Source organism: Peribacillus frigoritolerans, assembly GCF_030676415.1.
In the GTDB taxonomy this organism is placed as follows: domain Bacteria; phylum Bacillota; class Bacilli; order Bacillales; family DSM-1321; genus Peribacillus; species Peribacillus frigoritolerans_A.
In genome coordinates, this window is record NZ_JAUUTW010000031.1 from 1 (window position 1) to 57,671 (window position 57,671).

A 57,671-nucleotide genomic window follows, 5' to 3' on the forward strand; every position below is an offset into this window, starting at 1 on the left:
CCGAGGAGGCTCCCGGACCGCCCGCGAAAAGCGAGTGCCTGAAGTGGAAATCAACGTCCAAATTTGTACAAGCCAAAAAAAACTGTAGACAAACTCGATTTTCATCGAGTTTGTCTACAGTCTGAGACCGATTAATAATTCGGTCTTTTTTTTAATGCGATGAAAACATGACAAATCAAGGGCATAAAAAATCTTATGGAGGGTCGAGCTGTCATGAATGACCAATCTTACTTTAAAATACCTAACCGAAAACCATAAACGACTACCTGTGTACGGTTTTTTGCTTTAAACTTTGTCATTAAACTGCTTACATAATCTCTAACGGTATGCTCGCTTAATTGCAATAATTCGGCCATTTTTTTATTGTTATAGCCCTCAGCCAGCAAATTTAAAATCATGGATTCCCGTTCCGTCAATTGGATGTCGGTACCTATTGATACCTTATCATCCTTTCTTGATAAATATAAACCGAGCCGTTTTCCGACCTGCTCAAGTAAAGTCAGTTCATCTTTGAATAATCGAATTCCTCCCCTAATTGATCAAAGGTCAGCCAGCCGAACGCTTGCTGGTCATGAACAATTAAAAATGACAGATGAAAGATTAAATAGCAGTATATGTTATACGACGGGTGCCGAATTTGTGATGGATGGCGGAGCGACGGCTCGCTAAAATGCTATCTTTCTAGCGGATATTAGAAACTAAAAAACTAAGGAGTGTTTAAACATGAGATTGGAAAATAAAGTGGCGATCGTAACAGGGGGAGCAAGCGGGATTGGAGCAAGCACGGCTCAATTATTTGCAGAAGAAGGAGCGAAGGTGGTCATTGCCGATTTTGCTGATCATGGACAAGCCGTGTCAGAAGAGTTAAATGGAAAAGGGTATGATACTCTTTTTGTTAAAACCGATGTGACGAATGAAAATGACATAAAGAATATGATCGAAGAAACGGTTAACAAATATGGAAAACTGGATATCAAGTTCGCAAACGCAGGGATTGCAAGAGATGGAAACATCCATGTTGATATTAATTTATCCGGTGTCTTCCTATCCGATAAATATGCGATAGAGCAAATGCAAAAACAATCTACTGGCGGCGCCATTGTCAATACAGGCTCCATCCATAGCCATGCAGGGAAACCGGGAGTAACAGCCTATTCTGCTGCAAAAGGCGGGGTCAAACTATTAACACAAACGTTAGGTTCGACATATGCGAAAGATGGCATTCGTGTCAATGCAGTTTGCCCTGGATATATTGATACACCACTTATTGCCCAAGCACAAGGTGAAATAAGACAAGGTTTGATCGATTTACATCCAATCGGCCGTTTAGGCAGAGCGGAAGAAGTGGCAAAAGCCGTTCTCTTCCTTGCAAGTGACGATGCATCATTTGTTACAGGCACAAGCCTTATTGTAGACGGCGGTTATACGGCAGTATAAAAAGTGCTTGTTTAAGGATATTCGCTTGTTCTCTCAATCAGTCAAATTCGTTTGATGTGATAATTACATGCAAAATAGAGCTTCTCCGTAAGTTGTGTGGTGTTAGTTTACCAACTCTACTGGAGGGCTCTTTTTTTTGCATATCATGAAAAAATCTTCGGAAATGCTCAGCCATTCCGGGGATAAGGGAAGTAATCGCTCCTTTTAATTGACAAGGTTTTACCTTTCGGCTAAAATGTTTCCTTGAGGAAACTTTTTTACATAAGTGCATATGATGTGGTTGAAGTGAAGTATGGTAGATAATCACTTTATTTTTTGCGTTAATGTTGCCTTTGGTAAACATTATTGGTTTAAGAAAAAAATATTTGCGAAGGAGATGTTTGAAATGAATTCCGCACTTACCGTTAAGAGCTTGTTTGTATCCTACCATGGTAATGAAGCGGTAAAAAACGTAAGCTTTCAATTGATCAAGGTAAATTGGTTGAGGCTATAGGTCCAAATGGGGCAGGGAAATCAACATGGCAATATTCAAATATCTGGAAAAAGTTTTAACGAGCTAAGAAAATCTGTTGCATATGTCCCGCAAGAAGCAATATTGACTGAGATTTTCTAATTACTGTTTTGGATGCTGTATTTCTCGGAACGTATCCCAATCTAGGTTTATTCAAAAAAAAGAAAAAAGAAAAAGTATGAACATTTAAAGGTTTGCAAAGGGTTAGTATGGAGAATTATCAAGAGGGCAACAACAAAGAGTGTTTTTAGTAAGGGCGCTTGCTAAAAACACTGAAAAATTTTTTGCGGATTATCTTTTTTTGAATAGATTTGACCAAGAACATTTAAAAGCCAGTTTCAAATTTTTTGTTAACCAGTGATAACTACTTATTTAAAAGGAGGATTTAATAATGTTTGTTAAGTTTATAAGAGAAAATGTTTACGCGTCATTAATGCTAACAATACTTCGTATATTTATAGGGTGGCAGTGGTTGAATGCAGGGTGGAGTAAAATAACTAGTGGGAAATTTGATGCATCTGGATTCATTACAGGTGCAATGGGGAAAGTGACTGGTGAACATCCATCTGTTCAATCTTGGTGGGCCGGCTTTCTAGGTGATTTTGCATTACCAAATGTAGGGATATTCAATATTCTAGTTCCATGGGGTGAATTTTTAGTCGGACTTGGATTAATTTTAGGCACTTTTACAACTTTTTCTGTATTAATGGGAGTACTAATGAACTTCTCCTACATGTTCTCTGGAGCAACGAGTACAAACCCACAGATGCTTTTAATTGAAATATTCATCCTTGTTGCAGGCTTTAATGGAGGGAGAATAGGGTTAGATCGTTGGATAATCCCATTCTTAAGAAAACAAATTTTTAGAAAAAAGGAACAAGAAGTCACTATGCACAGTGCTAAGAGATAACGTTATTTACTCATAACTTTTCAACATATAAGCGTGAAGAAAATAAATGCTAATAAAAAAAATAATTAAAAACTCAGTTCCTTTCTTACTTTGGAACTGAGCTTTTTGTATTTCGCATCCAATCATTTTTATTGTGGATTCTATGATTAGCTTAATGGCGTAGTTCGTAAAAGTACACTTTTACGAAGGGTTCTTTTTATGCAAATCAAAATCTCGATCTAATCGATTCTGTATAACTTCGTATAGCAGATCTTCTTTATTTTTAAAATGAACATAGAATGACCTTTTGTTTTTCCTGCACCCTTCATAATTTCATCAATGCTCCTTGCATCATACCCCTTATCTGCAAGGAGTTGAAATGCAGAATCAATCATTTTCTTTTTAGTTTCTTCACCAGTTGTGTACTTCATATAAATTAGCTCCCCTTTACCATTACAATGTTTAATCGAACGTACAAGAGTTTGCGATTTATCTATATTGAAATATTTAATGTGTAATCAAGTAATAAAATTATAAAAATTTGGTAATTGACATTGACTTGACTGATAATTCTATTTATTATGAAATCGTTATAATCGGTTAGTGTGATTTTGTCTAATCCCGATCTTATTATTGGGACAATTAAAAGTTGAGATTAGTAAAGATAGGAGGGTTCTTATTACTGAAAGGATTAACAAAAGACACTCAACCATTGTTAAAAAGGTAACATTTTTTGAAAAATTATAATTGAAACGGAGTGAAAATGTTGGAAAGGAAAAAAATATTCTATTGGATTATTCCAATTCTATTAATTGTCTTTTTAGGTAATGCTGTATATGCTACAGAACAACAAGAACCATCTATAGTGAAACAGTCATCTGCATTAAACGGACAATTCTACCTTGAAGACGTAGTGAAAATTTATGTACCATCTACATATAATGTTGATCAACCAATTGATAATACGCCATATGTTAACAAATCATTAGAAGAATTCTCAAAAATGTTTGGAGGAGCAACAGCGATCGATGGAACAGGATCATGGCTATCTGATGATAATCAGTTGGTTAAAGAAAAAGTAACCATTGTCTATAGCTATGCAGAAGATTTAGACAAGAAAAAAATTAATCAAGTAGTTGCCTATACCAAGTCTTTAAAAGAAGAGATGAAACAATCATCAGTGTCACTTGAAGTAAACGGAAAGATGTATTTTATAGAATAAAAGTATAGTAATTAGGTACTTATTAAACAATAAATCTTTAAAAGATTAACCTTTAGGGGTAACGTCAGATGAGGATTTACAACTTAGTAAATGTTCATTACGATTACCCCATCTATAAGGGTTTAGAATAAAGTTTAAGTTTGATCGTTTAAAAATATTGAATAGAAGTTGTCGTATTAATCTTTCTTATTTGGTTCTTGGAGTTGAAACAGATCGATAACAACAGGTATTGTATCCTGAATCTGAATTCGATTGTCAACAAAGTGTTGCAAATTAAATCCATATAAAAAACCATGCCTGCAGTTGCTATAGTCCTAGCATCTAATGGACTTCCGACAATACCTTCATTTTTCATTTCCTGAATAAAATGTGTCAGGAATGTCCTCCATTCTTCCATCTGAATAGTAAGCGTTTCTTTTATTTGAGGTAATTCATTCGAAATCATACATCCTTGATGAAGCATTGGAGAAGACCCCTTTTCATAAGACTCGTTCACCAAACAGGTTCCATAATAAAAGTGGAAATGAATCCAATTAATAGTATTTTTATGTTAAAGTTATACAGTTGATATTTTATTACATAATTTCATTAGGAAGGAAAAAATCTGTGACAGTATTTATTAAAGGATATTTTTGGTTATAAAGGAAGGGTTAAAATGGGAAAAAGAATATTAGGTAGTATGTTGCTTTTATTACTGGGCATCGTTAGTTTTACTTTTTTATCTGGCTTAAAAGTTGAAGCAGCAGATCGAGTGCATACTGTATCCTCTCAGGAAACGGTAGAATCGATTGCAGCGATTTATGATATATCGGCAGAGCAATTAATGAAGATGAATGGTTTACCGGATGGTAAGGTATATAGAGGCCAGAAGTTAACCATCCAGACTGCTTATACTCCTTCGAACTATCAGTGGACAGAGAGAGGGAAACAAATTGGGAATTATGCGAAATCTTTTACAGGATTTAATAAAACGGCTGGAGAAGAGACACCTATCAAAGGGTTTGATTCCAGCGGATTGATTCATTGGGTACTCTCCCGGCAAAAGGTGCCTATCGACCGTTTGTCAGTTGAAGGCTATTATAAGCAAGGAATGGATACAGATACTCCTAAGGCTGGAGATGTTATATTTTTTCTGGAAAAGGGAAGTTCAAAAGTTGTGACCGCTGGGATCTATCTGGGGGGAAATCAGTTTGTTAATTCTGGATACGGAGCAGAGACAGTTCAGGTGAGATCTACCACAGAAAAATATTTTGCACAATACCAAGCCGCGTATAAAACGTATACACCTAAGGGAGAGCATGTCGTTCAAAATAATGAAACACTTAAAAGTATCTCGGATAATTACGGTGTATCGGTGGATACAATCAAAAAGCGTAACGCTTTACCAACTGATAGCTTGATGCAGGGACAGTATCTTCAAGTATACAGCAGTCCCTTGTATCCATTCTATGCAAATCAAGAGACTTCATATGATAAAGCTTATGATGTCATAAAGTATGCATATACTCTACGTGGATTTACCTATGTTTTCGGAGAATATGATCCGATGATTGGAATGGATTGCAGCGGTTTTATCTATTGGGTCATGAAGGAGCAGGGCATTTCGCTTAATCGTGGTTCGGCAGCGGACTACTATTCCTTGCTGCCGAAACTCAAAGATCCAAAGGCAGGGGACTTAGTATTTTTTAGAGATACAGGAGATACAGACTTAAGTCAAGAGATAACACACGTAGGTATCTATCTAGGGGATGGTCGCTTTATGCATACAACAAAGAATACTGGCGTTCATATATCTGATCTTACTTCAAGTTATTTTACTCAGAAGTTCGAAAGTTTCGGGCAAGTCCAAACCAATATGGACTAAGGTAGACACAAGAGAATTAGACTGCTTGGATTTTTATTGTAATATATTATCCCCTTAAGGTAGCAAGTGTAACAAGATCACGAACAAACGTGGATGTTACAACTACTATCTAGAGGGGATTTTTAATGATTTAAAAAGGGGCAAAAGTTTTGAGGAATATTCAAATGAAAAGAGAATGTAAGTGGTTCAGATTTATCGGTTATTAATAGATGTTTTAACTGCGATAAGAATCGAAAATGTGGATTAGTTTATAAACCGAGATGACCTAGTTCCGGTTTTTCTTAATGAACTAAAGGGGCAGGTAGTTGAAGAAAACTCTTTCGTTATAACGTTATGAATGTGAATACTTCCGATTTTTGTATAATTATTTGAATATTTTAAAAAAACTTTTGTTAGTTTCTGTAGTTTTATATTGGATTCTGTATTTCCTGTGATAAATTAAAGGTCCTTTTTTGTAAGAGAAAATACGAATAAAAAACAATATATGTATTTAGGGTTTTATGGTATGCAAATTTCCAAAGAAACGGTAGAAAGAAACCTTTAGAATTCTTACAAATGAAACAAACTTAAGAGGAGAAACCAATATGAATCAGCTACAAAAGCAAATACTCTTTTTCCTTGAGGAATGCAATAGAGAAAGATGTGTAAGTAAAATTGCAGAAAAGTACGATAAAAATCTTGAAGTGGTAAGGGCTGAGTTAGTGATACTTGCGGACATGAACCTCATAGCTATCAAAAAGAGTACAACTGGGAAGATTAGCAAAGCAAGGATTAGCCCAAAAGGTAAACAGTGCTTTAGGGAAGCTACTGCAATGGTTACTAAGGGTTCAGTACAAGGTCAAATCGATGAGTTGAAACAAAAGTTGTCAGCTCTGGAAGCCTCCTTTATACGTGCAAAAGAGAATCCAACTGGGGAGAATAAACAGTCACTATTGGATAATGCGAATACGGTTCAATCAGTGGCTTATGGGTTAAACTCACTCTTTAAAGTTAGAATGGATATCTTTAAGTAAACAATAACCTCAGGGGATAACCAGGGACTCTTGTACATTCTACATACATCAGGGTCAAAACAGGCTAGCTCTTGGGTTTATTGTTGAGGTGAACTGGTTAGTAAGATCCACTAGAAAAGGTTCGAGCCTGGTTGTATTGTTATCATCCATTATTGTTAACCATAAGGGAGCGACAGTCTTTGATGCATCGAGGCCGTTGGAGTCAGACTAACGGATGGGTCTAATGGCACCATGGTTCATCGACCTTCCTCACCCCAGCCATAGAATCAGTATGGACGATTTTCCACCATTTTCATTTTCTGTGGTGGGGCGCTGAATTTTGCGCTTCATGGATGGCTAACAGGTGCTTTTACCCGGAGCTGATCTGCAGTGAAAGGAAATGAATTACTTTAGTCAATAAATTAAAGGGAGATTCCCTCTATTAAAGGCGGTCATCTTCCCATGCCCTATCATAATCTCTTATATTGTCTTTTTCTTTTGGAGTTTCTTCTTGTTGAATTTGTTGATCTGCTTTGTTCATTTGTTGTTGAGATTGAGAACTAAATGATTCCATCTGTTGTTTTAATGAGTTTGATGCTTGATTTGATTGGGCACCTTGTTGAGATACGGTTTGAATTAATTGAGAAACTTCTTGATGAATATTTGCAAGCTCTTGTCCTAATTCAGTATCAGTAAAGTTTGCTCCAGGTAGTTGAGTGTCTATTTGTTTTTGCTGTTGATTGTTTTTTGTCATGATAGAAAACCTCCTTAAAGTAGATAAAGCATACCCTTTTATAATGTTCTATAGATTCTAATAAATAACTGGTAATTTTTATGTAGAAATCTAATGTATCTTTTTACGGGTGCTTTACTTCAATAAGGTTGCTCGGCAGCCTTTTTCACTAAGGTTTCAAGAAGTAATTTGAGTGATTTTATGATTTTGGTTATAATTCATTGTGAGACCTCCAAATAGATGTTTTTGTTCTTTTTTAGCTGGCCAGCTCAGGACACATTCATCTTATCAAGAGGTCTTTTTTTGTTCAAACCTATTTTCAGTTATTACAGGAATGCTGCCCCGATAGTTCAACTTGACCTTAATGAATGGATCGGCAGCCGCCTTCATGAATGTTTCTGGAAGTAGAGAAAGCATGAAAACGAGTGTAACAAACATCCACATTCCATACCGTACCTATTTCATTGATTTTAAAAACACCTGGATAATAAATAGTATGTCATCCATAATTATATATCCGCACCAGAGCACGTTTTTTTATAATTTTCATATTTACCAAGAAATGCGTATAATGAGATTATGGAAGGGTATACATAAATTTAAATAAATTAGAAGTGAAGAATTGTTTTCTTTCTATTCATGTAATTTCTGTATAAGCAACTAATCTATTAAAGGTGAAATGATTATGATAGCTAGTCTTATGAAGTCTTGGACAATATGGATGAAAATTGGAGTAATTTTAGTCGGAGTGTTCTTACTATCGTGGGTGGGTCCTAATGAAATTGGGCTTACTGATTTGCTTATTTCATTAAGAGAAGATGAAGAAACAGGTAATACGTTAATGCTTGCCGTTTTTTTGTTAGTGTCTTTAAATACAGTTTTAGCCTTGTTTCATTATATTGGTGCACTGCTGCTGGGAGACGAAATCGGTGATCGTTTAAACCGCCCATGGTTAAAAATTATCATTCCTCTTATTGTTATTCCTATCGTCTATATCGTGATAAATGTTTATTATTCTTTAACATACTCATTTAGCGCATATGGGTTGTTATTGTTGTTAGCAATCTTATTATTGCAAGCCTTTGGAAAGGATAGGCTAAAGCCAATTATTAAAACAATTATTTGTTCTCAATTAATCTTTGGGATTGAATGGCTGAATGAGATTCCTTCTTTATCTAAATATGGATTTGGCCAAGGATCGATTTCAAAGGAAATAAAAGATATAGCAGTTCAACTTGGATTTGAGCAATCTTTAACATTGTACAGTTTAACTTTGTGTTTAATTTTTATTATTAATGCTGTTATTTTAGCTGTGTATTTTGCATTAGCTGAACAAAAGTGGAGGATAAAACAAGAGCTTCATTATGCGCAGTTAGAAGCAATGCAGTCAAGATCTGGACGAGAAGCACTATATCTTGTCCATGATTTAAAAACACCTCTCACAGCAATTGAGGGGCTAAATTCATTAATTAGTTTAAAAGTGGACGATTCTAAAATTAAAGAATATTGTCAAAAGATTTCATCATCGATTCATTCCGTTAGCGAAATGATTTCCGAGATTTTATACGATGATAAAAAACATTGGTGCCGTATAAAAGATTTAGTTGGATACGTCAAAGCAAGCAGACTGAGCGGGACAAATCTTATTCTGAAAGTAGACTTTCAAACAAATCCTGAAATTAAAATTTTAATTAATAAAATCCGAATGACTAGAGCATTAGTGAATTTAATTGACAATGCATACGATGCAGTGAATGAAATAGAAGATGGAAAGATTTCACTTAAGATAAAAACCTATGAAAATGAACTTTGGTTGGGCGTATCAGATAATGGGAGAGGGATTACACCTAAAGAGCAGGAGAAAATATGGAAAGCTGGGTTTAGTACAAAATCGCATCCAGGGATGGGGTTAGCTTTCGTACGACAAGTTGCTAAAGGACATGGTGCATCTTTAGCAATTGACAGCAAGCTTGGACACGGGACAACAATTTGGATTAAACTAGCTGAGAGGAGTGTTTCAAGATGAACATTTTAGTCATTGATGACGACGCATCAATTCAATATATGCTAAGTGAAATTTGTGAATTTGCCGGCTGGAATGTAAATACGGCTAACAACGGAAAAGAAGGATTAAATGTGTTTGCAGAAAAAGGAGCAGATGTTGTTTTAGTTGATTATCATATGCCGGAAATGGACGGAATAAAAACAGTAGGTGAGCTTCGTAACCGTAATGCTGATGTTCCGATTCTTGTATTAACAGTCGATGAACGGCAGGAAATTGCTGATCGCTTTCTTGAAGCAGGCGCAACAGATTTTGCATTAAAGCCTGTAAAAGCGCCTGATATGATTTCAAGAATTCAACTGCATGCTCGCCTTGCAAAATTAACTCAATCAGCTCCGCAGCAAATATCCATTGAAGAAAAGGGTGTATTTGCAACAAAGGGAATTAGTAAGAGAACACTTTGTCACATTAGTGATTTTTTACATTCTAATCGTGAACCTTTTTCTGTTGATACAATTTCTAAAGAAGTTGGTTTAGCTTATCCGACCGTTTATCGCTATATTATGCATTTACTTGATGAAGGAAAAGTGGAAACTATTGTGAGTTATCAAAAAATAGGAAGACCGAAAAATTTATATCAATGGATTGTTGACTAAAAAACTGCCTTAATACTAGGCAGTTTTTTATTTTAATGGGGAGTCTGTGTAGGTAATAGCGGACAGACCAATGCAGCAAGACTTTTTTTCTTTTTTTTCTGTATTTTTATATTTTCTGATAATATAAAATTATTTTACAACAATAAAAATAATTTAAAATCTAAGCGTATTCATTGAACGTCATTTTTTATTGTTAAAGGGCACCAACTAAAATGAATGAATTTATTAGTTAATGTTCATTTTAGATTTTGCTATCTGATTCTTTTTGCACAAGAGCCACGATTAAAAAATGTAAACGCTTCCTATCATACTTATAAATGGTTGGATGGCATTCGTGGCCATCATCGTATTAGGAGTGGGTGGAACGAATCAATAATTCGTCCAGTAAAATAAAAACCATTCAATTCGTTGTAAATGTAAACGATAAGTGTATGGTTTAATATTTAACTATATTTAGGGGGACCTTATTATGCAAGCAATGTTGAAAAATGATGTTCAGTATCCAAACCAATCCCGGAAAAAGCACCCTCCTGGACTGTATATGCTGTTCGCGACTGAGGCATGGGAGCGCTTCAGCTATTACGGAATGAGAGCAATTCTTGTTCTTTACTTAACGGCAACAGTTGTAAACGGCGGGCTTGGAGTCGACAAAGCTACGGCTATGGGCATTTACGGAATCTTTACTGGTGCCGTTTATATTACCCCGATGATTGGCGGATACTTATCTGACCGTTTCTTAGGCAGAAGAATGGCAATCACGATTGGTGGTATTTTAATGGCGATTGGTAACCTTTCGCTATTCTCAAGTCAGAGTATGACAGCGCTTTACATTGGTCTTGGTTTATTGATTATCGGTAATGGTTTCTTCAAGCCAAACATCTCGACAATTGTAGGTGATCTTTATGAAGACAACGATCCGCGTCGTGATGGCGCTTTTACCATCTTCTATATGGGTATTAACGTCGGGGCTTTTTTCGCACCATTAGTAGTTGGGCTTATGAGCTATAAATATGGGTTCTTGACAGCAGCAATTGGTATGATTGTAGGGCAGATAGTATTCAACTTATTAGGCAATCGCTATTTAGGTGATATCGGTAAAGAACCTACTGGTAAACCGAAATTTACAGCTGGGCAAAAATCAGCTGTACCGTTAACGAAAAGAGAACAAAAACGTACAACGGCAATCGTTATTTTGGCTGTCTTCGTTATTGCGTTCTGGGCCGCTTTCGAGCAGGCAGGAAGTTCATTGACATTGTATGCTAATGATCAAATTGATCGGAATGTATTTGGTTTTGAGGTTCCAACTGCCTGGTTCCAATCATTGAACCCATTATTCATCGTTATTTTAGCGCCAATTATGTCTGCTTTATGGTACAAGCTTGGCAGCTCAAAACGCGGTGACTTAAAAACTCCAACGAAGATGGCTCTTGGTTTAGTCACTGTTGGTTTAGGTTTCTTAGTATTGCTTCCTGCTGTTATGTATACAGGAAACGATACAGCGCTGAAAGTAAACATCCTGTTCATGATTGTAACGTATTTCCTTCATACATTAGCCGAATTAATGATTTCACCAGTTGGTTTATCAATGGTAAGTAAAATTGCTCCAATCAAGCTTGCCTCTCTTCTAATGGGAGTATGGCTGGCAAGTTCCGCGGTAGCTAATATGGTAGCAGGCCAATTAGCTGCATATACGCAGTCTTTAGGTTACCTGGAAATCTTCAGTGTAATTGGTTTTGTAACAATTGGTTTAGGTATTGTGTTATTGCTTCTTTCGAAGCCAGTAGCAAAGCTGATGGAATAATAAGAAAAGGGGCTGACCCAAAAGTCACATAATGTGCCTTTTTGGTCGAGCTTTTTTATTGTAAAAAAATAAAAGAATCGGTCCAAACTGGTGTAAGAGGAGTCTCCACAACGACCCAAACCAGACAGGATTCTTTTAAGAAACTTAATCATCTTTCTTTTAAAGAGTATACCTTGGATAACCGGTTTCGGTTCAAAAAGTCCATCCAACTTGCTCACCCATAAAACAGTAATAAAACAAGTGCACATCATATAAAGTTTAGTTTACATAATACTGATTGGAAGAAATCAAAAAAGCCCGACAATTTCATAGGATTCGAGGGCTTTTCCATGTAACTTGACCCTTTGGGACAAACTACAAAACAGTTAAACGAGCTTTTTACCGATTTAGATGCCCATGGAAATTATGTATACATACTAATATCCCTTCTGAAGCGATGAAAATAGGATAAAAATACAGTCGTTATTAACTGAAAATTCCCAATTAATAAAAAATAAGTGTATAATATTATAAATATCTAAGTATTGTGGGTAACTATTTCTTAATAAGGAGGCGATACTCTTAAACATGCATGAAAATCTGTTCCTTAGAAAGGAAATATTAGTAGGATACAGAAAAGGAGAAATTTATTAGTCTAGAAAGGAATTAAACAGCTATAGTAGCCACTGGGAATGCGGGTTTAGGTATTGCGTTAATTAATAAATGGTTAATTGAATACAACGCGAAATGACTGGCAAAAGGGCTGAACAAATTATGTTGAAGCGCTTTAATTTTATAACATTGAACAAACCATATCGTTAAAGATATTCTGTGTGAAATTTGATAAGCTCCCCCAACAAGTATCGCTGCATAAAGTTGACTTTCCGAAACTAGTGCTGCAATAGGAGCGAATCCCAATAAAGTGAACATCGAATGCCTTGGTGGGATATATAAAAAAATCACTATATATACATACTGGAGGTTTTAGGATGAAAAAGAAAAAAGCATTATCCGGCCTGATGGCTGTGGGTTTACTAACAGTAATTCCGTGGAGTTCTGGACATGCTGAGAAACCTCAATGGACAAATGTGAATACATATGAGGAACAGGACGGAAGCAAGTTTAATAGCGAAAACTATGATTTTGTGAAATTCTCACAAATCGGTTCCAAATTAAAAGAGATTGAAAAACTTTCAAACCGTGTGAAAGTTGAAGTCCGTGGAACATCAGCTGATGGAAACCCACTCTACGTTGTCACGATTGCTGACCCAACAACGCAAGGGAAATTCGGAAAAATGAAGGCACTTAGAAAGCAAATGTTTAAGAATCCAGGCAAAGCTCAAGAATGGGTTGCCAATAATCCTGACTTTAAAGTTCCAATCATGATTAATGGTTCTATTCATGGGACTGAATTTGTCGGAAGCGATGCAATCCTTCAATTAATTGAACGTTTTGCTACCCAAAATGATGCAACAACCAAAGACGTTTTAGAGAATAATATTCTTATTTTCAATGTCGTACAAAACCCTGATGGACGTATTGATGCCACCCGCTTTAATGGCGAAGGGATTGACATAAATCGTGACTTTATCACCCAGTCGCAGCCAGAAACAAAAGAGATGGTTGAGCTCATTAAAGAATGGAACCCGATGGTGTTCCTTGATACTCATGGTTATGTGAAGAATTATCAGCCAAATCTGCAGGGATTAATTGAGCCTTGTACGCCACCGCATAATCCTAATTACGAGTATGACTTATACGGAAAATGGGCCTATAAACAGGCAGAAGCGATGGAATCGGAAATAATGAAGGATCATGAGAACTATTCAGGATCCTTGTATCAAAACATGAAAGGTACCTATATTCCGCTGCGCGATGATTCCGCTGGCTGGGATGATTACCCACCAATTTTCACACCCATGTATGCGATGTACCATGGTGCTTACGGTCATACATTAGAAGCTCCAACAAATGATTGGGATGGCGTACGATGGATGTATAATTCGATTATGGGGGCACTGAAATTTACAACAGCTAACAAGCAATCCATGATTACTGATCAAATTGAAGTTTTTAAAAGAGGAATTAACTTTGATCATCCTTTTCATAAGGAAGGGTTATTTCCAAAAACCTACATACTTCCACTAGACCCTATGGATCCGACTGTTACGAATAAGGCTGTAAATCATTTGATCAATAATGATATTGAAGTTGTTCAAGCTGTGAATGCATTTGAAGCGGATGGAGTGTCATATCCAAAAGGAACTTATCTCGTTGAGATGGATCAGGCGAAAGCCGGATTAGCAAACACGATGCTCTGGGATGGGGAAGACATCACGAACGATACCCCAGCCATGTACGACATTTCCGCATGGAGTTTACCTGAGCTTTGGGGATTCGAGGCAGTAGCCATACAAAACCCTATTAAAGTCAATGCAACGAAAGTAAACCAGATTACAGGTCAAGGAACGGTTTCAGGAAAAGGACCGTTTCTGATTCCGAACAGCTCTGTCCAATCGGTAAATTTAGTAAATGCATTGCTTAAGCAGGGAATACCTATTGTACGTGATACACAAGGCAACTTCTTTGCAAAAGCAGTAGCTAATCAAGTATCAGCAGCGGTGAAAGAATCTGGGTTACAGGTTGGAACTGCTGAGGCACCAGCAGATGCAGTGGCTATTACGTCTTTAAAAGTGGCTATATTAAAGGATGGAGGTATGGGTAAACAGAAATCACACGCAGGAACAAAGCTCGCTTTGAAAAGACTAGGTTTTGATGTGACAGAAGTTACGCCAGTCGAAGTGGTTAAAAATACCCTTAACGGTTTTGATATTTTTGTCTATAGTGGAACGGAAAGTCTTATTTCTACCAACCTATCTGAAGCTAATAAAGAATTTGGTTTGCAGAACGACGGGCAATTTAATGCGTTTAAAGACAATGTGACAAGCTTCTTAAATGAAGGAGGCAAATATATAGCTGTAGGTGCTGGTGCATCTAGAGCAACTAAGACACTTGGTCTTACAGACGACATCATTAATGTAGGGGGTTCCAACAGTAATGGTATCGTAAAAGTCGATTATGAGGGAACCGGTTTAACGGCAGGATATGGAGAAGATGATATCGGCTTTGTCTATCGTCCAACATGGTTCACGGGTACGGATAATGATGAAGTCGTCGCGACCCTCGCAGATTCAGATAATTTCTTCGTAGCTGGTCACTGGAAAAATAACATAACCGCCAAGGGCCAAGCCGTAATCGTAAAAGAAGAGAATATAGATGTAACTCTTATTGGTTTAGAAGCAGGTTTCCGTGACCATCCGGATTACTTGTTCCGGCTTCTATCAAATGCAATTTTCGAAAAATAGTAGAAATAACCTTAGCCGGATTCAGCAATGAATCCGGCTAAGGGAGGCAGATAAGGCAGTCTTTTTCTTATGATACTAACGGGACGGTTAATTTAACAAGTTATAAATTGAATAGTTTAATGTTAAAGAGCATTTCTTTGTAATGAGAAACCGATCAGTTTAATCACCCTGAAAAACTTGTAGCGTACGCTGGAATATATCCAAGTGTCATTCATCAGGTGAATTTACACCTACAATAAATCACATTACTAAACGGCGCTCAAGCAGGTTCAGACACGCTTTGTATATGGCCGTGCTTTGTGGAATAAGAAACTCTTGAAAAGAGTATAAAACAAAATCATAAGTCTTGCTAACTTGCAGGCACAACTTCTTTAGGAATGGGACACTGATAAGCGTCATCGCCTAATCTTTCTTTCAGTTCATGTTTACATTTCTCAAGAAGTTCTGGATTTTTCATCACTTCAAGCGCCGTACCTGCTAAAACTTTTCCTGCTTGAAGCATCCCTTTATGAGCAATGGATGTAGCACCGATGGTTACAACTTGCCAAGTGTGTGCAGGTGTCCCTAATACCCAGCATGCCGTGCCAATTTGGGCTGTCGGTACGTTCCAGCTTACATCCCCAACATCTGTCGAGCCTCCAAGGGGAATATCGGCTAAATTATCAGAGTAGGGGTTAATAATATCGGAAATCGCTCTATCCTTTAAATACCCGGCTACCTCTTTCGGTAACTTGTTGATTTCATTGGCCTTATCTTCCTCAGCTAAAGTGGCATGAAGCTGTTCTGCAAAATGAATTTCCTCTTTATTATAAGTCGGAGCACCGATTTCACTTAACACTTCAGCCATTATAGCGTTAAGAGTCGAATTAGGAACCAGGTTGGAGCAGGCTTTATCAAAAACAATTTCTACTTCAGTTTCTGTCATAAGTGCTGCTCCCCTGGCAATATTGCAAACTCTTTCGTATATTTCTTGAACTTGCGCTGTTTTAGGAGCGCGGATTAAATAAAGCACTTCCGCTTCCGCTTGAACCACATTTGGGGAAAACCCTCCTGTGTTCGTGATTGCATAATGAACTCTTGCTTCTGAAATGATATGCTCACGTAAGTAATTCACACCCACATTCATCAACTCAACGGCATCAAGTGCGCTTCTTCCCAAATGCGGTTGAGCGGCAGCGTGGGCACTTTTCCCTTTGAATTTGTAGTAAATTTGGTAATTAGCTAATGAATTTCCTGGTAAAATCGTATTGGTTGTCCAAGGGTGCCAACATAAAGCAAAGTCTACGTCATCGAAACAACCCGCACGTGTCATATATGTTTTTCCCGAACCGCCTTCTTCTGCAGGACAGCCGTAATATCTAACTGTTCCTTGCAACCCTTCCTGTTCCATCAAATCTTTAAGAGCGACCGCGGCAGAAAGAGATCCAGTTCCAAGAAGATTATGTCCACAGCCATGTCCATTCCCACCTGATTCAACAGGGTCCACAATAGAAACACCGCTTTTTTGACTCAGTCCGGAAAGGGCATCATATTCACCAAGAATAGCCACAACCGGATTTCCAGTACCAAAGCTACCAACAAAAGCTGTAGGTATATCGGCAAGGCCTTTTTCAACTGAAAATCCTTCCGATTCAAGGGCTTGACAAAGGAGATCAGCGGAGTGGACCTCTTCAAAACGTGTTTCTGCATATTCCCAAATTTGATTACTAATTTCGATCCATTTATCTCTTTTATGTTCAATTAAATCTCCAATTTTTTGAATGTCATTCAAGCTACTTCGCTCCCTGCTTCTTGTTTAGTTGTATTTAATTTTAAAAAAAGACTCGCTATGATCGGAATGAAGAGGGAACCTATTAATAAAGTAAAAGCTCCTGTGTAAGATCCATTAAATAGAGTGATCATATATCCCATAACGGTAGGGGCGATCGTACCGGCCATTTGCCCTCCAAAATACATGATTCCAACTGTCGTACCCATTGAATTTTGGGGGAAATATTTCAACGGAATGGCCAGGACAACAGAAAGGAGACCTACTCCAAAATAGGCAAAACAAAGGAATGTAAGTGCAGATGCTACTGTTGATGCACTCATCGTTAAGGAAAGTGAGATAATTCCAACGACCGCACCGGTGATAATGATAAACTTTTCTTTTCCTGCAGCTATTTTATCCAATGCCCACGAGCTGATAATAATCCCGATAAGAGAACACGCGACCGGTAGCATGGAAATGAATCCTGTTTTGACAAGTTCGAGCCCACGAACGTTCACCCAATAAGAAGGCAGCCATGAGTTTAATCCCCAGTTCACCATGCTCATACCAAAATAAATAAGCGTCAGCTTCCAGGCTGTAGGGTTTTTCAAGACCTTTAAATAAGATACTTTTTGTTTTTCAGTTGTTCCATTTTGTTGTGCTCTTTCAGGTAGATACTTCCAAAGCAAGAGAAGAAAAATAAACCCGAGAGCCCCAAAAATGAAGAACATAACGTTCCAGCCTATACTTTCAATTAGTAAAGCAGCAAGAAGGACAGAGATTATGGAACCGATTTGAGTAGAGGCTGATAATAGTCCTTTTGCTCGTCCACGTTGTTCTTTAGGGAAATTTTCCGCCAAGGCTACAGAACTGGCTGACGGAAAACTTCCTTCACCAATTCCAAATAAGAAGCGAATTATGATTAATGAAAGAAATGACCAGGCAAATCCGGTAAAAATAGTAAAGACGGACCAAACCAATAATGAAATAAGAATGACTTTTTTTGAACCGTATTTATCGGTCAGCCACCCGCCAATTAATTGCATAATGGCGTAAGCAAGAAAGAAGCTACTAATGACCATTCCGCCTTGAGTAGGAGTTAAACTAAATTCCTTAGAAATGGCGATAATGGCTACACTCATAGAGTTTTTGTCTAAATAATTGACAACCCAAGTTAAAAATAGAAGAGTTAATACTGTGGTTTTTGTTTTGGTTTTGTATACGTTTTCATTCATATGTGTTCCCCTTTCAATTCTTTTATTAATAGGTTCCTCTTTCATTAGATTTATTAATCAGAAGAAAATGATTTTTGGACCTATTTAAGACATGTCTTTAAATTAATTATAGCAATCCATTTTCAAAATAACAAGAAAATTCAAAATGGTAATCGCTAGAAAATTTGATTGCTTGGTGAAAAGCAAGCAAGCGAGTATAATAAAAGTGCGAACTTACGGTCGGAGAAGGGAACGAAAATTATTATGATTAAAATCGGTGTAATCACCGCGCCCCATTCTATCAGTGAAATTAAAAGGATTGAACCGCATATTCAAGATCAATGTGAATTAACGTTTTTACCTTATCGTCAAATTAGCGAGATCAAAGAGCTGTATGAGCGCAATCATTTGTTTTTTGATGGAATTCTTTTTAGTGGAGCATTAGGTTTTACAATTTTGCAGCAAGAATATACCGTTTTTCAAACTCCTGTTTATTTTTTGGACATTCCGGAAGGAGATTTTTATAAACGCTTATTTACCATTAGTAATTCTAATGAAAATTTAAACTTTGCTCGGGTTTGTATGGATTTACTTAGTAAAGAAAACAATAATATGGGGCTTAAAGAAGTATTAAAGGAAGATGAATTTCCTTTTTGCTTGCAATTGGAATATTCAGAAGCTATTTACGAAAAAGCGTTTCAACAATATTTGTCATTATGGCAGCAAGGAAAGATTGATTTAGTAATTACTCGAATAAGTAATATTGTGGGTCTCCTAAATCAAGCTGGCATTCCAAATATCTTCATCTTTCCTTCCAAAGAATCAATTTTAGAACAAATCAAACACATAATTAATGAATTGCAAATATCTAATTTATTAGAGAACCAATGGGCAATTGGGGTGGTTACAATTAAAGGTCAAGAAGATATGTCTGACCTTGAATTTAAACAGATTCTGCTCCATAAAGCGCTTTTGGAATTTAACGAAAAAGAAAATGCTTTATCCGTCATTCAGAAAAAGCATGCAAGTTTTGAGATTATTACATCTCAGGCTGACCTTAGAAGATTAACGAAAGAATATACTAGATGTTTTGTTTTACAGTATCTGAACGAAGTGCTTCCCTTTCAGGTAAATATAGGGTGGGGAATCGGAACGACACTCTATCAAGCTAAGACATCTGCCCAAACGGCAAATAAACAAGCTGAATCACATGATTTTCCATGTACTTATGCAATTACTGCAAATGAAGAGGTAGTTGGCCCACTGGGAGATGATACTTGTCTCCATATTATGAATACAGTAGATCCTCAATTGGAAAAACTGAGTGAAACATTAGATGTTTCCATTCTTCGTATCCAAAAAATCATAGCTGTAATTTCCAAACTCCAGACAAATGAACTAACCGCCGAAGATTTGGCTTATCATCTGAGGCTTACATTACGTCAGGCTAACCGGATTTTAAATAATCTGGAGGATAAAGGGGTTGCCCATATTTCGTACAGAAAACAGGAAAAACTTAGAGGCCGTCCCAAAAAAGTTTACAAGATAGATTTTAGAACAGTTTCTAAATGATCAATGCTTTATAAATTCCAGCCTTGTATATTTCAATATACAAGGCTGCCCAATAAAATAACTTTCTAGAAGAATATCATCGTGTCGAAACCTGTTTCTCTCGATTAGCCCTATGATTTCCCTGTTTTTAACTTGGCAATTACAGTTTAAGCCTTATTTAATGTTAATCTCGGGGGCAATTATGTTGGTGAGAGGATTAGCTGAACTTCGAAAAGACAGAAAAGGATTTGGGGGTATTTTCATTAAGACAATTAGTTCATTAGGTATAAAATCTGAAAAAGAAGTTTCTAAGCTATTTATTAAAGCAGGGATCATAACAATTATCGGATTAATCGCCTTACAAGTTTCAATGGCTTGGATAGGTGCTACTAGTGTGGATGCAATTGGTTTAAAAGAAAACGGTGGGGAAGTTCTAGCGGGGAGTGCCATCGCTCTTTTTGGTGAATTTGGGATTTACATCATTGGAAAAGTTATTTTTCTGACAGGGATTACTACCAATGTTGCTTGCCTAGCAGCTGTTTCGGAATACTTTGAAAGAATTATACCGTCTTTAAGTTACAAAAAATGGCTAATGGTTTTTTCTATCATAGGCTTAACTATTACAAATTTTGGATTGAACATAATTTTAACCTTAGCATCCCCAATATTGCTTCTGCTTTACCCTTTGGCAATTGCTTTGATTGCTTTAATATTTGCTAATAATTTGTTTAAAGGTTATCAGTCTGTATATGTGAGTACAGTAGTAGGAGTCGGATTGGTAGCTCTGCTTGATTCTTTAAAAGAGGCTCATATCTTAACACATGCAATTAACAATACATTTGGATTCATTCCATTATTCGAGCATGGCGTTGGATGGATTACCACAGGGTTAGTGGGCTTTTTGATTGGGCTAATAGTTGCAAAAACTAAAAAAGAGCCCAGCGAATTCATTGATATAGCTGGACAAGCAATTGATAAAATTTCGTAACAATCAACCAGTTGAATCAATATTAATGAAATGGACAGAGATTGAAAAAAAGAACAAAACGGCAAGTGAAATCAAAAAAGAAAAAGAAATTAACATTGTGTATTCAGTGTCTAATTGTATACAAACACCTTTTCTAACGGCCTACAGAGTTTCATCTTTCAATAAACTAAAATGAAAGTTTACGAAAAGGTTGTCTAACAGTTTATCGTTATTTTACCAAGATGCAGCTTTCCTTATGAGGAAGGCTTTTTTTCAGTCTATTGGAAGATTCGAACGTTACGGGAAAATGTTTTATAACCGTTTGGAGTACAATCAAAAATAACTAGTAGCCACGAATTTAAACGAATTTAGAAAGGGTTTTATAAGTGGCTCTTTCCCTGCAGTGGACTTAAGTTACTACGATGAGTTTGATGAATATTATGTATCGAGTGATGGAAATCATCGAGCTTTATGGGCTAAATTAGTGGGTGCAGAGTATACTGCTATAAGTACAATCTTATAAAGTATGACAATTATAAGAGAGTTCAATGTATCTTAAGTGATTATACGAAATTTGTGTATTGAGTTTAAAAGAAAACACAAGGGCCAGACCAAGATTACCAAACGGGGAGGAAAGAAATTGAGGGCTCTCTTATTCCGGGCAGCCATGATACCGGTGGCAAATAACAAGGCTTTTGCTCTCCATATATATTACAAAAAAGGTTCTCAGAATCCATTAAAGAAAATGCAATCTCTGATAGCCTTGTGTAACAAGCTTATTCGAATTCTTTTTTCAATCGGTTAAAAACAATTTACGTTTCAAGAAGCCAAGATGTTAAAGGATATCCCTCATATGGCAACATTTGTGGTACATCAAACAGTCGCATAGTTCATCGGATTTTAAGGTTAAACGGTCATTTAATTAACACTCATTTAAAAGTGAAGCACGGATTAGACGGCAAAGCAACTAACGTGAGGACTTAGATCCTGAGGGGCAGCATGACCGACATCCACCTCACGGAATGGTTGAATGAAGGAATGTAGGAGCATCGACTCTGTGAGACACGGGAGGGTTGACCTCCATGCGACATGTGACATCCTAAAGTGCGATCATAACATTGCTTAAACCAATTTTTTCCTATGGTTTGCTAGTGTTAGCATACACTTTTTTCGGTACATCCCTATCCTTGAGGAGTAATGCTGATCTTATATAGATAATGGTTAATGATAAATTCTAGAGCAATCGTGAGATTGTGTTTTGTTTATTAAGGGAGGATAGTTCAACAAGGGATATGTTCATGATACTATTTAGGTATTTAGAGTAATAATAGATAGGGAGAGAGGAGCTTTAATAAGTGCTCAAAAATAGAAAAGTAATCGTAACAGGCGCTGCTTCTGGAATAGGAAAAGAAATTGTCAAACAATGCTTACATGAGGGAGCTTCAGTAATTGCATGCGATATTAATGAACATTCCTTATATGAATTAAAAAGGTCAATGGATGATCGCTATATTCTAAATACATATAAGTTAGATGTAAGTAACCATGAAGAGGTCGTTAACTTTTTTGTATATGTTGAAGCAGAACATGCTGATGTAGATGGTTTAGTTAATAATGCCGGGATTTATTTGGCGAAAAATATACTGGATTATCAAGTAGATGAAATTGGTAAAGTCCTAGATATAAACGTTAAGGGGTTTATTTATCTCTCACAAATGTTCGGTAAAAAATTGTTCCAAAGCCAACGTAAGGGAGTTATCGTTAATATGTCTTCAGTGGCAGGAATGGAGGGCAGTTCAGATGCAATTTATGGGTTATCAAAAGCTGCCATATTAGGTTTAACTAAAAGCTGTGCAATGAATTTCTCACCATACATCAGAGTTAATGCTGTTGCTCCTTCGATGGTTAATACTCCCATGATGGGTACAATACCTGATTGGAGAAAAGAGGAGTATTTAAGTCACCAACTCATCAATACCCCTGTCCTCCCTGAAGATGTGGCTGATACAGTTGTCTTCTTATTATCAAATAGAGCCAAGCATTATACAGGCGCAACATTCGATATTAATAATGGAGGATATCTACGATAGTTATGTCTCTTGTTAAACTAAAGATCAGAGCTGTCTTTTAAGGTAGCTTTTTCTTATTGCAACTAAAGGGACAGGTTGGTTTCAGAAAATGGTGTTTTTACAAAATAGAAAAAAATAACCCCGAATGATCGAGGTTATTTTTTATTTACTTGACGTCCACTTTTTTTGGAGCTCTGTGAACTTGTGTTTCCAATTTGAAATTCATTACCTAGTTCAACATCATTTCTTTTATCCTGTTTCTCGATTTGCTTTCTCGTTTGATCCTTGTTTTGCATCCCTTGTTTAGACAATACGTATCCATCTCGCTTTCAATGTTATTATTTTTAATATGCGCAAGTTTAGGAAAAATACGTATTATTTATTTAAAAAATAATTCTTGTCTTTAGTAACTTATTATTTAGACCTTGCTGAAATATCAGGTGCGTTAGCTTAGATCAAGACTGTCTTTAAGGCAGTTTTTTCTTTATGCAACTAACGGGGTGGGATAGCTCAGAAAGGTTATTGTTTCATTCAACTAGAATATGTATATAATTATCAATCCAAAACTAACATAAGGTGGGCTCAAAATGGATAAAAGAGTTCAATTCGACTTCGAAATCGAGTTTACTAATGGCGGTGGAATTCAAGGGCAGGAATTTCGTCTTGATATTGATGGAGATGACATTCAGGACGAAGCGTTAGCTAAGTATATCGTAGAGGATATGAGGTTGCTAATGGTTGGTGAAGTTAGGATACTTAACAAAAAAATAATTAATGAAAAGCATAAACGAAGATCTGCTGATGAGAAGTCTGAGCAATAACCCTCAGCCCTTCTAGAATTATTTCGACTGTAAATAATAAGAAGAAGGAGGAGTATTTATAGAAAAAATACCTGTTAAAACTATAAAGAAGATAGAAGAGGACATAAAAAATAATGATTTAGGGAAAGCAAGGGATAGACTACACGGGTTAATTTCAACCTATCCTAATGAGTTAGAACTTCGCAGAAAATTGGGGGACATTTATTTTGGATTAAAATATCCCTCGATGGCCGGTCGTTATTGGTATCTAGAAAAGAATAAGACACCTGAAATGGTGGATGCGTGTATTCAGTTCGAAAATTCTATGGGTAACGATCCTATTAAAATAGCAAGAGTTCTAAAATTTAAAGGAGATAGTGAAATTATAAAAAGACTGCAAGATCAAGCAATTTCTCCTATACAAAATAAAGTTAAAGAAAAATTGATAGAAGAACCTGATGAGACATTGAAGGATAAGTTATTTACTATTGGGTGTATCACGATATTAATATTAATCATTTTCTTTACATTAATCGGAATTTACACTCTCTTTAGCTGGTTTTTTTGATCCCTGGAATCTTTCTTAAAGCGAGGTATTTATAGTTGTTGTTCTTCTGCTAACAGGTGCGTTAGCTGAAGATCGGAGCTGCCTTTAAGGCAGCCTTTTTTAATGCAACTAGTCAATGAATTTTTCTTTGTGAATTAATTCCAGCATTAAGGAATCCATTGTTTCGTAAAAATCCTCTGGTGTTAAGTTAATTTCAAACTTCTTATGTAAAGAAACGGCAACATTTTAGGTATATAAATTATAAAATAACCGGACTGGAACTTATTATTCACTTTGTTTTTTACTCGAATTACATGACAGATTCATGTTACGATCGGTTTTAATTCGGGTATATTTCTTCTTTCTGATCTCATACTAAAGATAAGAAGGAGGGGTATCCATGGCAAAACGAACAAAGAAAAATGATGCAGACCAAAAGAACAAACAAGGATTTGATTCAAGCAAAACCGATTCAGAATTCTCTAAAGAATTTGGCAGTGCAAACGCTAATCAAGCACATAAAAATAAAGCAAAAAAAGAAAAAGCATCTAAAAATCAAGGTGAGTGGAAAGGCATGCATTAATTAATGCTTGCCAGACTCGAACTTATGATAATAAGTGATGCCTGCACTGAGTACCAAGGGTGGAGGCTTATCATGCTTAAACTGTTTACTGAACTTTATGTAAAGGAGCTTATTTAGATGACTCAATCTAAGTCACAACAAGAACGCCAATGGAAAGATCGTAAACAATCGCAGAATCCACATGGTAAGGTCAAATCATTTGAACAATTAGCTGAAGATATGGGCAAAAGTGAAACTGAAACTAAGTAAAACTGTTTAAGAATGAGAGGCTATTTCAAAGGGTCAGAGCCTCACATAATATTGAGGTCACTCTCTTGGGGTACCCTCTCTTTGCCGTTACTTAAAAGGTCATAATTATCGGGAGTGATAATTATGACCTTTTAGGTTTACATATACGCATATAAAGCATTTTATGGTAATAGGATGGACAATAATTCGTATGTCTTAATGAACTAACAGATGCGTAGCTAAGATTAGATCCGTCTTGTTTTTGGTAATGGTATGTATTAACATGACAGTCATGTTATTCAGCAAACGGTCTAGATAATGGAGTTAGACTTGGGTATTTATTTTAATAAATAAGATTGTAATAATGTACCTAAAGTAACAGACAGTAGAGTTGCATGAGAATAGATTCCGGAAGATCGTCATTAGAGTCGATCTTTTTCTTTTCACTGTTTCAGATAAAAATACTATTTGAAACACGTTGAAACCAAATTAATAGTAATAATATTTTATGAATTAGAAAAAAATAGTGCTAGGGAAGGAGGGATTGCGAATGTTTGTGAAAAAGTGGGTAACAGGATTGGTCGTTATGCTTGCAATGGTTGTAGTTGTGACAATTCTAGGCTCACCCGGCGTATTTGCCGAATCCGGTGTTGTAACTCAGCCTATGGAGACGGTGAAATCGATTGAGGTCGAGTTGAACGATGATTCCTTTAATCCGGAAGTCATCACTATTCCTAATGGAACAGCCACAAAGTTGATATTGATAAACAAAGGTAAGAAAGAGCACACCTTCACAGTGGAAAAGCTCGGAATTGACGCCGAGGTCCAGCCAGGTAAAGAAAAGACCATTACCGTGCAACCGAAACAGCCCGGTACTTATGAACTGATATGTCGGTACCATTTCCAGGAAGGAATGGTTGGAGAAGTAATAGTCAAATAAGAAGCAGGGCCAAATAAGGCCTTGTTTTTTTATGGGCAAAGGAAATTATTTTTTATTACCCAGACATCATCATAATAGCTAACCTTCATCAGTGAACGGATGTTCTCTCTTTTGTATTATCGATTAAGTTTAAGAGAGATTTTTTATTAAGATTATTTTTCATTACATAGGATATTGATGTTTGGATTATTAATAATTGTTCCACCTCTAATAAATGGTAATACAATGTATCATAACGTACAAACCATTTATAATGAGGTGGAAAGGTGTATTTTTTTAAACCTATTTCTGATGAGGTTCGTTTATCTCAAATAATATTCAATAAACATAAAAAAACGATGAAGCTCATTTTAGGGTCTATTTTTGCCTGTATTGCTGCTATTCTACAGGCTGTTGCTGGCTTTTTACCAGGTATAGGATATTTTTTAAGTCCGCTAGCCACTGCACCTATTCTGTTATGTTCGATGTTTTCCATTCCATTTGGAGTGATGACCTACCTTCTGACAATTATGTTGTTATTCATCCTGCAGCCAACTGAACTGATTGTATTTCCTTTTACAACAGGATTATTAGGACTTGGCATAGGGGCATCTTTTTCCTTTTTAAGGAAGAGATTAAGTATTATTGCTACTGGTGCAATTTTTTTAATGTTAGGAATTATGAGTCTAATATTTATTTTTCACTTTCCGGTTTTAGGTCCAGCCGTCTCTGTTTCCTTTTCATTTCTTACAACTGGCTTTTTATTGGCTTTCATTTATAGCTGGTTATGGGTTGAAATTGCTTTAATCATTTTTAAAAGATTAAAAATGATTATAATTTAGTGATTCTCCATCACTTGGTTTTAATTTCGATTCATTAAATCCGTGTAAGAGATTTATCAAGATTAAGTAGAATTTTATAGTTATGATTCATGGAATTATTTCAAAAACAGTGCCTTGGTTAAAATCAGTCACTTTCATGGAGCCATAAACCGCTAAATATAATATGGTTTGATTCAGATTCGTTCCCAAACTAACATAATAGGCTGATTGAGACCCAAAATCATAATCGGTTTGTATCACACTAAAATCATTTTGCTCACCATTTGGTCTTACGATGGTATAAGCTAAAGCCCCTCGAACCTGAGGTTGAGATTCTTTCCGGGCAAGATCGGTAAACACAACGCTTCCCGTTAAACCAGGGATACTTTCCCCCATATAGGCTTGCACTCCTGTAAGTGCAGTTCCTGCAAACATATCGGGTCTGGTATCTTTATGAAAATAACTAGTTAAAGGCTGAAGACGACTACCTGAAAGTGTTACTGCTTCATTGTAATAAGCAATTGTTTTCTCATCCAAAGCCGGATTTTCAGTGCAGCCCCTTATAATCGAAGCAGGAAAAGCACCTTCCCAACCTCGCCAGCCAAAGTTAATAAATCCTTCTTTGCCAGGTTCAGAATTCATGAAAGAAGCTTGAATAAGCTGAGTAACCGGTATTGGTTTATAATGAACGAATGAAAAAATCGACTCGACCAAATCCTGGCCGACATTTCCCGCATATTTAATATACTGATTATAAAACCTTTGAAATGAAATGCCTGGTATATTGCGAACCCCTTTGGCCATTACCATGAGCGTTTCCTGAATGGTTGTGGGAAGTTCATTAAAACGTGTGACAATGGGTGGATTATTGATGTATATATTCTTACCTACATCAATTTCAATTATTTTACCAGCGATTTCCATATCGTCCTGGCTTAAGTTAAATGGATCATAGCCTGATCCACCATCTCCGGTTGTTAAAACAAGTTTTCCTGTTTCAGGTGAAAAGTTTAAACTATTGACCCCATTATGATTTGAAAATGGTCTTCTTAAGTTAAGTAATGTCCGTCGCTTTTGGGGTTGACCATTCAATTGTAAAATCCATTCTTCAATCGTATCAATATGATCATATTGAGTTTCTCTATTTATCCACCTTAGGTTTAAAGTTCTGGGATCACACGGGTCAGGCTTAAAAGATTCAGGAAGAGCACCTGGTCCTTGTGTTCCAGCTACTGAATAATGAAGATAAAACAGACCGTTATAATGAAATTCGGGATGAAACGCTAGCCCTAGCAATCCCCGTTCATCATATCCGCCACCAGGAACACCTAGTTTCAGGATTCGCGGGCGAATATCTAAAAAAGTCCTTATAACTCCGTTTCCTATGTAAAAGATCTCTCCTACCTGGGTTGCAATAAATAATCTTTCAATGGAGTCACCTGGAAGTATGGTTGTTTTCAAAACAGTAGGTAAATTTATCTTACTTGCAATGGGCCGTAAACCAACCTTAACTTTTATCAACTGACTTTGCACTCCTTCTTATTGGATTCAAAGGATAGTTAGATTTCATTTGCAAACAACCGAAGCTCTTGAGACTCATTAGAAAACTTAATCATTCGTTCAAAATGCAACCCCAGCTTTTCAAGTAGTTTAGCAGAACTGTGATTGTTTGGAGAAGTTATAGCCATAATGCGATTAAGACCTAAAACGTTTTTTCCATGCGCCATTACTGCTGAGGCTGACTCATAGGCATATCCTTTCGCCCAAAACCTGGGAAGAAAGGCAAATCCAATATCCACATCTTCCAAGGTGTCCCTTTTTATCAGACCGCAGATTCCAATAGGAATACCTTCCTCTTTCAATTCGGTCAAATATAGACCGAAGCCCAATCGATTATACATTTCAACGGGGCCATTCAAAATATAATTTCGCGCATCTTCGAGGGTTCTCACACCCTTATCCCCGATAAACTGGATCCATGAAGGCTCATTCAAAAGCTCAAGTATAAACTCCGCATCATCAGGTGATATCCAACGAAGTATTAATCGATTTGTTTCAAGAACTTTCAAAGAAGATACACCCCTTTTATAATGTCTATAAATGATTCAATACAAGTCAGAGTCTGATCCTTCATCACCACGGGTATAGCTACCAAACTCTCTTGTGCATGAAGAAAACATGAGTCTTCCTTTCATTCTGATGGCCATTCCGTCCTTTTCTCCCTTGGAAACAGACACTGGTATTACCCTATCGCCCTCAAGCTGTTTTTACGATGATGCGTCAGGACCCCTGTTAGTCATAATAACAATTATTTCAAGTTTCAATAAAGTGAATAAGGAGTTATTTCATTATATAGCCCAATACACGAAAAAGACGCGTTACTAAATAAAAGGGGCAGTTATTTAATAAGAAACAAGGAATTATTCTTTACTGTATCGAAAAGATTAGTAAAGGAAAGTAGTGAAAAAATGATAATTAATAAAAAGATAAACACACAGTTTAATTCAGTTGTATCAAATGTTAGAAAGACATCTGAATTAGTTGACTGTTCAGGTGCATCTGTTTTTATAATTCATAATGATACTATTGTTACAGAGGAATATTGGGGTAAACATTCTAAGGCTCCTGATTTTAGGGAAATCCAAAAGGATACCCAATTTCATGTTGCATCAGTTAGAAAAAGTTACATAGGCTTTGCAGTTGCCTATGCGGTTTATGAAGGATACATAGACTCAATAGATGATTTAATAGTAAAATATTTTCCACCGAATAGTATGCCAATATTTAATGGGACAACAATAAGACACCTACTAACACATACGCATGGTTTAAAGAGTATTAATGGAGAGATACATCGGGAATTTTCACCTGGAATTAATTGGTCATATAGAGGTGTCGGAATTGATATGTTGACGCAAATCGTTAAAAATGCAACTGGTAAATCGGTTGCCGAAATAGTTGCTAATAACGTATTTAAACCTCTGAATTTTACGGAGACTGGCTGGTATGGAGAAGTAAATGAAAAACTTGTTGCTGTAATACGGAAGCCTAATGACCCAAATTGGACTACAAGTAAGAGTACAGACGGCACTAAGATGAATATGTATGTATCATCAAGAGAGTTGGCTAAATGGGGGTACTTTCATCTTAAAAAGGGAAATGTAAATGGAAAACAAATCGTATCAAATGAAATTATAGATATTGCTACAACCGTTCAAAGCCCACATTCATTAGATGTGGAACTTCCCCAAAACGGATATTTATGGTTCGTAAAAGATTTACCTGCAAGAAAATCAGAAATTGGTGAACTTGTATCTAAAGGATCCTTTCAAATTTTAGGCTATACAGGAGTAACTCTTTTGGTTATACCTCAACATAATCTTGTGGCAGTACGTGCGTTTAATAGTTTTGGTTCTCCTAATGGATTTGATTACTTAGCTGATGTCCGTGAATTTGGTAATACTATAATGACCTGCTTAATACCGGCATGCCATTGATGGATTTAGCCTCGAATTGATGAGAACTCCTGATTTAAACGTTAAAGACTATATTCAAGAACTCGTTCAATTCAAAAGTGACGCATTGACTGAGGGGATGGAATGATTTACTAGGAGGTTAGTTGGAGTAAACGAAGGAACGATGAAATATAAACAATTTAAAGAAAATAGGAAAGGTAGGTTTTGTTGTGAAGATTGTAGTCATAATATAGGTCTTGAAGCTATCAAAAATTTTTTTAGATAGAGGCATATCTTCACGTGTCTTTAATTGAAAGTGACTTTTAAATTTTATACCTACTTTTCATTGATCGATCTTTCGCAATCAGGCGCGTTTGTGAAACAACACAGAAAGAAAATGACCAAACTTTTTTTATAAAAACGAAACTTAAATTTGATCGATATAGAATCCATTTTGATCAAATTTTTTTCAAAATGGATTCTTTTTATTTATCGTAAAATGCTGGTTTATGAGGTGTTTTTGATCAAACTTTATTTAAAGCAACTGATTCAGAAGCAGTTTTAGCCATTCAAAATTTTCAAAATTCTATTACTTCAATCATGTAAATTTCTAGATTTGCTTATCAAGGGTTAATTGGATTCTTATTTTTAACAGCCTTTATCAAAAATTGATTGATAGTTGTTTTAAGAAAGTTACTTATCCTATTTTATTTATTTTTTGACGAACAAAACATACAATACACAATAGTAAAGGTATATATACCGAAAATATCGGATAAACATATTTAAGTACGATATCACTTTGAGCCATATGTGATGTATAACTTTCAGCAAAGAAGATTGAGGTAAAAAAAGTGATAAGTCCAAATGGAATAATTAAGATGTTTTTAGATCGTTTAAAAATAGTTGCTCCACCTATAACAGCCGCATACATAAAAATAAGGACTTTAAAAAAATCATTTACAACCAACCAAATTAAAAATAATGGGTCCACTCTTTCTATAAAATCAGCTATATTAATTTTTTGAACCATTTTCAAAAGGGGTGCTATAGATTGATTTCTTGTAAATTCCCCCAAAACCGATATTGTAAGTAAATGTATGAAAACTAGAGCTAACCCACCGGATATAACTCCTGCCATTCCAACTTTTATTTGTGACTTTGGTTTTTTTAAATAGGCAAATATCATCGTAAAACAAATGATCTCTCCAAATGGGGCCATCCATGGTTCATTAATAGTAGTATGGATAATCGTGTCCCACCCTGGTTCAAGAACTGGAAGTAAGTTTTCAAATTTAACGGCATCTGAAAACAACAGAAAGATTATCATTAAAACTCCGGTGATTACTAGATACAAAAAGAAAGCCTCACCTGTTCTACTTATTACTTCTATTCCTAAAAATAAACCATAAAGTATAGGTAACATGAAAATAATTCCAATAGCCGAAATAGGAGTTCCTTCTAAAAATAAAGGGGCTAATTCCATTATATCCCTCAGATCTCGTGAAGCACCATACAGAAAAAATAGGATATAAAAAATACCTATAATAGACCCAATATATTTTCCAAGGATTTTTTTACAATATTCTGTTAGTAATAAGTCAGGATATATTCGATTAAGATAACAGTAGATAATAAGTAAAGGTAAGCCACAAAACATCCCAAGTAAAATGGAAATCCAAGCAGCTTGTTTTGCATCCGATGCTAATGGGAATATTACTGTAGTTCCTATAACAAAAATTAAAATTAAAATGAATAATTGATAAGAAGATATCTTAGCGTTCTCCATCACTTTTCCCCTAACATTTTAGTCGTTAGCTATATATTGCCCTATTTCTATTTTTATTTTCTCCTTCGTTGCGGAATATCAGTTTAATTGGTTAATTTTTAACCTTCTTTATCTAAAGTAGGTGGAAATATAGTATATAGAGGTGAAGAGATGGCATTTCGGCTATTAAGGTATTTTATTTTTTTCTTGGTTTAACTTTCTTTGGATTAGGGAATGCGATTGCGGTTAAAATTTAGCGACTTTATTGTCACTTTGCATAAGGAAGGTCGAGGTAATGGTATTGGATCAGATTATCAGCCTCGGTTAAAGAATCAAGGTATTTCAAATGGGATCATTCCATAAGACAAAAAGAAGGAGTTCAATAAGCGTAGTGTATTCATACTGTGAGCTATCAATTTTTATGGACATATTATTAACATGTTGAACTTTCCGCAGATTCATTGAGACCACTAAAAACTTACTTAACGTTGTAAAATTCGCTTTAACTTACGCAACCCCAATTATGTTTTTAATTACAAAAAAACTTTCAATTTATACCATTTTTTGTTCTAATTAGGAGGAATAAGTAAGAACATTGAAAAAGGAATATTGTCCGATGAAATGTAATATGAAATTAGATTAATGGAACAAACCGCATTAAGAAGGGGTATCTCACTTGAACTCCTATATGATAAAGGTTGACGTGTAATTGAAGCTGAGAAACTAAGGGGAACAGCCATGCAACACTAAATCAAAGAATATGAAGTCCAATAATCATAACGGATTCGAAATTTGTTTTCTAGTAATCTTTGGAAATGTAAGCGCTTTCTAATATAATAACAATGGGTTGGATAGCATGTGTGGCTATCATATGGCGTAGGCGGGGCCGATACCGGAAGAGGACTTAGAGAATAATATCCTTTTTTAGCTGAATAAATCATACATAAATAATAAAAGTGAAAGAAAACACCCCCCTTGGCTACCAAGGGGGGTGTTTTGGTGTAACTTCCCCTAATGGAGATGTGCATTTTTAGAAAAATAATTTAATCGATAAGAAAGAATTACAATGAAAGAGCGAGCTATGCCTATTTTGAAGATGCTGGTATGACATGAAGACTATGACCTCACTGTATGAACAGGAAGACTTATGTTGCCTGGTATTGTGAAGGATGTTTCCCGGCTAAGAAAAATAACGTGTCAAAGCTTCCATACAAAGTATTTCAATAAAGGAGGAACCGAGGAATGATAAATTAATAACATACCCCGATTCATATTAACGTCATAAGTGAGCCACCAATCGCACCGGTTATCACTATAACCCAAGGCGGCAATTTCCAGTACACAAGCATACTGAATAAGATAGCAGCAAAAGCAAAGTCTATAGGAGCTAAGATGGAGCTGGTCCAAATGGGATTATAAAATGCCGCAATCAAGATGCCTACAACTGCTGCATTTACTCCCATTAATGCCCCTTTTACTTTAGAATTACGGCGTAATATGTCCCAAAATGGCAAAGTCCCTAAAATAAGAAGAAAGGCAGGTAAGAAAATAGCAATCGTTGCTAATAAACCACCTTGCCATCCATTTATCATGGCACCTATGTACGCTGCAAACGTAAATAATGGTCCTGGTACAGCTTGTGTTGCACCATATCCAGCAAGAAATGCCTCTTTATCTAGCCAACCAGTCGGGACAAATTCACGTTCAAGCAATGGCAAGACTACGTGTCCTCCACCAAACACTAAAGAACCAGACCGATAAAAGCTATCAAACAGAGCAATCCAATTTGATGAAGTAACTTCCCGTAAAATTGGAAGTAGAAACAGTAATCCGAAAAATAAAGCTAAACTAACAAATCCGACACCACGCGAAATCGGAAAATTAATTTTAGATTCATAACTTTCGTCTTGTTGTTTATAAAATAGAAAACCCATCAATGCGGCCAGTATAATAATACCTACTTGTACAAAGGAAGTCTGCCAAATCAAGGTTCCAACCAAGGCTATTAATGCAATTGTCTTTCTCTTTATATCTGGAGTTAAATTTTTTGACATCCCCAAAATGGCGTGTGCAACTATGGCTACGGCTACTATTTTTAATCCGTGTATCCAGCCTGCATTTGAAACATCCATTCCTTGGAGAAATAATGCTAATATTACTAATACTATCACCGAAGGCATTGTAAAACCAAGGAAAGCTAAAATTCCACCGATAAAACCTCCCCGCATAACTCCGACTCCAATTCCAACCTGACTGCTAGCTGGACCAGGCAAGAATTGACACAAAGCAATTAAATCAGCATAGCTTTTTTCATCCATCCATTTTCTTCGTCTAACATACTCATTATGAAAGTAACCTAAATGTGCTATTGGTCCACCAAACGATGTTAAACCAAGCTTAGTTGAAACTAATAGTATTTCAATTTGTGACTTAAAACTTCTTTTTGTTTTGCTTCGATCCACTACATTATTCCCCCTATTCTTTAATTTCTTTGAAAAGTTCGTAAGCTTTCTTTCTAGCTTCCATAAGAACTGTATTTCCTTTTTCAGTGGTCGAATAATACTACCTTATTTTCCAGTCGACGTTTCGTTCTTTTTTTACTAAGAGTCCATCAGTTTCCGTTGTGTGAAGAATCGGATATAAAGTACCCGAACTGATGTTATATCCGTGTTCTTTAAGTTTTTTGAGAATCACAAAGACCAAAAATAAGGTGTTCTTTAGAGTGATGCAATATGTGTTTCTGTATAAAACCAAGAAAAAGTTTTTGCAGTACTTTTTCTTTCAATGTTTCACTTCCTGACGATCCACACAATATCGACTATCTATATTGAAGTATACTATTTAGAAACGTTTAATTTCTAATTTCAAAAATGAATTTACACACTCTTAATATTTGCTCATGTAAAAAAACCTTGTGGAACTAACAGGTGCTTTACTTCAATAAGGAAGGTTGCTGAGGTAGCGTTTTTAACGGGGGGTGGTTGAAGTGAATAGGATAAAAAATCGTTTATAGCTGATAGGACTCGATTATAATAGAGATGCAATAACAATGTTAGGAATGGCACTACCATAGTTAACTGGGAAGTTATATCAGAAGAAGCAAGTAAACCAAGCGACCTATAGAGCATTTTGTGAAGGATTGTACGTAAACTAAAGGGGCAGAATAGCTCAATAAAAATGGAGGATTAACGGTGTTCAAGAAGGAATGGTTAGTGGAGTAAATGAAAATAGAGAGTGTTATGTAGACTAATGATGTATAAAATATAACAAAAGAAAAAACCAGTTTTATTAGACTGATTTTTTCATCTTAATATAACACTTTGTTACATTCAGTTTTTAACACTTACATGTTCAATTATACGCTTCATTGCCTGAATTTGCCCCATATGAGTCGCTTCATGCATTAATGTTAAACCTGCAAGTTCTCCAACAGTCTTACAACCTAGGAATGGTGTATCCAAATCTCGATCTAGCTGTTCAGTAGAAATTTGCTTTAAACGAGTTAATTGATCTTTCAACTGTACAAGAAGCAGATCCATAGCAGGTATATTCCCTGTCCAATCAGTTGGTTTTGTGCCATTCCCAAACAATTCTATATAATTTGTGGGAAGGTGAGTTGTTACATGCGGGAAACCAAACATAGTTTGTTCAGTAATTGTCAAAACGTGACCTGTATGCCAATGAATTGTGTTATTAAAACCATCTGGCTGCACATCAGTTTGTTCCTTAGAAACGGACTCTACATTCTTGATGAAGTATTCTCTTGTCATCTCAAATTGCTTAAATACAAGTTGATTCATCTTTTTCTCCCCTCTCATTAACAAAATCATCCATATTATACCAGTAAAAACCGGAAATGAATATGGTTGAAACTTCCTAAATTCAGCTTTATGTCAACCGTTTCTTGTTCCACAATAGGGCGTGATTCTTTAATAAGATTCGCTTTTCTAATTGATCTAACGGGTGTGTTAGTTCCTTTAAGGATCAAAAAAATAATAAATCCAATTGCTCCTTCCATTTTATTAGCATTCTCACAAAAATAAAAAGTCTCAAAAGGGTATTTTGGGACACTTAACTGAAAAATTTCAATAAAACCGTTTTAAATACTAAACTATAATTGTTATACAATTGTAAAATTATACAGTTTCATTTACGGTATAATGGAAATTATTAGAAACGTGTTCTGGTGTAAGAATATATACAATAAATAGAGAGCTATTCATTTCTTCAAATTCTAGAATCAAAAAGGTGATCCAAATAATTTCTGAATAAAGTGATTTTAGACGGACTTCTCCTGTTTAAACTCGCCATTTTCCCGTCATTGCTTTCTATACCACAAGGCTGGTTGTAAGTGAATTATTTGTATATATTACTTGATATTGTCCCCTGAACATTAGTAATAATGGAGGTAGGAAAATGAAGAGAAACTCACTATGGTTATCCGTGACCTTGAGTCTGACGTTAGTGTTCAATTTTTTAGTTACTTCAAAGTCAATTGAGGCTAAACAAAATCAGGTGTCAGAAGTCAAAGAAACAGGTGAGATGGAGTCCTCCAAAGGCAAACCACAGATGTACTTTATCCCGACCAATGATCCTGAAAAAGCTGATGAAGTAATTAAACAGCTTCAACAAGGTAAATCGCCAAAAGAACTTGGTCTAATCTCCGATCAACAGCATGCACCAAGAAAACAAACCTTGGAACAGATGGCATCGGAAGCTGCAAAGAGTAAAAAAACTTATCCGGTAAAAATGGACTTGGTTAAAACTGCTGTTGCAGGGGACGATTGGACACCACCTCCCTTCGAGTATGATGACATTCAATTTGATGCCTGTGTAGAGAACGAGAACGCATCAAAAGGGTGGATCAAAAATCACTATTCTTACTGTTGGTCCAATTATATCGTATACTCGGATCCGGCGGGGTGCGGTCCCAGCTCATTCCCATTCTTTTGTGATTGGGTTTCCTTTCGATTGACAGTGATCGGTAATGGTTACAATGGCCAGCGAACTGTCTCCTACAATTATAAAGTAGACGATATCCAAACGGACTTGGACAGTAGAGGTTGGATTGGTTCCAAAGTATCCGTCAGTATCAAGTGTGACGGCATCTCTGAGAACCGGGATTGTATAGGGGATGATTCTCCTACCACGCGAACGTTGGCTCAATGGCGATCGAATGATGATGGATCCACCATTTTTGATTCAGATCCGCCACCTATTACTGCAGGCAATAAGGATCAAGTCAGCTTTATGGATCTATGGCCGAGGGTGACTATCGACCCGCCTGGTAATAAATACCCGCCACTTACCGAAGACGGTCCTAAAGAGAAGATCCGTATGGACTCTGCCGATTACATGTTTGTGTTCAACCCTAATTTCTACCCTAAAGAAGGGGCAATCTTTGCTAACGTACAACCGGTTTTCTACTATGACATGAACAACTCTTACTTCAACATCATGACGGAAGCTTTTCAACATCATAAGGACGCACTAACGTCCCCAGGAAGTTTGATCCCTGGAATACAAGGTAGGCCTCGCCTTACCCGACTGTATTCCAAATATGATTCGGTGCAGTATAACGCCAATAGAAAGGCGAAAGATGCAGCGTGTTCCAAACTAAGTAAGCCTGAAGGATACGAATGTGACGAATTTCCGTTTGCCAGTACTTATGAAGGGGCTGGGGCGGGAGATGGAAGATTCTCGGTTCGATACATTCCAAGAGCAGCAAACAATACGCATGGACGCTGGCTCGCTGCATGGTATGCTTATGATCGAATTTTGCACAAAGATCAATTTTATATCGGATTTAATGAGTAACTGTCGCTGTTCGGCTGGATGAGACTTAAGAGTTTGTACCGAACCACGTATTTCCTTTTTTCTATTGAATAAGCAGCCAGTGAGAGGTTTTTCGAAAATCCCGAATGCGCCCGCCGTATAGTTTTAGTGAAAATCAATGGTACTTCCTGCTGAATAGACTGCACGATATGAGTATATCCATTGAAACCCTACAGACTTATCAAGCCTCACGTTAAAGATTGGCAGCTACATAACTGTGGTGAAGTACTCCTGCTTTTGGCTTAACCACCATACAAGTCCATTAAATCTTTAAGCTTGGTACTTGCTCGTCCTTTGAACAAAATCTGCTTTTTGCTCTGGAGAGAATATGGAGACAAAGATCGTTGTCAGTTCCTGTGAAATGCCCCATAAATAATTGTCAAATGTAATAATTAAGTAATGATACCACCAAAAGAATTAACGATTAGAAGTAATTTTATGAGGGTAAAAGTGATTAAAAGGGAGGCGAAATGATTTTGACTATAATAGATATTGACCAATTGCTTTTAGCTACTGAAGAACTTGCCGAAGAGTCAATTCCATTCCATCTCGATACATTTGACATTGATCAATTATTAGATAAAACGGATAACTGGTAAAGAAAAGCATACCCAACGTGGTTATGCTTTTTTTCATTTTTATAGGGGATAAAGATTCACACCTGATAACTATTTAATGCTGCCACCAATGTGGACATAACTCCACATTGGAATAATGAAATATGATCATTTTCTGTTAGTTCTGCACCTTCAACGGATCGTGCAACCATTTAAGCCCTCGGCTGTCAGGTTCTTAAGACACGTTTTGACTTCCTTTATTTTCATTTTACTTTTTTTTTCTCAATCCCTATACTGATTTAAAGGAAGGAGGAAATAGTTTGATTCTTTTATTCTTTATGTTGATATTTCTCGTTCTTGTTTATTTTATATATAGGGCGAATAAAAATACAAAAGAGGCAATCGTTAACACCATAGCTCCTGTTTCTGCAAATGTGACTAGCCACAACTGTTCTAATCTCCGCGTTCTTCATTTATCAGATATGCATTTAGAAAACTTATCGATTTCTCCGGAAAAATTATATAATCAATTAAAGCAAGAGAATTTTGATTTGATCGCTTTAACGGGCGACTATTTAGATCGAACGAAAAGTATCCCTAAAATAATTCCTTATCTAGAAGTAATACAACAATTTAATCCGAAATATGGTATATATGCAGTCTTCGGAAATCATGATTATATTTTACGAGAGGAAAGTTTTGGTCGTTTAAAGGAATTATTTGAACAATATGACATCAAAACAATGCAAAATCAGAATGATACGATTATTGTGGAAGGAAACTTAATTTATATTATCGGAATTGATGATTACCATACAAAGAGAAGCAACCTAAGCTTAGCGTTTGATGGCTTGATAGAAAAAGGTTATCGACTTGTTTTAACTCATGATCCTAACCTTGTTCTACAAATGGAAAAGTTCGACTTTGATTATTTACTTGCTGGACATTTTCATGGCGGTCAAATTTGTTGGCCGAAACCGTACCACTTAAAAAAGTTCGGAAAACTTGTTCGTCTCAACTTAATTAAGGGGCTTATTCATTACCAAGGGAAAGTTTTCTATATCAATGAGGGACTTGGACAAACCTTGTTTAATATTCGTATAGGAAGCAGACCGGAAATTACTATTCATGAACTAACAATTCATAATCTTTAAAAAGTACAGAGGAACATGGATTTTCAATTTAGTTTGAATTTAAAAGTGTAAACAAGAAATTTTTTCCTTGTTTTCGAAAGTTCTGTCTCACCTTCACCTCTCTTTGGGGTGAAGGTCTTATTATATTTTCCACCATTTCTCGGGATATGATATGAATATATTTCCCGAAATTTGAAAAGTTATTATTTTAGTTATGTTTTTAGACTAAAAAAAGAAAGCTTAATGTGGAACAAAATAAGGAATAATCACTTGGATATTAACTAAAGCCCAAGGTTAAGTCTCTTGGAAATTATTTTCTTCCGATATGAAGCATCTGCAAGTATACATAATAGAAGTCCTTTATAAGCGTCTATCAAAGAACGAGTGAAATTGGTCAAGTTTTCGGAAAATCATCGTTATCATTTATTATCAGGGAGCTATGCGATATTCCATCATTATTGAAAATAGGAAAGCCGTTTTTTGGCTTTTTTGCATAATTTCGAATGAAGAAAGGAATTTTAATTAAGAAATCTAGGGGAAAGTTGGTGAAGGGCATATTATAACTGAATTTTTTCCGCAATTATATCATAACTTAGTACGTCCTAAGTGGTTTACAGAGAAGTATATACATTTTTACTTACAAAAGGAATTTGACTTTAATGATAAAACTGTCTTAGATTTCGGTTCGGGTACAGGGGTAAACTGCACTTTATTTTCTCCTGACCTTTATATGGGAGTAGAACCTGACCAAAAAAGAGTTATGTATTCGAAAAAGCTATATTCAAATTATGAATTTAAAGTTTTAGAAGAATATTCTCTGCCAGTTGAAAATGAAAGTATCGATTATATTCTCATTATTTCCGTGTTACATCACATTTCTTGTGACGACATAAAATCGTATATGGAGGAATTTAAGCGAGTATTAAAAGCAAATGGGCGAGTCATTGCAATTGAGCCTTGCATGTACCAGCATAAGCCTCTAAGTAACATCCTTATGAACTGGTTAGATCAAGGTCGTTTTATAAGAGATGAGAAAGGATATATAGATATTTTTCATAAGGACGGTTATAAATGCGATGTTTTAAAGCGTTTTACAAAATGTTTCGTATACAACGAATTATTTTTCTCTGCCTACTTAAAAAAATTCTAACATCAATAATTTTAGTTTGTGTTGCTGTCCATCGCATAAGCTAAGGTGAATTTGTATCCACATAACCAAAAAGTGGCTATTCTTTTTGTGGAAATATACAAAGAGGATGTATTTTCTATGTTTTTTATTTCAGACGAAATGAATTTCTTTTCTCAGGAAATTCGAAAATTCCAATCTTTACCCCGTTCGTTTCGAACGGGGTATTTTTTGATAAAATTCACTCACTTTAACGTTCGTTAAAGTTCGAAAACATTTTACGAACGTTCATTATTTTACATTCTCTTTTACGAGCGATTTTAGTGGAATTAAGATGGAAAAGTAATGTGAGGTGTTAGAAAATGGTTTTCGGAAATTTGGATACATAGGAGTCAGCAGCAAAGATTAAAATGAAGGACGACAACTTCAAGCCATGAAAGAAAAGGGGCTTGACATGTGGGTGTTACCAGGAAATATTTTACAGTCATCTTTTTAGAAGTGATATTCTCTACCTTAACATCGCCACTCTCTGTTGATAGATCAAACGTTTTTGAGAGTTTATACATCACTCATTTTCTTCCTCATCCCATTATATAATGGAATAAAAAGTATTATTAGGGGGGGATTTATTGAAGATGACTAAAGTGAAATCAAAAGCTTGGGCTTACGTGGCATGTATTTCGGCACTCTTATACGCTGCACCACATCTTTGGTGGGGGATGGGAATATCGGTAGCTTTTCCTGGCGACTATAACTCGTTCCCTAATAACGTTTGGTCAATAGCTATTGGATTTTGGACAATGGGCCTCGTAGCTGTTCTTGCAGCACTTTTTGCACTTTCTTTTATAAAACCATGGGGGCGAAGACTTCCTCGTTTAATGCTACTTACAATTGGTTGGATCTCATCAGTCGGGTTAACCTTTTGGGGCCTCGGTTTTTATTACTTAAGGTTTTTTATAGAAATCGGTCGTGTGACATCCTCCTCACAATTTATTTATCAAGATTCAACTATACATCCTATAATTTGGGGTTATATTTGGTATTCATTGTTCTTGATTTGGGGTATTTCACTAGGTCTTACGGTCCGGCAGTATCAAGGAAGATCTCTTGTACAGAATCGGGAAGTTAATAAATCTACGTTTATAGACAACTAAGTGAAGAGTTTCTAAGGTATGGGGAAGAACAATCGTCACTATCTAAAAAGAGTTTGCTCGAAGAAGGCAAAGACTGAAAAGGTAGCTATATTATCAGGATCAGTAATAAACAAATGGAGCATGAACATCAAACCATTTTCGTTTGATCCGCCATAACGTTCTTCTAACAGCTAGGTAATCTTTTATGTCCTGCATAGATGGAGGAGAGACTGCAACTACATCCCTTTTACTGCCCTTACGTAAAAAGTGTATTTGTTTTTCTTCGAAATCCAGGTCTCGTAGCTTAAGTTGGATAATTCATTCACCCGGACACCGTTTTGAAGAGGGTAAAATCACAAAATCACGTACCTTGTTCTCTTTTAAAATAAATGAGTTTCCTGGACTTTTCAGGGAGCTCCTTTTCATAGTTATGCTTTACGAATTCAAGAAACCGAGCATCCTCATCATTATGGAAAGTCTTTGTCGATATTTTGGAAGCACGCGTCCCTAAAGTCACTTTCACTTTATTCACTTCCATTTTCAACATGACATTTCGATAGAAGTAAGGTTCGCCTTGGTTAAAACCCTAAGCGAACGGTAAATTTGTTAACGACGACTATACCCGTTTGTGTTATCATGTGTTCTATTTTGTTACTTTATTGGATAATACCATTATTGGAGAATCTAATCTCCTGAAATAACATCTATTTTTATAACTATAAACCGCAAATTGGATGAAAGCGATTGAAATAATTAAGAAACAAGACACTAATGTTTCTGAAAACGGAAAAGTCCTGGAATCTAAGTTATTATTATATGACTTTGGTAAAATTAGATTTTAAAACAAACTTCAGGGAGGAAGCTAATGAAGGTAAAAAAAATACATCATGTAGCAATAATTTGTTCCGATTATGAAAAATCTAAAAACTTCTATGTGAATGTTTTAGGGTGTGATATCGAGAAGGAAACATATCGGCCAGAAAGGAAATCGTATAAATTGGACCTAATGGTCGGAGGGGAATATCAGCTTGAATTGTTCTCATTTCCTGATAGTCCCCATCGTTTAAGTTATCCTGAAGCAAGAGGGCTTAGACATCTTGCTTTTGAAGTGGAAAATATTAATCAAGCGATTGAAGATTTAGAAAAAGAAAACATTCCAGTTGAACCTATCCGTGTTGATGAGTTAACAGGAAAAAGGTTTACTTTTTTTTGTGATCCGGATGATTTGCCTCTTGAAATATATGAAAAATAGCAATTTCCAGTTGATATTTACGGATGACTTTTAGGCATGATGGGGGTTACTTATTACAAATTAAGTTATGAAGAATCCCTTAATAGATGTCGATATTATTGAATTGATCTCCATTTGCATATTCCATATTTCTATCTGAAGTTAAAGGAAACTGACACTCATTCATTCTATATGAGTGTTTTTTTTGTGAAGTAATCCACTGAATTATCTAAATTTTTCGAAAATACAATCGACCTAAAAAGGACAGCTGATTTAGAATTGATATGTATATGAAATTATGTTTTTTATATAAAACAAGATTAGGGGGAACTAGATGATAATTTTCAATTGAGTTATCAATGTAAGTGTATAAAATATATTTGATTTATGGAGGTAAGTTATATGTTTAAGAATAAATTATTGGTTCTGCCTCCTTGCCGCAAGCGGCTGCGGTGTCTCGGCTAGCCAGTAATTCGGCAGGAGTGTCGCAAATTTTCTTCAATCCAATAAGGATTACAGTGAAAAAACATTAAGGATAATCTATTCTTGTTTAAAAATTTAGGTAGATAGGGTTTGTACAATTTGAACTTTGCCTCCAGGCACTCGCTTTCCGCGGGCGGTCGACCCTGGGCACGCTTTTTCCGCAGGAGTCTCGCACACCCGCTCAATCAACTTTGTTTTAACTTTTTATATAGAACTCTAGTGTTTAGCATGCTTTTCTAAACTGATCAATCTTTAAATGAAGATTTCCTATCCAATCCCATATGGAAAAGATTCTTTCACAGATGATTACATCTCGGGAATGTATTCTTATTCGTTATTTTACTATGCCACTTCACAGCGAGATAGAAATTTTATTGAAGTTCTCACGTATCCATGATACCTTCAGGTTATAGGGAATGGTTGGGAGGAATACGTTTTGAACACAAAAGCATTTTTATTGGCATCAATTACAGTTATTATTTGGGGATCTACATTCGCTGCTATTCGTGCAAGCTTACATGGCGGGTATTCAGCTGGCCATTTGGTACTTGTTCGTTATCTAATAGCATCAGGGATTTTTGTCCTTTATGCTCTATGGCCTGGGGTGAAATTTCGTCTCCCTAAAAAAGAGGATCTGTTGAGAATATCGATCCTTGCATTTATTGGTATAAGCATTTACCATATCGGAGTGACGTTCGGGGAACTAACAGTTTCGGCGGGAACGGCTGGAATGCTGATTGGTTCAGCACCTGTCTTCATTGCGATCATTGCTGCTTTCGTTTTAAAAGAACGCCTCGGCCTATTCGGATGGATTGGTTTAGGAATAGGATTCACAGGAATCACCTTAATAACATTAGGTACTGCAGGCCCTTCCCTGAATATTTCTGAAGGAGCCTTTTTAGTGCTGATGTCTGCTATCGCTTCTGCGGTGTTTTTTGTTTTCCAAAAACCCCTGTTTAGCCGCTATAATCCAATTGAATTGACAGCTTATTTCACATGGATCGGTACAATACCCTTTTTTATATTTTTTCCTGGGCTATTCCAAGAAATTCAAAATGCTACAATGGAAGGTCATTTATCAGCGATTTTTGTTGGTATTTTCCCTGCGGCCATCGGTTATGTAACTTGGGCAGTCGCACTATCTTTAGGAAAAGCCAGTTCCGTTTCTAGTTTGTTATACCTTGAACCTGTGATTGCCATATTCGTCGCTTGGGTTTGGCTGCGGGAAGTACCTAGTACTCTTTCGGTCATTGGCGGAGGAATTGCGATATTAGGGGTTCTTGTCGTTAATGGGTTAGGAAAGTATAAATCAGTAATGAAAAAAGCAGCATGATAGTTGTTTAAACGAACTAGAAAAAATCACAGCATTTTAAATTCATCATGAAGAATGAACGTTTATCCTTCTTGAACGACTCAACACATAGGAGGCACCCAATAAAGGAATTCACCCAGGTTGCTGAGATCGATCAGTTACACCTGGGGAATTGGATTTTTTCCTCCTCTTTTAATTACCTAAAATTAAATCTATTTTTAAAGTCCCAATCCAATTTAAATGAATTACTTTCACCTGTTAAAAATTTATAATCGATATAGGATTTTTCTTTTTTAGACATTTCGTCGACAAATGGGGAATAGGTACGGAATACCAATGCATTTTTCTTTTCATCAAATTCCACAAGTCTAAGCCAGCCATTCCCCCCTCGATAATTCGTTTGGTAATTGACCAGCATTTGTATGACATCATTTCCTGCTGAGTTTTGTTTTACCCGATGTGCTATCCCAAAATAATGTCCATTAACCGTCATGAAAACTTGATTATGATCCTTTACGAGTTCATCCCAAATCAGCCGGCCATTAGACGATTCGACTGCGATGGTTTTATCCCCCTTAACCTTCGGAAATATAATATCATGCGAGACGAGGATTGTCGGTTTATCTTTATGCTGTTTTAGAATCTTCTTTGACCATTCAAGGTCCTTATGCAGATTTTTCATATCCACTATTAAAACTAAGTATTCATAACTCCCAGCCTTAGCGATTGCATATGAACTATATCCAGAGTGAGAAGACCCCTTATAGTATTTTTTATTCAAAAAACGCTGAGGCCCATAATGTGTTAAGAAAGGATCTCCGTCCGCATAGTCATGATTCCCAGCCGCCATCATATATGGAACTTCCTTTTTATCCAAGTGGGAAATGGCTCCAAGGGAATTCTGCCATTGTTTTTCTAAATCACTATCGACAATGTCCCCAACAAATGTATTCATGATAATATTGTTCTTCTTGGCGTTATTGGAAATCCAGCTCATTTGGCTATTGAAAATCTCTGGATTTTGGCTTGAATATTTCTGTGTGTCTGGTATAAAAAGGAAATTGTAATTCTTTTTATTCGTTAGAAAGGGTAAAGCTTTGTTTGATCCTTCGAATGGTTCATCGTCACGAGCATCCCGCACAAGCCATTCTTTTTCAGTTAAAGCCTTATTAGCCATTCGTATTTCCTGGATATTCCCTTTGAATAGGGCATTGAACTTATTTCCCCACTCAGATGCTCCGATGTTCCAACCTTTACCTTTAACTGCTGCAATACCTATTACTTTTTCTGATTTTCCGTAATCACTAACGCCATTCAAAGTTAAAGTCGTCGTGTTACCATCATTAACAACCGCCAAATGGTACCATTCATCAGCATTTAATGATCGAGACCAATTGCTTACATTATAATTTAAATTAGATGGATGGCTTGTCCAGTGGATTTTTTGATCACTGGATACAGTTAAAGCAGAAAGGATTTTCTTCTCGCCTTCCATTTTATTAAGATCTGCAGCCTGTCCTTGTCTAGAAAAAAGCCCCATGACACTCTTGGAATCACTTGGCAACTTAAAAATCGCTTCAATGGTAAAACCCTTATCGAATTTCTCCGAATTGATAGGAGAACCCTCTTTGGTTTTGAAATATCTTCCTGAAGGGGCGTTTTCGTAATTAGCGAACTCCAAGCTATCCACTTTTTCTTGATCATGATAATCTTCTTCAGACCATTGAATCATATTTTTTAATTCAGTCGAGTCAGGATCACCTATCGTCACCAACTCTAAATCATTTCCATGTTTGCTTGTATCTTCTATAATTAAATTACCGTTATCGATTGAACCGCTTTTAACATGTTGTTTTGTGAATTTCCAATTTGCCACGATATTGCTTCGATTAATTTCAGCAACGGAATCAGCCGATTTGGCAATACCAGGAACAATCATACATAAGAGTGAGAGACCTATTAATGCTTTTTTCATTCTCATAAAATATTCACCCCATTAAATTTTGATTAAGCGATATACATTATCCTTTTTACTACCTGGATTAATTTGTAGCGAATTAAGCCTAAGCAGATTCCGTTTAGCTGCAATATGGTATAGTTTGCTTATTTTTTTGATAACTTATTAAGGATGAGTAAAAAAGTCTTATTCCTAAAAAAGACATTAGGATATAAGTCCTAATGTATACAATTTATCTTGTTGAAATCAGGGATTTCAACTAATTGTCAAAAGAGCTTAATATGAAGGGTTGTTGTTTGAAGGAATATGAACTTCAGATGGGGAGGTAGGAAAACAAGCAATGTGTTAGGAGAAGGACAGTAATTCATCAAGAAAAAGAGGTGAAAAAAATGGTGAGAAGGAGATAGGTAGCCTCCTGTAATAGAAGTGTTATAAATCTTAGGAGGCTATCTTGAATTATAGGGGATGTATAAATATGAAACAAAACAAATATGATGATGCAAATTTCTTTTCTGCGTATGAGCAAATGCCTCGTTCAGTCAAAGGACTTGAAGCTGCTGGAGAATGCCATGTATTAAAAGGGCTAATGACAAATCTGCATAATAAAAGTGTACTTGATTTGGGCTGCGGTTTTGGCTGGCATTGCCGATTTGCCCGTGAGCAACAAGCTAGTTCTATTGTTGGTGTGGATATTTCCGACAACATGCTTCAAAGAGCACGTGAGAAAACGGATGACCCTTTCATTTTATATATTAAAACGCCAATTGAAGACATTGATTTTTCCGATTCTGAATTTGATGTGGTTATCAGTTCGTTGGTTTTTCATTATATTGAGTCATATGAGGCCATTTGCAAAAAGGTCCATGATTGTCTAAAGCCTGGGGGCACTTTTGTTTTCTCGGTTGAACATCCAATCTTTACTTCTCGCAATGAACAAGATTGGTATGTAGATGATCACGGAAATCATCTGCATTGGCCAGTGGACAACTATCAATTCGAAGGTTTGAGAGAAACAACCTTCTTAACCGAAAACGTAGTAAAGTATCATCGTACGATTTCAACAAATATGAATGACTTGATTTGTGCTGGTTTCAGTATAAAAGCAGTAAAGGAACCGAATTCTTTAAATGAAGGAATCAAGTAAACGGATACAAGGCGTTTCTACGAAAGTAGGGACGCCTTGTATTTATTATCATTAAAACTTAAGCAATAAAGCGTTGATTATCGGCTTTAATTAGGTAATGATTAAAACAGTAAAATATGGAAAGTTGGACTTTGGAGGAGGGAAATAAGATGGGGAAGGTATTTCCGCTTATTGAAACACGACGATTGATTTTAAGGGAAGTAACAATAGAAGACGCGGGTGATATGTATAAATATCTATCTGATACGGATGTAGTGAAGCCGATGGGGTTAGATCCATGCCAAACAGTAAATGACGTATGGGATGAAATTAAGTGGTACGAATCTATATTCCAAGAAGGTTCGGGAATTAGGTGGGGAATTACATTAAAAGATTCCGATAGAGTTATAGGAAGTTGTGGTTTTCTGAATATGGTCACCAAACATCATCGAGCTGAAATTGGATATGAATTAAGTAAAGATCATTGGGGAAAAGGCATTGCAAGTGAAGCGTTGGAAGCCGTTGTTATGTATGGTTATCGTCACTTTCACCTAGAAAGGATTCAGGCTTTAATTGAACCTGATAATCACCCATCCCAAAAACTAGTGGAAAAACAGGGATTTAGAAAAGAAGGATTGCTAAGGCATTATGAATATACTTGTGGCAAATTCGATGATTTATATATGTACTCACTCATAAAAGAAGATCTTAATGACATGTCCTTTTAGTTCATTGTGAAAACCGTTAAAAAGGCGGTCTCAATTTGTCGACAAAGTGGATTTCGGAATGCAAACGAATCCCATCAAGCTGAAGTTATCTCCATCAAATTGCACAAAAATAATTTGTACAAAAATAATTGATTTATAGCTTGTAAGAATAGGATTTTAAGAGTTTTGACAAAAATATTATTGTACAAAAACCGACAGAATGATACTATAGAAAACGCAACATATCCAACAAATTATCTTTCGGTAACATTGTACATAAATATTGTTCATTGGAGGACAAATGGTCAATTTAAAACCGTCTACAATCACAACTCTTCGAAACTTTAAATTTATTATGATTTCTGTTTGGATTGATTGGGGGACATTAAGCGATGGCAAAATTATAAAAAAGCAGTTCGCGGCGGTCGCGTTAAAAAATCTTGATACAGGTACCCACATTATCCATCCTTTGACGGATTTTATTATAAACTACTGGCAGGCAAAAAAGTTCAACACTCAAAGGAAACATGCGTTAAATACTGTGAAATTCCTTAATTATCTACTATTTAACAAACGTAGTATGGACATTCGCTCTTTATCTGATTTGAATTTTTCGGACGGCAACAATTATCTAAATACGCTGACCTCCGAAGGACAGTCCAGGGGTTCAGTAAAAGACAGCGAAAGGACGCTCACGTATTTTTACCTTTGGTTAATTGGTAAGGGTGTTAGCAACCTGGACAGAAATCGGTTTATCAAAAAAGTAACGCAACAGGGAAAAAGCTATTACGAATCCCCTTTTCAGGTGGTTTATCCAGAGCATCGCCCATCAAATGTCGAGCATGCATTTCCGATTCGATACATACCTCTCTTAATTGAAATAGCAATTCTTGTGGCAAGACCAATTGCTCTTGGGGTTTATATACAATTATTCGGCGGACTTCGAGTGGGAGAAGTGGTCAATTTAAAACGCACCCAGCTAAAGAGGAGAATAGCGAATGGGGATTTTCTTTTTGATATTAAAGATCAAAACTTCCGTACTGACCTTAAAGATAGTTCAGGCAGCAGCAATGTAAAGCGCAGCAGAAAACAAAGGGTTTTTCAGATTAGGGATTGGGGTGAATCTCTATTCAATGATCATATTGAATTGTTCGCTGCGGCGGATAAAAGCAACGCACTTTTTGTAAATAGGGATGGAAAAGCTATGTCCGGACGTAGTTATCGTCAATACTTCGATAAATTAAAAAGATGCTTCATTGAATACTTAAAAACATACGGAGACAGCGACGATAAACTGATTGCCCACCATTTGAGCATGATGAGTTGGTCCACCCATATTGGAAGAGGAACCTTTACAAACATGTTAGCCGAGATAGCTGAAAATCCGTACGATATCGCATTTCCGCGTGGCGACAAAAGCCTCCTTTCGTCTCTTTCCTATATGTCAAGGACAGAACGCATGCGAAAGAAATTAGAAGAAAAATTTAATAATATGCACGGAACGTATATTCCAAGATTGATTGAAAAACGCAATAGTCAAAAGGAGCATTAAAGCATTGCAAAACACATCGTCGGAATATCTCACAAAATCAGAACTCGCAAGGGTTTTAATTGTCAGCCATAGTACCGTCATAAGATGGATATCCGAGGGAAAAGTGCCATCAATCGTGGAAATCAATAATCAATCCTTAATACCAAAGGAAACTATCCCTTTGATAAAAAGGAACGTGGGATTTATAAATACGGACGAGTACATGCGTCTCGATGAATTTCTTCGGTTCTTTAATATCAGCCGTGAAACTTATTTGAATTGGATTAAAAGGGGATGGGTCAAAGACACTGTAAGATATGGCGGTAACACAACCTACATCCCTCTTAGCTCAATAGATGAGATAAAAAAATTATGCGGTTATGTAAATGAGGAGGATTATATAAACACAAAACAGTTGAGCAGCATACTGGATGTGAGTCAGTCAAAAATCCTTAGATTCATTAAAAGTGGCTTGATTGTAAATGGGCATTTATACAAAGACAAATATCTATTTAAATTGGATTCTATTAATGAAATCAAACAAAGTATCGGTTATTACGACGGCTTTAATCCAAATGAATACTTAAGGATAAATCAGGCTAAGGAAAAATTGAATTTGGATTTCGATTTTCACTACTGGAAATCGAAAATCCCGTACATCCTGCATATGGGAAACCCCTATATACATACGAAGGATTTAAACCTTATCTTCGATCTTATAAAAGGTAAGAAACCTAAAGCACCCTCTTCAATTCCTGGGCTAGAACACTATGTGGATACTAGAACGGCTGCGGAATTATTACAAATCGGACAGGCTACTGTTTCCGTACTTATAAATACCGAAAAAATTAAGGGCGCTATTAAGGTTCCTATTAATTCAAGCCAAACCAAATGGATGATACCAGTGGAATCAATCGATGATTATAAGCAACGCCGGATATCTATGATTGAGGACAAAACAGCAGTTCTTATTCCTACCGATACATTAAGTCTCAAAATGATAGCCGAAAAGACAGGAGTTCCATATGATTCACTGCGGTTGAAGGTCAGAAATAAACAGTTGTTTCCAAACGCCCAAAAGATTAAAGGGATTTATTGTATTCCGATTGAAGAGGCAAATCATTTTATCGAGAACACCCGCCAACATCGGTACGAAAAAAAGGGAGACATCTATACGAATAAAGACGCCTTAGAAGAGCTTTTACACTATATAACTGTCTTTCCTTTGCCGTTTCATTTAGGGAAAACGGCAGAGCTATTTACGGGGTTCTGTAAGATTAAATTGAGCAAATTAAGAGGAAACCCAAGACACATTCGAACCTTTTTCAATTATTACAAGTTTATGTTCGAAACATTAAGGTACTTGGATAAAAACTTACATGAATTGGATGTTAGCGTAATAGATGGCATCGTATACGAACAGATGACCAATGAGCATACCAAACGAATATTCATTTCATTTTATTACTATTGTTACTCCAGCCGTGACCTTCCGGTCCCGAAACAGTACGTAGTTTCTAAATTAATCAAGGATAAAAAGAAGGAAAAGGAAATTTATTCTCCTGAAGCATTTTATTCCTTCTACAGGTATGTGAAAGATGCATCGTTGCACTTACCGAATGCCATCAGCAATGAGTATTACGCAAATATGTGGGCATTTACAATTATGCACCTTACGAACGCATGGAGAGCTTCTGATATTGTTTTTAAGACTCCTAATATCGACATCTTCTCGATTCAGGTCGATTCCTTTGATTGGTTCAACAACAATATATTATCGATTACACAGTGCCAAAAAGTCATCAATCAATTGTATTTGCATTTTCGATCAATCCAGACAAGTAAAACAACTGCGTTTGTTACATTCTTAGTCGAGCCGGAACTGGTTGAAGCATTATCGACAGCACTGATTATTTCGGAATTGCATAGACAGAAAAATAAGAACTCATTTCTGCTAGAATCTTTCATTACGGGGACAAAAATTAAAACGGTGGCTACCTCAGGGAAAAATCGACATCAACATTTTTTTAAGTTAGATTCAACACTTGAACCCTTTAAAAGCTTGAAGTTTAACAACAGTACGATGACTTACCTGTTTTATAGCATAAGTGACGAAGACGGGAATGATTCTGATGTGGCACTGGAACTTACTCAGAGGGTAAGATCCCATAACAGCGCTGAGACCACGGCTATTTATGTTCAAGCTACGAACAAAGACGGCAGCTTGAATCAAGTGTCTGCCAACCTCTTTCGGCGAGGGCATTTCGGGTGGCTATATAATTACTTGATATTATTGGCTAGCGAAAAAGATGATGCGCCCCGAACAATGGAAGACAAAACACTAGCAATTTCAGCGCTTCGGGATCAATTAGGCAGCCCAGTTAACACTGAATTATGGGCTCAATTTCTTTTGCAGATCAAACAAAAACAAAGCTCTGTTATGTCGCGATTGGCAAAGCTAAGCAAAGAATCTCTCATTGAATTATTAGTAAAGATTTTTAAAGGGGAAATGCCTTCAAAGACTGAAAATGCCCAGTGCATAACGTCTCCAAATTGTGAATACCCACGATTAAATTCGTGTTATTCATGTCCAAACGTCATTCCTAAAAATTACTTATTCATCGAACTAAGGGGTGAATTTGACCGTTTGATTAATTCGATTGAAACCACTGCACATGATGCAATTCGAAAAAAGGAATCTTATTTCCTTTTAAATTTACTCCTCCTGCTTGACGAAGGTATCAACTTTTTCGGAGAGGAATATATTGAAGCATTTTTAAACATACAACATGTACGCAAAAAACTTAGCCAACTGGCTGACAAAATATATATTGAATAAGGTGGACATTTTGGAATTAAAACTGTCTCATGAATTATTGGGGAATTCAATGGTAAGCGTGATCGAACAAATTTATTACGATAAAAAGGAGAATGAATTATATCTGACCTCTTTTTCAGCCCTAAAAGAGAATGGGCATATCGTGGCAGACTCTTTCAATAACCATATATGGGTTATGCCATGCAAGATAAAAGCAAACGATTTTACGTTGGTATTTGATCTCGACATTTACAGCGACCTAAATGAAGCAGTTAAAGCCTTCATCACCTTGCGGAGATCGTCCGGGGTAAGCGCGCATAAGTGTTATGATGAAGCCCAGTTACTTAAAAAAACAATAAGATTATCCAATGGTTTGAAACAAATGAGTAAGGTGGAAGACAAGTTGGTATCTATGTCAGAACCGCGCGCCTACTCCCTTTCGAATGTCTTGAAGAACTTCATCAGCTTTTTCCCCTGTGAACAGGGAGAGGAATTACAAAGGATCTGCGATACCATTCCTTTCGCAACATATGGAAATAGAGATTTGCCGCACTTCCATGATGTACTGGTATTCAATGATATTGTAAATGATTTTTTTCAGACAAAGCCAGTTGAACAGACCCTGAAATTTATGCCCATTATGATTTGGTGGCTAATAACGAATATCTTGCCACAGCGTCCAACAGAACTGCTCTTAATGAATATAGATTGCCTAGAACATAGACCTGATGGAACCATGTGGCTTGAAGTTCCCAGAATCAAAAATGAAAGTGATTCTCCAGATAGGGTTATTCACTATGAACCAATCCAGATTGACACTAAGACCTATCAATTAATCTCTTTCTACAAAATGAAGCTAGTCGAATTTGGTATCGAGGATGATTACCTTTTCCCGAGGGATTTTTATCAACTGTTCCGGAAAAGACCAAAACGTCAAGCATTCAATCGAATGACACTATACAATTTTGATGTGTTACTGCAAGAGTTCTATAACGAGGTCGTTGAGGGTTTATATTCGGAGACAAACCTTGAGAAAATTAGGCCTGGAGATACTAGACACTTCGCAATTATCAATATGTTTCTGCAAGGCTTTAACATGCTTTCCATCGCCAGAATGGCTGGACACGATGTAATTGCCACACAGGATAATTATTACTCACATGCCGAACATTTTTCGCAATCGTATGTCTATATATTGGCTCAAAATATGCTGGAACGTAAGATTTCAGACACTATGCCTGATGGATTTATTGGATGGAGACGGGATGCATATGATAGAGGAAGAATATACAATGATAAGGACACATTGAAAATGTTAAAAGTAGACTACGGTTATTGTAAGGAAAGGAAAGAAATCTTCCCCTCATCGTGTGTCGAAGACTGTAGGGTGTGCAGCAACTATATTTTTAAACCGGATGTTGATAAATACGAACAAGGGGTTCAATGGCTACAGGACTATTCCAAAGTCCTTAATCAACGAATGAATGAAGTACACTTAATCATGAAGGAACAGTGCAGTTCATCACTCCTGTCGAACCACCCTGCTTCTGACGAAATTTCAAAGACAAATTCAATGAAACTCGTAAAATACATGAATCAAAAAGCGATTATTGATTCGATATTGATGGAGGAAGACAGATATGACTAGAGTAAAAGAAGGACAGGCTAGAAAAGGCAGACCGTCAAATTACAGTGACGAACAGCTCAAGGAAATGGCGTTGGAGATTAAAAAGAAATATAAAGGGCAAAAACTAACTTACCTTTTCTTAGAAAAGGAAACCGGCATCGGAAGGAATACGTGGAGCAGACGTATTCCTGAAACGATCGATGAATTAAATAAGCCTGTTTCAAGGTCGGTCGGAATATCCGAAAGTGATGATGTTTACTTTCCGAATATTGAAAAAATTTTTGAGGCTTATAAAAACGATAAGAACAAAATAATAAGCGAGCTTTATTTCATCGAAACGGCATTCTATGAGCTTTATAATACGGTTAAGAACCTGAAAGAAGAGCTCAACCGGAGAAGAGATGACAGTGCCGAGCTAAAAATGAAAAACGATGAAATTCGGCTACTGCAAGAACAGGTAAAACATTATGAACAATTATACAATCAGCAAATGATTTCAAGTGCCTTTTCACACCTGCAATCTCAAAACCAGGTTAAAGACAATCTAATACAGTTTGATAAAAATAACAGGAAACATGCGAGTTTGGAGAATTTGGAAACCTTTTTTGAATTGGAAGGATCTAATACACTGGAGGAAAATGCTAGCCTCTCCAAAATAGAAAATAGGTTTAGCAATATATTTAAAAAGGACCGTTAGTTAAATTAAGACAATAATTCATAGGATAGTAAGTCCATTAAGAAGCTTCCAAAGAATTTGGTCGTGAAGTTATGGTAAAAACCAACAAAAAGAACTTGGAGAGATATAAATCCTTGTTTAACTAAACCAGCTAATAGCTTGTCAACATTTTTCAATAAAAATATAAAAACATACGTGATATACTAAAAATAGGCATACCAAATAACCTTCCTTCAGACTCTTATTTGGAAGGTTTTGTTCTATTTAGTTAAATATAAATTTTAAACAATATCTTGGAAAGTCATTTTGTTCTTTAATAGAGCGAAAATCCAGTGTAAGAGCTTATTTACACAGGCTATGACGGCTACCTTAGAAGGCTTTCCTTCCTCGCGTTTCTTGTCATAAAACACGCGTAGCTTCTTATTTCGAGGGATAATTTCATCAGTTGTCTTAGACTTCCGGCAATCACGAATAGCACAACGAACTGCCATATATAAGGCATGTCGAAGTCTGCTAGAACCTCTTTTAGTGATTCTATTTTTGGTAGCTGTAAACTTACCAGATTCGAATACACTAGGATCAACTCCAGAGAAAGCTACAAGTTTTTTAGGATTATTAAATCGATCTATTTCACCAATTTCAGAAATAATCGTTGCCGCGATCTTTTCTCCGATACCTGGGATAGATTTGAGGATCGTATATTCTACAATTTCTTTAGCGAGGGCGTCTATCTCTGCCTCTAACTTTGATAGATGCTCTTTGTACTGAAGAAGAATATTTATATACATGCCAAGGCTTAAAATATGACTCTGATAGATTGTCTTATCGAAAGGGTTACGAGCTGCTGCAGCTTTAAGCTGAATCGCTTTTTCATTTGCCCATTTAATTGATCTACTCTTGCATAACTCAAATATCCTTGCTGTCATTGCTTCTTCACTTGCCTTCAAAATGTCCTCTGAAGAGGGGAACTCTGAAAGAGTTAAGAGTGACACCACAGAATATAAATCTCCAAAAACTCCTTTATACTCAGGAAACACTTGTTCAAGCACTGCCTGAAATTGAAGCTTTGTTTGAATCATAACGCCAGTTATGTTTTCATGTTGTCTTGTGAGATTACGAAGGTTCAATAACTGGACTCCACGCTTTTTATATGGCTCTAATTCTTCTTTATAAAACAACTCACAGAGAAGATAGGCATCAATGGCATCTGTTTTTACCTTTCTTAAGCTTGATCCTCTTGCCTTATATGAAATCAATGGATAATCAATAAATATCCTCGTTCTTCCAAGTAATGAACGACTGGAGTTTGATAATGTCAAGTGGCTTCTAAAACGACTGAAGGCTTCTGACCAGACTCTTTCTTTACATCCTCAAGAAACGCTACAAGTAAATTAAGCCCCTCAACAGTATGAGTTATTTTAAAACTCTTTTGATAAGGTTTACCCTTATCCAAAAATGCTTGAACCTGACTTTCCCCTTTTGAAATATCCAGACCAACGACTGGATTCATTCTAAATCTCCTCCTAATCTAGTGGATTACCGGTACCCCTATTTCTCCTTGCAGTGTCACAGCTTCGCTTGTTATACGAGATCTACGTCCCAACCAGCCTAATCATGTTTCTACAAGTAGGGGGCAAACTGTTTAGTTGACGGGTCTATCCCCACGAGACGTTTTGCCCCGGCTACCGTTATAATAAAACCATATAAAAAATGGTCAACCAGAAATATTTTCTGGCTGACCTTATAATACGAACGGGGCAGTTTAGTTGAAGAAGGAGACTTATGAATTAAGAACGAATAATAAGGGGATAAACCAAAAGAGGTGCTGATATTGAGATTTATGGATAGATGGGTAAAATCAGAAAATATTAAAATTCATTACCTGGAAAGTGGTGATTATGATAGGTCCTTAACCCCATTAGTTTATGTACCTGGTGCTTTAAATTTTGCAGAACAATCGACTGATCTTTTAGGAAAATTAAAATTAAGAAAATGTATAACAATGAGTCTAAGAGGGCGTGGAAAAAGTGACGCTCCAAAAAGAGGATACTCATTTAATGACCATGTTAAAGACCTACATGCCGTAATATCGGATTCTAAAGTGAAGAACTATTGTTTAATGGCATATTCTATGGGTGTTCCATATGCGATAAAGTTTGCTTCAGAACAGCCTAATATAAAAGGTTTAATCATCTGTGATTATCCTGCAAAATACCCTTTAATACCTGAAACATGGTCAGATAGAATTCTTAGTCGTGGTTATTTAAACGAGGAGAGGAAACATGTTGTAACAGGTATC

Annotated in this window: 46 protein-coding genes and 4 pseudogenes (1 of these 50 running past the window's edge); 36 read left to right on the top strand and 14 right to left on the bottom strand. The window is 36.2% G+C overall.

Going from position 1 to position 57,671, the window contains the following annotated elements; genetic code table 11:
* Positions 1 to 227: 227 nt before the first annotated feature.
* Positions 228 to 398, bottom strand: coding sequence for a response regulator transcription factor (locus Q8G36_RS22620; RefSeq protein WP_305161350.1), 171 nt, complete (start codon positions 396 to 398; stop codon positions 228 to 230).
* Here Q8G36_RS22620 and Q8G36_RS22625 point away from each other — a divergent pair.
* The 3 genes from Q8G36_RS22625 (at position 397) to Q8G36_RS22640 (ending at position 2,858) form a co-directional block, all read left to right on the top strand.
* Positions 397 to 669, top strand: a complete 273-nt coding sequence (locus Q8G36_RS22625) for a hypothetical protein (RefSeq protein ID WP_305161349.1) — start codon at positions 397 to 399, stop codon at positions 667 to 669. The genes Q8G36_RS22620 and Q8G36_RS22625 overlap by 2 nt on opposite strands.
* A 54-nt stretch (positions 670 to 723) precedes the next feature.
* Positions 724 to 1,437, top strand: a complete 714-nt coding sequence (locus Q8G36_RS22630) for an SDR family NAD(P)-dependent oxidoreductase (RefSeq protein WP_305161348.1) — start codon at positions 724 to 726, stop codon at positions 1,435 to 1,437.
* Positions 1,438 to 2,339: 902 nt separating this feature from the next.
* Positions 2,340 to 2,858, top strand: coding sequence for a DoxX family protein (locus tag Q8G36_RS22640; protein ID WP_305161347.1), 519 nt, complete (start codon positions 2,340 to 2,342; stop codon positions 2,856 to 2,858).
* 218 nt (positions 2,859 to 3,076) lie between these two features.
* Here the strand turns inward: Q8G36_RS22640 and Q8G36_RS22645 are convergent, their stop codons facing one another.
* Positions 3,077 to 3,268, bottom strand: coding sequence for a TetR/AcrR family transcriptional regulator (locus Q8G36_RS22645; RefSeq protein WP_305161346.1), 192 nt, complete (start codon positions 3,266 to 3,268; stop codon positions 3,077 to 3,079).
* A 332-nt stretch (positions 3,269 to 3,600) separates the two neighbouring features.
* Here Q8G36_RS22645 and Q8G36_RS22650 point away from each other — a divergent pair, with 332 nt between their 5' ends.
* Positions 3,601 to 4,059, top strand: coding sequence for a DUF3574 domain-containing protein (locus tag Q8G36_RS22650; protein ID WP_305275224.1), 459 nt, complete (start codon positions 3,601 to 3,603; stop codon positions 4,057 to 4,059).
* 148 nt (positions 4,060 to 4,207) lie between these two features.
* Here Q8G36_RS22650 and Q8G36_RS22655 read toward each other — a convergent pair whose 3' ends face one another.
* On the bottom strand, positions 4,208 to 4,522 hold the full coding sequence (locus tag Q8G36_RS22655; RefSeq protein ID WP_305161344.1) for a hypothetical protein: 315 nt from the start codon (positions 4,520 to 4,522) through the stop codon (positions 4,208 to 4,210).
* Between the two features lie 192 nt (positions 4,523 to 4,714).
* Between Q8G36_RS22655 and Q8G36_RS22660 the strand changes: the two genes are divergently transcribed.
* Positions 4,715 to 5,923 (top strand): NlpC/P60 family protein, encoded by a 1,209-nt coding sequence (locus Q8G36_RS22660; RefSeq protein WP_305161343.1) that lies wholly within the window; start codon positions 4,715 to 4,717, stop codon positions 5,921 to 5,923.
* Between the two features lie 584 nt (positions 5,924 to 6,507).
* Positions 6,508 to 6,936, top strand: coding sequence for a hypothetical protein (locus tag Q8G36_RS22665; RefSeq protein ID WP_305161342.1), 429 nt, complete (start codon positions 6,508 to 6,510; stop codon positions 6,934 to 6,936).
* 421 nt (positions 6,937 to 7,357) lie between these two features.
* On the opposite strand, the gene Q8G36_RS22670 is transcribed toward Q8G36_RS22665, so the two are convergent.
* The gene (locus tag Q8G36_RS22670) at positions 7,358 to 7,669 is read right to left on the bottom strand and encodes a hypothetical protein (RefSeq protein WP_305161341.1); all 312 of its coding nucleotides are present in this window, start codon (positions 7,667 to 7,669) and stop codon (positions 7,358 to 7,360) included.
* Between the two features lie 664 nt (positions 7,670 to 8,333).
* Here Q8G36_RS22670 and Q8G36_RS22675 point away from each other — a divergent pair.
* The 5 genes and pseudogenes from Q8G36_RS22675 to Q8G36_RS22695 form a co-directional block, all read left to right on the top strand.
* A complete protein-coding gene (locus tag Q8G36_RS22675) occupies positions 8,334 to 9,674 on the top strand; it encodes a sensor histidine kinase (RefSeq protein ID WP_305161340.1) in 1,341 nt (446 codons plus the stop codon).
* Positions 9,671 to 10,306, top strand: coding sequence for a response regulator (locus Q8G36_RS22680; RefSeq protein WP_305161339.1), 636 nt, complete (start codon positions 9,671 to 9,673; stop codon positions 10,304 to 10,306). The genes Q8G36_RS22675 and Q8G36_RS22680 overlap by 4 nt, the downstream gene beginning before the upstream one ends.
* Positions 10,307 to 10,775: 469 nt before the next feature.
* A complete protein-coding gene (locus tag Q8G36_RS22685) occupies positions 10,776 to 12,107 on the top strand; it encodes a peptide MFS transporter (protein ID WP_305161338.1) in 1,332 nt (443 codons plus the stop codon).
* A 968-nt stretch (positions 12,108 to 13,075) separates the two neighbouring features.
* Entirely contained in the window at positions 13,076 to 15,451 is a 2,376-nt protein-coding gene (locus Q8G36_RS22690) for a M14 family zinc carboxypeptidase (protein WP_305161337.1), read from the top strand.
* Between the two features lie 146 nt (positions 15,452 to 15,597).
* Positions 15,598 to 15,764 (top strand): annotated as a pseudogene (locus Q8G36_RS22695) (transposase); the annotation flags it as partial.
* 36 nt (positions 15,765 to 15,800) lie between these two features.
* Here Q8G36_RS22695 and Q8G36_RS22700 read toward each other — a convergent pair.
* Together Q8G36_RS22700 and Q8G36_RS22705 are read right to left on the bottom strand one after the other, a co-directional pair.
* On the bottom strand, positions 15,801 to 17,222 hold the full coding sequence (locus Q8G36_RS22700; RefSeq protein WP_305161336.1) for a M20 family metallopeptidase: 1,422 nt from the start codon (positions 17,220 to 17,222) through the stop codon (positions 15,801 to 15,803).
* Positions 17,219 to 18,436 carry an MFS transporter gene (locus tag Q8G36_RS22705; protein ID WP_305161335.1) on the bottom strand — a complete coding sequence of 406 codons (1,218 nt, stop codon included), beginning with the start codon at positions 18,434 to 18,436 and terminating at the stop codon, positions 17,219 to 17,221. The genes Q8G36_RS22700 and Q8G36_RS22705 overlap by 4 nt, the downstream gene beginning before the upstream one ends.
* A gap of 243 nt (positions 18,437 to 18,679) precedes the next feature.
* On the opposite strand from Q8G36_RS22705, the gene Q8G36_RS22710 reads away from it, so the two are divergent.
* The 10 genes and pseudogenes from Q8G36_RS22710 (at position 18,680) to Q8G36_RS22755 (ending at position 26,921) form a co-directional block, all read left to right on the top strand.
* Positions 18,680 to 19,987, top strand: a complete 1,308-nt coding sequence (locus Q8G36_RS22710; protein ID WP_305161334.1) for a transcriptional regulator — start codon at positions 18,680 to 18,682, stop codon at positions 19,985 to 19,987.
* A gap of 181 nt (positions 19,988 to 20,168) precedes the next feature.
* Positions 20,169 to 20,954 carry a branched-chain amino acid transport system II carrier protein gene (locus Q8G36_RS22715; RefSeq protein ID WP_305161333.1) on the top strand — a complete coding sequence of 262 codons (786 nt, stop codon included), beginning with the start codon at positions 20,169 to 20,171 and terminating at the stop codon, positions 20,952 to 20,954.
* A gap of 574 nt (positions 20,955 to 21,528) precedes the next feature.
* Positions 21,529 to 21,735: pseudogene (locus Q8G36_RS22720) on the top strand (IS110 family transposase); the annotation flags it as partial.
* A 553-nt stretch (positions 21,736 to 22,288) separates the two neighbouring features.
* Positions 22,289 to 23,023, top strand: coding sequence for an SDR family NAD(P)-dependent oxidoreductase (locus Q8G36_RS22725; protein ID WP_305161332.1), 735 nt, complete (start codon positions 22,289 to 22,291; stop codon positions 23,021 to 23,023).
* A 566-nt stretch (positions 23,024 to 23,589) separates the two neighbouring features.
* Entirely contained in the window at positions 23,590 to 23,823 is a 234-nt protein-coding gene (locus Q8G36_RS22730) for a cyclase (protein ID WP_305161331.1), read from the top strand.
* 58 nt (positions 23,824 to 23,881) lie between these two features.
* The gene (locus Q8G36_RS22735; protein ID WP_305161357.1) at positions 23,882 to 24,370 is read left to right on the top strand and encodes a DUF6584 family protein; all 489 of its coding nucleotides are present in this window, start codon (positions 23,882 to 23,884) and stop codon (positions 24,368 to 24,370) included.
* Positions 24,371 to 24,749: 379 nt separating this feature from the next.
* A complete protein-coding gene (locus Q8G36_RS22740; protein WP_034310968.1) occupies positions 24,750 to 24,932 on the top strand; it encodes a hypothetical protein in 183 nt (60 codons plus the stop codon).
* Positions 24,933 to 25,049: 117 nt separating this feature from the next.
* Positions 25,050 to 25,181: a DUF6254 family protein gene (locus Q8G36_RS22745; protein ID WP_305161330.1), complete on the top strand. Its 132-nt coding sequence runs from the start codon at positions 25,050 to 25,052 to the stop codon at positions 25,179 to 25,181.
* A 529-nt stretch (positions 25,182 to 25,710) separates the two neighbouring features.
* The gene (locus Q8G36_RS22750) at positions 25,711 to 26,100 is read left to right on the top strand and encodes a cupredoxin domain-containing protein (RefSeq protein ID WP_305161329.1); all 390 of its coding nucleotides are present in this window, start codon (positions 25,711 to 25,713) and stop codon (positions 26,098 to 26,100) included.
* A 266-nt stretch (positions 26,101 to 26,366) separates the two neighbouring features.
* On the top strand, positions 26,367 to 26,921 hold the full coding sequence (locus Q8G36_RS22755) for a hypothetical protein (RefSeq protein WP_305161328.1): 555 nt from the start codon (positions 26,367 to 26,369) through the stop codon (positions 26,919 to 26,921).
* An 87-nt stretch (positions 26,922 to 27,008) separates the two neighbouring features.
* On the opposite strand, the gene Q8G36_RS22760 is transcribed toward Q8G36_RS22755, so the two are convergent.
* Both Q8G36_RS22760 and Q8G36_RS22765 read right to left on the bottom strand, forming a co-directional pair.
* Entirely contained in the window at positions 27,009 to 28,421 is a 1,413-nt protein-coding gene (locus Q8G36_RS22760) for a PQQ-dependent sugar dehydrogenase (RefSeq protein ID WP_305161327.1), read from the bottom strand.
* 38 nt (positions 28,422 to 28,459) lie between these two features.
* Entirely contained in the window at positions 28,460 to 28,969 is a 510-nt protein-coding gene (locus Q8G36_RS22765; protein ID WP_305161326.1) for a GNAT family N-acetyltransferase, read from the bottom strand.
* A gap of 399 nt (positions 28,970 to 29,368) precedes the next feature.
* Between Q8G36_RS22765 and Q8G36_RS22770 the strand changes: the two genes are divergently transcribed.
* Positions 29,369 to 30,397 carry a serine hydrolase domain-containing protein gene (locus tag Q8G36_RS22770; RefSeq protein WP_305161325.1) on the top strand — a complete coding sequence of 343 codons (1,029 nt, stop codon included), beginning with the start codon at positions 29,369 to 29,371 and terminating at the stop codon, positions 30,395 to 30,397.
* Between the two features lie 655 nt (positions 30,398 to 31,052).
* Here Q8G36_RS22770 and Q8G36_RS22775 read toward each other — a convergent pair.
* The 4 genes and pseudogenes from Q8G36_RS22775 to Q8G36_RS22790 all read right to left on the bottom strand — a co-directional run bounded on the left by Q8G36_RS22775 (position 31,053) and on the right by Q8G36_RS22790 (position 35,923).
* Entirely contained in the window at positions 31,053 to 32,144 is a 1,092-nt protein-coding gene (locus Q8G36_RS22775) for a GerAB/ArcD/ProY family transporter (protein WP_305161324.1), read from the bottom strand.
* Positions 32,145 to 33,391: 1,247 nt separating this feature from the next.
* A complete protein-coding gene (locus tag Q8G36_RS22780; protein ID WP_305161323.1) occupies positions 33,392 to 34,585 on the bottom strand; it encodes a chromate transporter in 1,194 nt (397 codons plus the stop codon).
* A 13-nt stretch (positions 34,586 to 34,598) separates the two neighbouring features.
* Positions 34,599 to 34,908 (bottom strand): annotated as a pseudogene (locus tag Q8G36_RS22785) (helix-turn-helix transcriptional regulator).
* Positions 34,909 to 35,452: 544 nt separating this feature from the next.
* Positions 35,453 to 35,923 carry a DinB family protein gene (locus Q8G36_RS22790; protein WP_305161322.1) on the bottom strand — a complete coding sequence of 157 codons (471 nt, stop codon included), beginning with the start codon at positions 35,921 to 35,923 and terminating at the stop codon, positions 35,453 to 35,455.
* A gap of 616 nt (positions 35,924 to 36,539) precedes the next feature.
* Here Q8G36_RS22790 and Q8G36_RS22795 point away from each other — a divergent pair.
* The 7 genes from Q8G36_RS22795 to Q8G36_RS22820 all read left to right on the top strand — a co-directional run bounded on the left by Q8G36_RS22795 (position 36,540) and on the right by Q8G36_RS22820 (position 44,954).
* On the top strand, positions 36,540 to 37,940 hold the full coding sequence (locus Q8G36_RS22795) for a NucA/NucB deoxyribonuclease domain-containing protein (protein WP_305161321.1): 1,401 nt from the start codon (positions 36,540 to 36,542) through the stop codon (positions 37,938 to 37,940).
* Between the two features lie 488 nt (positions 37,941 to 38,428).
* Positions 38,429 to 38,557, top strand: coding sequence for a hypothetical protein (locus Q8G36_RS22800; protein WP_305161320.1), 129 nt, complete (start codon positions 38,429 to 38,431; stop codon positions 38,555 to 38,557).
* A 278-nt stretch (positions 38,558 to 38,835) separates the two neighbouring features.
* Positions 38,836 to 39,669 carry a metallophosphoesterase gene (locus Q8G36_RS22805; RefSeq protein ID WP_370694085.1) on the top strand — a complete coding sequence of 278 codons (834 nt, stop codon included), beginning with the start codon at positions 38,836 to 38,838 and terminating at the stop codon, positions 39,667 to 39,669.
* Positions 39,670 to 40,273: 604 nt separating this feature from the next.
* Complete coding sequence (locus Q8G36_RS29410; protein ID WP_423806861.1) at positions 40,274 to 40,798, top strand: methyltransferase domain-containing protein; 525 nt, start codon at positions 40,274 to 40,276, stop codon at positions 40,796 to 40,798.
* A gap of 611 nt (positions 40,799 to 41,409) precedes the next feature.
* Positions 41,410 to 41,928: a DUF3995 domain-containing protein gene (locus tag Q8G36_RS22810; protein WP_305161355.1), complete on the top strand. Its 519-nt coding sequence runs from the start codon at positions 41,410 to 41,412 to the stop codon at positions 41,926 to 41,928.
* Between the two features lie 844 nt (positions 41,929 to 42,772).
* Positions 42,773 to 43,159, top strand: a complete 387-nt coding sequence (locus tag Q8G36_RS22815; protein WP_305161319.1) for a VOC family protein — start codon at positions 42,773 to 42,775, stop codon at positions 43,157 to 43,159.
* A gap of 898 nt (positions 43,160 to 44,057) precedes the next feature.
* A complete protein-coding gene (locus tag Q8G36_RS22820; RefSeq protein ID WP_305161318.1) occupies positions 44,058 to 44,954 on the top strand; it encodes a DMT family transporter in 897 nt (298 codons plus the stop codon).
* 175 nt (positions 44,955 to 45,129) lie between these two features.
* Here the strand turns inward: Q8G36_RS22820 and Q8G36_RS22825 are convergent, their stop codons facing one another.
* Positions 45,130 to 46,914, bottom strand: a complete 1,785-nt coding sequence (locus Q8G36_RS22825; RefSeq protein WP_305161317.1) for a LamG-like jellyroll fold domain-containing protein — start codon at positions 46,912 to 46,914, stop codon at positions 45,130 to 45,132.
* Between the two features lie 451 nt (positions 46,915 to 47,365).
* On the opposite strand from Q8G36_RS22825, the gene Q8G36_RS22830 reads away from it, so the two are divergent.
* The 6 genes from Q8G36_RS22830 (at position 47,366) to Q8G36_RS22855 (ending at position 55,393) form a co-directional block, all read left to right on the top strand.
* Positions 47,366 to 48,034, top strand: coding sequence for a class I SAM-dependent methyltransferase (locus Q8G36_RS22830; protein WP_305161316.1), 669 nt, complete (start codon positions 47,366 to 47,368; stop codon positions 48,032 to 48,034).
* A 149-nt stretch (positions 48,035 to 48,183) separates the two neighbouring features.
* Positions 48,184 to 48,741, top strand: coding sequence for a GNAT family N-acetyltransferase (locus Q8G36_RS22835; protein WP_305161315.1), 558 nt, complete (start codon positions 48,184 to 48,186; stop codon positions 48,739 to 48,741).
* A gap of 280 nt (positions 48,742 to 49,021) precedes the next feature.
* Entirely contained in the window at positions 49,022 to 50,272 is a 1,251-nt protein-coding gene (locus Q8G36_RS22840) for a hypothetical protein (RefSeq protein WP_305161314.1), read from the top strand.
* 4 nt (positions 50,273 to 50,276) lie between these two features.
* A complete protein-coding gene (locus Q8G36_RS22845) occupies positions 50,277 to 53,090 on the top strand; it encodes a helix-turn-helix domain-containing protein (RefSeq protein ID WP_305161313.1) in 2,814 nt (937 codons plus the stop codon).
* A 1-nt stretch (position 53,091) separates the two neighbouring features.
* Complete coding sequence (locus Q8G36_RS22850; RefSeq protein WP_305161354.1) at positions 53,092 to 54,717, top strand: hypothetical protein; 1,626 nt, start codon at positions 53,092 to 53,094, stop codon at positions 54,715 to 54,717.
* Positions 54,710 to 55,393, top strand: coding sequence for a hypothetical protein (locus Q8G36_RS22855; protein ID WP_305161312.1), 684 nt, complete (start codon positions 54,710 to 54,712; stop codon positions 55,391 to 55,393). Before Q8G36_RS22850 ends, Q8G36_RS22855 begins: the two co-directional genes overlap by 8 nt.
* A 260-nt stretch (positions 55,394 to 55,653) precedes the next feature.
* Here Q8G36_RS22855 and Q8G36_RS22860 read toward each other — a convergent pair.
* Positions 55,654 to 56,882, bottom strand: a pseudogene (locus tag Q8G36_RS22860) (IS110 family transposase).
* 330 nt (positions 56,883 to 57,212) lie between these two features.
* On the opposite strand from Q8G36_RS22860, the gene Q8G36_RS22865 reads away from it, so the two are divergent.
* Positions 57,213 to 57,671, top strand: the 5' portion of a protein-coding gene (locus tag Q8G36_RS22865; protein ID WP_305161353.1) for an alpha/beta fold hydrolase. 249 nt of this gene lie beyond the right edge of the window; 459 of the gene's 708 nt are visible here — the first part of the coding sequence; its start codon is at positions 57,213 to 57,215; the stop codon falls past the right edge of the window.

Excerpts from the sequence above, each read along its gene's own strand:
- Q8G36_RS22660 (WP_305161343.1), top strand. The coding sequence starts at position 4,715 with ATGGGAAAAAGAATATTAGGTAGTATGTTGCTTTTATTACTGGGCATC.
- Q8G36_RS22645 (WP_305161346.1), bottom strand. The coding sequence starts at position 3,268 with ATGAAGTACACAACTGGTGAAGAAACTAAAAAGAAAATGATTGATTCT.
- Q8G36_RS22810 (WP_305161355.1), top strand. The coding sequence starts at position 41,410 with ATGACTAAAGTGAAATCAAAAGCTTGGGCTTACGTGGCATGTATTTCG.
- Q8G36_RS22740 (WP_034310968.1), top strand. The coding sequence starts at position 24,750 with ATGGCAAAACGAACAAAGAAAAATGATGCAGACCAAAAGAACAAACAA.
- Q8G36_RS22730 (WP_305161331.1), top strand. The coding sequence starts at position 23,590 with ATGGATAAAAGAGTTCAATTCGACTTCGAAATCGAGTTTACTAATGGC.
- Q8G36_RS22620 (WP_305161350.1), bottom strand. The coding sequence starts at position 398 with ATGATTTTAAATTTGCTGGCTGAGGGCTATAACAATAAAAAAATGGCC.
- Q8G36_RS22665 (WP_305161342.1), top strand. The coding sequence starts at position 6,508 with ATGAATCAGCTACAAAAGCAAATACTCTTTTTCCTTGAGGAATGCAAT.
- Q8G36_RS22750 (WP_305161329.1), top strand. The coding sequence starts at position 25,711 with ATGTTTGTGAAAAAGTGGGTAACAGGATTGGTCGTTATGCTTGCAATG.
- Q8G36_RS22710 (WP_305161334.1), top strand. The coding sequence starts at position 18,680 with ATGATTAAAATCGGTGTAATCACCGCGCCCCATTCTATCAGTGAAATT.
- Q8G36_RS22675 (WP_305161340.1), top strand. The coding sequence starts at position 8,334 with ATGATAGCTAGTCTTATGAAGTCTTGGACAATATGGATGAAAATTGGA.
- Q8G36_RS22815 (WP_305161319.1), top strand. The coding sequence starts at position 42,773 with ATGAAGGTAAAAAAAATACATCATGTAGCAATAATTTGTTCCGATTAT.
- Q8G36_RS22630 (WP_305161348.1), top strand. The coding sequence starts at position 724 with ATGAGATTGGAAAATAAAGTGGCGATCGTAACAGGGGGAGCAAGCGGG.
- Q8G36_RS22625 (WP_305161349.1), top strand. The coding sequence starts at position 397 with ATGGATTCCCGTTCCGTCAATTGGATGTCGGTACCTATTGATACCTTA.
- Q8G36_RS22680 (WP_305161339.1), top strand. The coding sequence starts at position 9,671 with ATGAACATTTTAGTCATTGATGACGACGCATCAATTCAATATATGCTA.
- Q8G36_RS22745 (WP_305161330.1), top strand. The coding sequence starts at position 25,050 with ATGACTCAATCTAAGTCACAACAAGAACGCCAATGGAAAGATCGTAAA.
- Q8G36_RS22770 (WP_305161325.1), top strand. The coding sequence starts at position 29,369 with ATGATAATTAATAAAAAGATAAACACACAGTTTAATTCAGTTGTATCA.
- Q8G36_RS22715 (WP_305161333.1), top strand. The coding sequence starts at position 20,169 with ATGTTGGTGAGAGGATTAGCTGAACTTCGAAAAGACAGAAAAGGATTT.
- Q8G36_RS22705 (WP_305161335.1), bottom strand. The coding sequence starts at position 18,436 with ATGAATGAAAACGTATACAAAACCAAAACAAAAACCACAGTATTAACT.
- Q8G36_RS22825 (WP_305161317.1), bottom strand. The coding sequence starts at position 46,914 with ATGAGAATGAAAAAAGCATTAATAGGTCTCTCACTCTTATGTATGATT.
- Q8G36_RS22800 (WP_305161320.1), top strand. The coding sequence starts at position 38,429 with ATGATTTTGACTATAATAGATATTGACCAATTGCTTTTAGCTACTGAA.
- Q8G36_RS22670 (WP_305161341.1), bottom strand. The coding sequence starts at position 7,669 with ATGACAAAAAACAATCAACAGCAAAAACAAATAGACACTCAACTACCT.
- Q8G36_RS22640 (WP_305161347.1), top strand. The coding sequence starts at position 2,340 with ATGTTTGTTAAGTTTATAAGAGAAAATGTTTACGCGTCATTAATGCTA.
- Q8G36_RS22840 (WP_305161314.1), top strand. The coding sequence starts at position 49,022 with ATGGTCAATTTAAAACCGTCTACAATCACAACTCTTCGAAACTTTAAA.
- Q8G36_RS22795 (WP_305161321.1), top strand. The coding sequence starts at position 36,540 with ATGAAGAGAAACTCACTATGGTTATCCGTGACCTTGAGTCTGACGTTA.
- Q8G36_RS22685 (WP_305161338.1), top strand. The coding sequence starts at position 10,776 with ATGCAAGCAATGTTGAAAAATGATGTTCAGTATCCAAACCAATCCCGG.
- Q8G36_RS22775 (WP_305161324.1), bottom strand. The coding sequence starts at position 32,144 with ATGGAGAACGCTAAGATATCTTCTTATCAATTATTCATTTTAATTTTA.
- Q8G36_RS22790 (WP_305161322.1), bottom strand. The coding sequence starts at position 35,923 with ATGAATCAACTTGTATTTAAGCAATTTGAGATGACAAGAGAATACTTC.
- Q8G36_RS22650 (WP_305275224.1), top strand. The coding sequence starts at position 3,601 with ATGTTGGAAAGGAAAAAAATATTCTATTGGATTATTCCAATTCTATTA.
- Q8G36_RS22690 (WP_305161337.1), top strand. The coding sequence starts at position 13,076 with ATGAAAAAGAAAAAAGCATTATCCGGCCTGATGGCTGTGGGTTTACTA.
- Q8G36_RS22835 (WP_305161315.1), top strand. The coding sequence starts at position 48,184 with ATGGGGAAGGTATTTCCGCTTATTGAAACACGACGATTGATTTTAAGG.
- Q8G36_RS22830 (WP_305161316.1), top strand. The coding sequence starts at position 47,366 with ATGAAACAAAACAAATATGATGATGCAAATTTCTTTTCTGCGTATGAG.
- Q8G36_RS22655 (WP_305161344.1), bottom strand. The coding sequence starts at position 4,522 with ATGCTTCATCAAGGATGTATGATTTCGAATGAATTACCTCAAATAAAA.
- Q8G36_RS22855 (WP_305161312.1), top strand. The coding sequence starts at position 54,710 with ATGACTAGAGTAAAAGAAGGACAGGCTAGAAAAGGCAGACCGTCAAAT.